This is a genomic window from Microbacterium sp. K2 (genome assembly GCF_051365005.1).
GTDB classification, from domain to species: Bacteria; Actinomycetota; Actinomycetes; order Actinomycetales; family Microbacteriaceae; genus Microbacterium; species Microbacterium foliorum_B.
This window is the reverse complement of the sequence record NZ_JBLWII010000001.1, coordinates 334878-389833: the sequence shown is the minus strand read 5'-3', so window position 1 is coordinate 389833 and position 54956 is coordinate 334878. Positions and strand designations below refer to the sequence as shown.

At 67.9% G+C, this 54956-nt stretch carries 62 protein-coding genes, 1 tRNA gene and 1 other RNA gene (2 of these 64 cut by a window edge); 16 read left to right on the top strand and 48 right to left on the bottom strand.

Translation table 11 applies throughout. The features are described from left to right. The 4 genes from rnpB to ACLKOY_RS02040 all read right to left on the bottom strand — a co-directional run. Positions 1–99, bottom strand: an RNA gene (gene rnpB / locus ACLKOY_RS02055) — RNase P RNA component class A; it reaches 258 nt to the left of the window's first position. A gap of 30 nt (positions 100–129) precedes the next feature. Further along, a complete protein-coding gene (locus tag ACLKOY_RS02050; protein ID WP_436452220.1) occupies positions 130–1827 on the bottom strand; it encodes a bifunctional 3'-5' exonuclease/DNA polymerase in 1698 nt (565 codons plus the stop codon). Between the two features lie 25 nt (positions 1828–1852). Beyond that, a complete protein-coding gene (locus ACLKOY_RS02045; RefSeq protein WP_436452218.1) occupies positions 1853–2584 on the bottom strand; it encodes a zinc ribbon domain-containing protein in 732 nt (243 codons plus the stop codon). A 34-nt stretch (positions 2585–2618) separates the two neighbouring features. Next, positions 2619–3023, bottom strand: a complete 405-nt coding sequence (locus ACLKOY_RS02040) for a YchJ family protein (RefSeq protein ID WP_436452217.1) — start codon at positions 3021–3023, stop codon at positions 2619–2621. A gap of 40 nt (positions 3024–3063) precedes the next feature. On the opposite strand from ACLKOY_RS02040, the gene ACLKOY_RS02035 reads away from it, so the two are divergent. Continuing rightward, the gene (locus tag ACLKOY_RS02035; protein WP_436452216.1) at positions 3064–3903 is read left to right on the top strand and encodes an aldo/keto reductase; all 840 of its coding nucleotides are present in this window, start codon (positions 3064–3066) and stop codon (positions 3901–3903) included. A gap of 49 nt (positions 3904–3952) precedes the next feature. Next, positions 3953–4888 carry a methyltransferase family protein gene (locus ACLKOY_RS02030; RefSeq protein WP_436452215.1) on the top strand — a complete coding sequence of 312 codons (936 nt, stop codon included), beginning with the start codon at positions 3953–3955 and terminating at the stop codon, positions 4886–4888. On the opposite strand, the gene ACLKOY_RS02025 is transcribed toward ACLKOY_RS02030, so the two are convergent. Next, on the bottom strand, positions 4860–5696 hold the full coding sequence (locus ACLKOY_RS02025; protein WP_436452214.1) for a helix-turn-helix transcriptional regulator: 837 nt from the start codon (positions 5694–5696) through the stop codon (positions 4860–4862). The two genes, ACLKOY_RS02030 and ACLKOY_RS02025, sit on opposite strands and share 29 nt — an antisense overlap. Before the next feature lie 100 nt (positions 5697–5796). On the opposite strand from ACLKOY_RS02025, the gene ACLKOY_RS02020 reads away from it, so the two are divergent. Next, positions 5797–6561 carry an SDR family oxidoreductase gene (locus tag ACLKOY_RS02020; RefSeq protein ID WP_436452213.1) on the top strand — a complete coding sequence of 255 codons (765 nt, stop codon included), beginning with the start codon at positions 5797–5799 and terminating at the stop codon, positions 6559–6561. A 27-nt stretch (positions 6562–6588) separates the two neighbouring features. Here ACLKOY_RS02020 and ACLKOY_RS02015 read toward each other — a convergent pair whose 3' ends face one another. Then, a complete protein-coding gene (locus ACLKOY_RS02015) occupies positions 6589–7479 on the bottom strand; it encodes a TIGR01777 family oxidoreductase (RefSeq protein ID WP_436452212.1) in 891 nt (296 codons plus the stop codon). A gap of 101 nt (positions 7480–7580) precedes the next feature. On the opposite strand from ACLKOY_RS02015, the gene ACLKOY_RS02010 reads away from it, so the two are divergent. Continuing rightward, positions 7581–8414: a zinc-ribbon domain-containing protein gene (locus ACLKOY_RS02010; protein ID WP_436452211.1), complete on the top strand. Its 834-nt coding sequence runs from the start codon at positions 7581–7583 to the stop codon at positions 8412–8414. Positions 8415–8450: 36 nt separating this feature from the next. On the opposite strand, the gene ACLKOY_RS02005 is transcribed toward ACLKOY_RS02010, so the two are convergent. Continuing rightward, complete coding sequence (locus ACLKOY_RS02005) at positions 8451–8828, bottom strand: hypothetical protein (RefSeq protein ID WP_436452210.1); 378 nt, start codon at positions 8826–8828, stop codon at positions 8451–8453. 132 nt (positions 8829–8960) lie between these two features. On the opposite strand from ACLKOY_RS02005, the gene ACLKOY_RS02000 reads away from it, so the two are divergent. Next, positions 8961–10049 (top strand): AAA family ATPase, encoded by a 1089-nt coding sequence (locus ACLKOY_RS02000; RefSeq protein WP_436452209.1) that lies wholly within the window; start codon positions 8961–8963, stop codon positions 10047–10049. 34 nt (positions 10050–10083) lie between these two features. Here ACLKOY_RS02000 and ACLKOY_RS01995 read toward each other — a convergent pair whose 3' ends face one another. The 37 genes from ACLKOY_RS01995 to ACLKOY_RS01815 form a co-directional block, all read right to left on the bottom strand. Beyond that, complete coding sequence (locus tag ACLKOY_RS01995) at positions 10084–10887, bottom strand: sigma-70 family RNA polymerase sigma factor (RefSeq protein WP_436452208.1); 804 nt, start codon at positions 10885–10887, stop codon at positions 10084–10086. 170 nt (positions 10888–11057) lie between these two features. Further along, a complete protein-coding gene (locus ACLKOY_RS01990) occupies positions 11058–11372 on the bottom strand; it encodes an HU family DNA-binding protein (protein WP_140037226.1) in 315 nt (104 codons plus the stop codon). Positions 11373–11612: 240 nt separating this feature from the next. After that, positions 11613–12011 (bottom strand): flagellar assembly protein FliW, encoded by a 399-nt coding sequence (locus tag ACLKOY_RS01985; protein WP_363570220.1) that lies wholly within the window; start codon positions 12009–12011, stop codon positions 11613–11615. Continuing rightward, on the bottom strand, positions 12008–12895 hold the full coding sequence (flgL, locus tag ACLKOY_RS01980; protein WP_436452207.1) for a flagellar hook-associated protein FlgL: 888 nt from the start codon (positions 12893–12895) through the stop codon (positions 12008–12010). Before flgL ends, ACLKOY_RS01985 begins: the two co-directional genes overlap by 4 nt. 17 nt (positions 12896–12912) lie before the next feature. Further along, on the bottom strand, positions 12913–14319 hold the full coding sequence (gene flgK / locus ACLKOY_RS01975) for a flagellar hook-associated protein FlgK (RefSeq protein ID WP_436452206.1): 1407 nt from the start codon (positions 14317–14319) through the stop codon (positions 12913–12915). A gap of 7 nt (positions 14320–14326) precedes the next feature. Continuing rightward, on the bottom strand, positions 14327–14809 hold the full coding sequence (flgN, locus tag ACLKOY_RS01970; protein WP_140037230.1) for a flagellar export chaperone FlgN: 483 nt from the start codon (positions 14807–14809) through the stop codon (positions 14327–14329). Positions 14810–14930: 121 nt separating this feature from the next. Beyond that, entirely contained in the window at positions 14931–15179 is a 249-nt protein-coding gene (csrA, locus tag ACLKOY_RS01965) for a carbon storage regulator CsrA (RefSeq protein WP_140037231.1), read from the bottom strand. A gap of 89 nt (positions 15180–15268) precedes the next feature. Further along, positions 15269–17335: a flagellar biosynthesis protein FlhA gene (locus ACLKOY_RS01960; protein ID WP_436452205.1), complete on the bottom strand. Its 2067-nt coding sequence runs from the start codon at positions 17333–17335 to the stop codon at positions 15269–15271. Positions 17336–17383: 48 nt separating this feature from the next. Next, entirely contained in the window at positions 17384–18487 is a 1104-nt protein-coding gene (locus ACLKOY_RS01955) for an EscU/YscU/HrcU family type III secretion system export apparatus switch protein (RefSeq protein ID WP_436452204.1), read from the bottom strand. Then, positions 18484–19245, bottom strand: coding sequence for a flagellar biosynthetic protein FliR (locus tag ACLKOY_RS01950; protein WP_140037234.1), 762 nt, complete (start codon positions 19243–19245; stop codon positions 18484–18486). Before ACLKOY_RS01950 ends, ACLKOY_RS01955 begins: the two co-directional genes overlap by 4 nt. Continuing rightward, on the bottom strand, positions 19245–19520 hold the full coding sequence (gene fliQ / locus ACLKOY_RS01945; RefSeq protein WP_042541106.1) for a flagellar biosynthesis protein FliQ: 276 nt from the start codon (positions 19518–19520) through the stop codon (positions 19245–19247). Before fliQ ends, ACLKOY_RS01950 begins: the two co-directional genes overlap by 1 nt. After that, positions 19520–20362: a flagellar type III secretion system pore protein FliP gene (gene fliP, locus ACLKOY_RS01940; protein WP_436452203.1), complete on the bottom strand. Its 843-nt coding sequence runs from the start codon at positions 20360–20362 to the stop codon at positions 19520–19522. Before fliP ends, fliQ begins: the two co-directional genes overlap by 1 nt. A 127-nt stretch (positions 20363–20489) precedes the next feature. Then, entirely contained in the window at positions 20490–20918 is a 429-nt protein-coding gene (locus tag ACLKOY_RS01935; protein ID WP_363570208.1) for a flagellar biosynthetic protein FliO, read from the bottom strand. Between the two features lie 2 nt (positions 20919–20920). Then, positions 20921–21577, bottom strand: coding sequence for a FliM/FliN family flagellar motor switch protein (locus ACLKOY_RS01930; protein WP_436452202.1), 657 nt, complete (start codon positions 21575–21577; stop codon positions 20921–20923). Next, the gene (locus ACLKOY_RS01925) at positions 21577–22470 is read right to left on the bottom strand and encodes a flagellar motor switch protein FliM (RefSeq protein WP_436452201.1); all 894 of its coding nucleotides are present in this window, start codon (positions 22468–22470) and stop codon (positions 21577–21579) included. The genes ACLKOY_RS01930 and ACLKOY_RS01925 overlap by 1 nt, the downstream gene beginning before the upstream one ends. Before the next feature lie 35 nt (positions 22471–22505). Further along, positions 22506–23315, bottom strand: a complete 810-nt coding sequence (locus ACLKOY_RS01920; RefSeq protein ID WP_436452200.1) for an OmpA/MotB family protein — start codon at positions 23313–23315, stop codon at positions 22506–22508. Beyond that, positions 23312–24115 carry a motility protein A gene (locus ACLKOY_RS01915; RefSeq protein WP_436452199.1) on the bottom strand — a complete coding sequence of 268 codons (804 nt, stop codon included), beginning with the start codon at positions 24113–24115 and terminating at the stop codon, positions 23312–23314. Before ACLKOY_RS01915 ends, ACLKOY_RS01920 begins: the two co-directional genes overlap by 4 nt. Continuing rightward, positions 24112–24327, bottom strand: a complete 216-nt coding sequence (locus ACLKOY_RS01910; RefSeq protein ID WP_436452198.1) for a flagellar FlbD family protein — start codon at positions 24325–24327, stop codon at positions 24112–24114. Before ACLKOY_RS01910 ends, ACLKOY_RS01915 begins: the two co-directional genes overlap by 4 nt. Before the next feature lie 109 nt (positions 24328–24436). Next, complete coding sequence (locus ACLKOY_RS01905) at positions 24437–25078, bottom strand: pyridoxamine 5'-phosphate oxidase family protein (RefSeq protein WP_436452197.1); 642 nt, start codon at positions 25076–25078, stop codon at positions 24437–24439. Beyond that, complete coding sequence (locus ACLKOY_RS01900) at positions 25075–27042, bottom strand: heavy metal translocating P-type ATPase (RefSeq protein ID WP_436452196.1); 1968 nt, start codon at positions 27040–27042, stop codon at positions 25075–25077. The genes ACLKOY_RS01905 and ACLKOY_RS01900 overlap by 4 nt, the downstream gene beginning before the upstream one ends. A gap of 139 nt (positions 27043–27181) precedes the next feature. Then, complete coding sequence (locus ACLKOY_RS01895) at positions 27182–28348, bottom strand: flagellar hook protein FlgE (protein WP_436452195.1); 1167 nt, start codon at positions 28346–28348, stop codon at positions 27182–27184. A 31-nt stretch (positions 28349–28379) separates the two neighbouring features. Continuing rightward, complete coding sequence (locus ACLKOY_RS01890) at positions 28380–28862, bottom strand: flagellar hook capping FlgD N-terminal domain-containing protein (RefSeq protein WP_436452194.1); 483 nt, start codon at positions 28860–28862, stop codon at positions 28380–28382. 12 nt (positions 28863–28874) lie between these two features. Continuing rightward, a complete protein-coding gene (locus tag ACLKOY_RS01885) occupies positions 28875–30311 on the bottom strand; it encodes a hypothetical protein (RefSeq protein WP_436452193.1) in 1437 nt (478 codons plus the stop codon). Continuing rightward, the gene (locus ACLKOY_RS01880; protein ID WP_436452192.1) at positions 30308–30658 is read right to left on the bottom strand and encodes a hypothetical protein; all 351 of its coding nucleotides are present in this window, start codon (positions 30656–30658) and stop codon (positions 30308–30310) included. The genes ACLKOY_RS01885 and ACLKOY_RS01880 overlap by 4 nt, the downstream gene beginning before the upstream one ends. Continuing rightward, on the bottom strand, positions 30655–31080 hold the full coding sequence (locus ACLKOY_RS01875; RefSeq protein WP_363570178.1) for a hypothetical protein: 426 nt from the start codon (positions 31078–31080) through the stop codon (positions 30655–30657). The genes ACLKOY_RS01880 and ACLKOY_RS01875 overlap by 4 nt, the downstream gene beginning before the upstream one ends. Next, positions 31077–32405: a FliI/YscN family ATPase gene (locus tag ACLKOY_RS01870; protein WP_436452191.1), complete on the bottom strand. Its 1329-nt coding sequence runs from the start codon at positions 32403–32405 to the stop codon at positions 31077–31079. The genes ACLKOY_RS01875 and ACLKOY_RS01870 overlap by 4 nt, the downstream gene beginning before the upstream one ends. Then, a complete protein-coding gene (locus tag ACLKOY_RS01865) occupies positions 32402–33040 on the bottom strand; it encodes a FliH/SctL family protein (RefSeq protein ID WP_436452190.1) in 639 nt (212 codons plus the stop codon). The genes ACLKOY_RS01870 and ACLKOY_RS01865 overlap by 4 nt, the downstream gene beginning before the upstream one ends. Positions 33041–33174: 134 nt before the next feature. Next, positions 33175–34257 carry a flagellar motor switch protein FliG gene (fliG, locus tag ACLKOY_RS01860; protein WP_436452189.1) on the bottom strand — a complete coding sequence of 361 codons (1083 nt, stop codon included), beginning with the start codon at positions 34255–34257 and terminating at the stop codon, positions 33175–33177. After that, positions 34254–35894, bottom strand: a complete 1641-nt coding sequence (gene fliF / locus ACLKOY_RS01855) for a flagellar basal-body MS-ring/collar protein FliF (RefSeq protein ID WP_436452188.1) — start codon at positions 35892–35894, stop codon at positions 34254–34256. The genes fliG and fliF overlap by 4 nt, the downstream gene beginning before the upstream one ends. A gap of 2 nt (positions 35895–35896) precedes the next feature. Then, on the bottom strand, positions 35897–36214 hold the full coding sequence (fliE, locus tag ACLKOY_RS01850; protein WP_363570169.1) for a flagellar hook-basal body complex protein FliE: 318 nt from the start codon (positions 36212–36214) through the stop codon (positions 35897–35899). After that, complete coding sequence (flgC, locus tag ACLKOY_RS01845) at positions 36214–36606, bottom strand: flagellar basal body rod protein FlgC (protein WP_042537476.1); 393 nt, start codon at positions 36604–36606, stop codon at positions 36214–36216. The genes fliE and flgC overlap by 1 nt, the downstream gene beginning before the upstream one ends. Next, positions 36603–36950 carry a flagellar basal body rod protein FlgB gene (gene flgB / locus ACLKOY_RS01840; protein WP_436452187.1) on the bottom strand — a complete coding sequence of 116 codons (348 nt, stop codon included), beginning with the start codon at positions 36948–36950 and terminating at the stop codon, positions 36603–36605. The genes flgC and flgB overlap by 4 nt, the downstream gene beginning before the upstream one ends. Positions 36951–37058: 108 nt before the next feature. Continuing rightward, the gene (locus tag ACLKOY_RS01835; protein WP_140037251.1) at positions 37059–37337 is read right to left on the bottom strand and encodes a hypothetical protein; all 279 of its coding nucleotides are present in this window, start codon (positions 37335–37337) and stop codon (positions 37059–37061) included. Between the two features lie 6 nt (positions 37338–37343). Then, a complete protein-coding gene (gene fliS, locus ACLKOY_RS01830) occupies positions 37344–37757 on the bottom strand; it encodes a flagellar export chaperone FliS (RefSeq protein WP_436452186.1) in 414 nt (137 codons plus the stop codon). A gap of 40 nt (positions 37758–37797) precedes the next feature. Further along, entirely contained in the window at positions 37798–39162 is a 1365-nt protein-coding gene (fliD, locus tag ACLKOY_RS01825; protein WP_436452185.1) for a flagellar filament capping protein FliD, read from the bottom strand. A gap of 102 nt (positions 39163–39264) precedes the next feature. Beyond that, the gene (locus ACLKOY_RS01820; RefSeq protein ID WP_363570160.1) at positions 39265–40089 is read right to left on the bottom strand and encodes a flagellin; all 825 of its coding nucleotides are present in this window, start codon (positions 40087–40089) and stop codon (positions 39265–39267) included. A 117-nt stretch (positions 40090–40206) separates the two neighbouring features. Further along, positions 40207–41064, bottom strand: coding sequence for a sigma-70 family RNA polymerase sigma factor (locus ACLKOY_RS01815; RefSeq protein WP_436452184.1), 858 nt, complete (start codon positions 41062–41064; stop codon positions 40207–40209). A 179-nt stretch (positions 41065–41243) separates the two neighbouring features. Between ACLKOY_RS01815 and ACLKOY_RS01810 the strand changes: the two genes are divergently transcribed. From ACLKOY_RS01810 to ACLKOY_RS01800, 3 genes are read left to right on the top strand one after another with little or no spacing between them, the layout of a single operon-like run. Next, complete coding sequence (locus ACLKOY_RS01810; RefSeq protein WP_436452183.1) at positions 41244–41834, top strand: sulfite oxidase-like oxidoreductase; 591 nt, start codon at positions 41244–41246, stop codon at positions 41832–41834. After that, positions 41831–42556 (top strand): ferredoxin reductase, encoded by a 726-nt coding sequence (locus ACLKOY_RS01805; RefSeq protein ID WP_436452182.1) that lies wholly within the window; start codon positions 41831–41833, stop codon positions 42554–42556. The genes ACLKOY_RS01810 and ACLKOY_RS01805 overlap by 4 nt, the downstream gene beginning before the upstream one ends. Continuing rightward, a complete protein-coding gene (locus ACLKOY_RS01800; RefSeq protein WP_436452181.1) occupies positions 42556–42843 on the top strand; it encodes a DUF6510 family protein in 288 nt (95 codons plus the stop codon). Before ACLKOY_RS01805 ends, ACLKOY_RS01800 begins: the two co-directional genes overlap by 1 nt. Before the next feature lie 31 nt (positions 42844–42874). Here ACLKOY_RS01800 and ACLKOY_RS01795 read toward each other — a convergent pair whose 3' ends face one another. Beyond that, positions 42875–43009, bottom strand: coding sequence for a methionine/alanine import family NSS transporter small subunit (locus tag ACLKOY_RS01795; protein WP_082297825.1), 135 nt, complete (start codon positions 43007–43009; stop codon positions 42875–42877). Beyond that, complete coding sequence (locus ACLKOY_RS01790) at positions 43006–44643, bottom strand: sodium-dependent transporter (protein ID WP_436452180.1); 1638 nt, start codon at positions 44641–44643, stop codon at positions 43006–43008. The genes ACLKOY_RS01795 and ACLKOY_RS01790 overlap by 4 nt, the downstream gene beginning before the upstream one ends. A gap of 125 nt (positions 44644–44768) precedes the next feature. Here ACLKOY_RS01790 and ACLKOY_RS01785 point away from each other — a divergent pair, with 125 nt between their 5' ends. Continuing rightward, positions 44769–45107 carry a DUF7882 family protein gene (locus ACLKOY_RS01785; protein WP_436452179.1) on the top strand — a complete coding sequence of 113 codons (339 nt, stop codon included), beginning with the start codon at positions 44769–44771 and terminating at the stop codon, positions 45105–45107. Positions 45108–45189: 82 nt separating this feature from the next. Here the strand turns inward: ACLKOY_RS01785 and ACLKOY_RS01780 are convergent. Continuing rightward, positions 45190–45265: transfer RNA gene (locus ACLKOY_RS01780), tRNA-Val, on the bottom strand. A 153-nt stretch (positions 45266–45418) separates the two neighbouring features. Between ACLKOY_RS01780 and aceE the strand changes: the two genes are divergently transcribed. The 6 genes from aceE to ACLKOY_RS01750 all read left to right on the top strand — a co-directional run bounded on the left by aceE (position 45419) and on the right by ACLKOY_RS01750 (position 53052). Next, entirely contained in the window at positions 45419–48145 is a 2727-nt protein-coding gene (gene aceE / locus ACLKOY_RS01775; RefSeq protein WP_436452178.1) for a pyruvate dehydrogenase (acetyl-transferring), homodimeric type, read from the top strand. Between the two features lie 31 nt (positions 48146–48176). Continuing rightward, positions 48177–49382 carry a PucR family transcriptional regulator gene (locus ACLKOY_RS01770; protein WP_140037263.1) on the top strand — a complete coding sequence of 402 codons (1206 nt, stop codon included), beginning with the start codon at positions 48177–48179 and terminating at the stop codon, positions 49380–49382. 105 nt (positions 49383–49487) lie between these two features. Continuing rightward, positions 49488–50408, top strand: coding sequence for an ACP S-malonyltransferase (locus tag ACLKOY_RS01765; protein WP_436452177.1), 921 nt, complete (start codon positions 49488–49490; stop codon positions 50406–50408). After that, positions 50405–51406, top strand: a complete 1002-nt coding sequence (locus ACLKOY_RS01760) for a beta-ketoacyl-ACP synthase III (protein WP_436452176.1) — start codon at positions 50405–50407, stop codon at positions 51404–51406. Before ACLKOY_RS01765 ends, ACLKOY_RS01760 begins: the two co-directional genes overlap by 4 nt. Before the next feature lie 68 nt (positions 51407–51474). Beyond that, on the top strand, positions 51475–51723 hold the full coding sequence (locus tag ACLKOY_RS01755; protein ID WP_017202249.1) for an acyl carrier protein: 249 nt from the start codon (positions 51475–51477) through the stop codon (positions 51721–51723). A gap of 90 nt (positions 51724–51813) precedes the next feature. Then, positions 51814–53052, top strand: a complete 1239-nt coding sequence (locus ACLKOY_RS01750; protein WP_436452175.1) for a beta-ketoacyl-[acyl-carrier-protein] synthase family protein — start codon at positions 51814–51816, stop codon at positions 53050–53052. Positions 53053–53114: 62 nt separating this feature from the next. On the opposite strand, the gene ACLKOY_RS01745 is transcribed toward ACLKOY_RS01750, so the two are convergent. Continuing rightward, positions 53115–53780: a YczE/YyaS/YitT family protein gene (locus tag ACLKOY_RS01745; RefSeq protein ID WP_436452174.1), complete on the bottom strand. Its 666-nt coding sequence runs from the start codon at positions 53778–53780 to the stop codon at positions 53115–53117. 95 nt (positions 53781–53875) lie between these two features. Between ACLKOY_RS01745 and ACLKOY_RS01740 the strand changes: the two genes are divergently transcribed. After that, positions 53876–54956: the 5' portion of a PLP-dependent aminotransferase family protein gene (locus ACLKOY_RS01740; RefSeq protein WP_436452173.1), read on the top strand. 323 nt of this gene lie beyond the right edge of the window; 1081 of the gene's 1404 nt are visible here — the first part of the coding sequence; the start codon lies at positions 53876–53878; its stop codon lies off the right edge, out of view.

The window sequence follows — 54956 nt, the reverse complement described above, 5'->3', positions numbered from 1 at the left end:
CGCGGATTGCTCCGGGTGGGCGTTACCCACCGTCCTGCCCTGAGGAGCCCGGACGTTCCTCGGTGCGGTTGCCCGCCACGCGACCGTCCAGTCGACCCATTCGCACGTCCAGTCTACGACCAGAGCGCCCTACTTCTCAGCCGACTCCGCGATCCGCAGATCGAGAGGAACCTCGATCGGGAAGCTCCCGAAGAGCCGGCGTGTGGCCACCGCTGCGGCTTCGCGCACGGCATCCGCGGCGGCATCCGCCTGCTCCTGGGGAACATGCAGGATCACCTCATCGTGCAGGAAGAAGGCCAGGTGCGCGCGCGAGCCGAAGATCCCGGATGCCGGGGCCACCCGCTCCGCCCCGGGAAGCCTCTGCAGACGGTGTCTGATCTCAGCGAGCCAGATCAACGACCACTCGGCGGCGGTGCCCTGCACCACGAAGTTGCGGGTGAAACGCCCCCAGTCCCGAGCGCGACGCCGCGCAAGGGCGACCTCGGCGGGATCGGCGTCGGCATCGGTGGCGGCGGCCTGCATGGCCTCCCACTCCATCGACGGACGAGGCGACGATCGTCCCAGCCAGGTCGAGACCACTCCCCCGTCCTCGCCGAACCGCGCCGCCTTGTCGACGAGCGCCATCGCCCTCGGGTACACCTTGCGCAGTCGGGGAACCAGTCGCCCACTGTCCCCGGTCGTCGCTCCGTACATCGCCCCGAGAACGGCGTACTTCGCCTCTTCACGCGTCGTCACAGCGCCCGATTCCACGACTCCCGCATACAGGTCTTTGCCCTGCGCCGCTCGCGCCATCGCACGGTCTCCCGCCATGCCCGCGAGCATGCGCGGCTCCAGCTGAGCGACGTCGGCGACGACCAGCGTCCATCCTTCGTCGGCGCGCACCGCGGCGCGCAGGTTGCGCGGCAGCTGCAGAGCGCCACCTCCAGCCGATGCCCACCGCCCCGTCACGACACCACCCGTGATGTAGATCGGTCGGAAACGTCCGTCATGCACCCACTCGGCGAGCCACGCCCATCCGTTGGCACTCAGCAGCCGCGACAGTTTCTTGTAGGCCAGCAGCGGCTCGACCACGGCGTGGCTGTGCTGGGCAAGCTCCCACCGACTGGTCGACTCGACCTGCACGCCGACGCGGTGCAGAGCGCGGAGCAGCTTCGGCTGGCTCTCGAGGTTGAGGTTGGGGTCGCCGAGAATCGAACGCACCCGCTCGCCCTGAGCCACCATGCGACTGGGAAGGCCTCCCGCGATCGGGCGGGTGCCGAGTATCTCGGTGAGGATGCCGTCGTGCACCGACTCGTTCCACGGCAGGCCCGCGGCTCTCATCTCCTCGGCGATGAGGCCACCGGCGGATTCGGCCGACGTGAGCAGGGTGAGCCGCCCGTCCTTGCTGTCGCGAAGCACGCGACGCTGCTCGCGGTACTGGTCGAGGGCGTCGCCGACAGGGTCGTCCGGTGCATCGTGCGCGATGACGTCGAACAGCGCCGGCGCTTCATCGACGGGTTCGCGTCGCACCCAGGCCGCCGACGGTGCGAGCGGGCGCGGAACCTTGTCGGTGTCGCGAAGAATCGCATGGCACAGCAGCAGGTCGTGCGAACGGCTCAGAAGCACGCCCGCGGCGAGCAGCACGGGGTAGATCTCCCTGGCACTGCGGATCACCCAGCGCGGCGGGTTCTCGCGCTCCTGGGTCGCGACCCATGAGGCCAGCTCAGACGCGGAGAGTTCGATACGACCGACCTCGGCATCCTCGGCGTCGAGTTCCACCGCGGCGTATCCGCCCGAGCCGGCCGCCACGAGGACGACGCGACGCTCGGTCTGCTGCCGCGAGTTCACCGCCGTCGCGCTCGCGGCGCAGAGATCACAGCCCGGATTCCTCGGTGCGCACCAGGATGCAACCGCACTCGGGGCAGAAGACGACGAGGTCGTCGGGCGCGTTGCGGATGTCGTTGAGGTCGGTGCCCGGAAGCAGCATCCGGCAGCCTTCGCAAGTGCCACGGGTCAGCACAGCCGCGCCCGCGCTGTTCGCCGCGCGACGCGTGTAATCGGCCAGGAGCGGCGCAGGAACGGAGGCGGTCACGGCCTCGCGATCGCGCGTCAACTGGGCGAGGAGGTCGGTCGCCGCAGCGACGTCGGCCTTGGCCTGAGCGGTGAGCGCAGTGCCCTCGGAGGTCGTCGTCGCGAGCAGTGCCTGCTGTGCGGCGACCGCCGCTTCCGCGTCTTCGACACGGCCCATGAGATCGAGCTCGATGTCCTCGAGGTCGCTCTGACGCTTGGCGAGGCTCGCGATCTCGTGCTCGAGTGCCTGCGCCTCCTTCGAGTTCGTCGCGGTGGCGAGGCGGTCGGCGTCGCGGACCCGGCGCTGCTCGACGAGCTTGACGTCGGACTCGAGCCGCGTGAGCTCGGTGCGCACGTCGTCGCGCGTGCCGGTCAACGCAGTCAGCTCGCGGAGCTGATCCTGACGGATCGCGACGAGCTCGGTGATCCGGGCGGCCTGAGGCGGCTTGGTGCGTGCGCGCTCCGCCTGCGCGATGCGCCGGTCCAGGTCGGCGACGTCGAGCAGGATGCGCTGGTGTTCTGGGCTGGCGTTCACGCTCTCAAATCTAGTCGCTGCGCGGTCACGTCCATCACCCGACCTGTCCGTCGAGGTACAGCCACCTGCGGTCCTCGCGCACGAAGCGGCTCCGCTCGCGGAGCGAACCCCGCTCGGCGTCCTGCTGCCAGAAGGCCTCGAACTCGACCTCGCCGTCGCGATCGAAGGGGCCGCCGCCGGTGCGATCGAGGACCACGAGCCGTCGCCAGAGCACGTCGTCGTCGAGGTCGATCTCGGCGGGGCGGGTCGACGGATGCCAGGTCGCCAGGAGATACGCGGCGTCCTTGACCGAGAACGCCGTGAAGCGCGAGCGCATCAGCCGCTCGGCCGTGGGTGCGGGGGCCCCACCGAGCAGCGGGCCGCAGCATCCGACGAAGAGGTCTCCTGAGCCGCAGGGACACCGATCGGCATTATCGGGGACGCCGTCATCTGACGCCATCCTCTGCACCTCATTCATGGCTCCAGCGTACGCTGGCGCCATGACGGCTCTCCCCTTCTTCACGGCTCACAACGGCTTCACCCTTCCGGCTCTCGGACTCGGCACATACGCGCTGAACGGGGATGCGGGCGCTGACTCCGTCGCCTCCGCGATCGGCGCCGGCTACCGCCTGATCGATTCGGCATTCAACTACGAGAACGAGGGATCCGTGGGTCGCGGGGTGCGCGCATCCGACGTGGACACCTCGGAACTGATCGTCACGACCAAGCTGCCCGGCCGCCATCACCCACGCGCGAAGGCGCGGACGAGCATCGAAGAGAGCCGGTCGCGGCTCGGCGTCGAAGCGATCGACCTGCACCTCATCCACTGGCCCAACCCGCATCAGGACGAATACGTGCAGGCATGGGAGGCGCTGGTCGAGGCTCAGCAACGGGGGGTCGTGAGACAGATCGGCGTCTCGAACTTCCTCCCCGATCACCTCGAGCGCATCGAGCGCGAGACCGGTGTCCGCCCGGTCGTCAACCAGATCGAGGTGCACCCGTACTTCCCGCAGGACGAGCAGCTCGCCTATCACCGAGAGCACGGCATCCTCACCGAGGCGTGGAGTCCGCTCGGTCGCGCGAAGGAGCTGATAGAAGAGCGCGTGATCGGCGAGGTGGCGGCTGCGCACGACATCTCCCCCGCGCAGACCGTGCTCGCCTGGCACATCGCGCGGGAGACGGTCGCGATTCCGAAGGCCTCCTCGCTCGAGCACCAGGTATCGAATCTCGCCGCAGGAGGAGTCGTGCTGACCGCGGCCGAGGTCGAGGCGATCACGGCACTCGGACGCGCAGACGGGCGGCTCTTCGACGCGGATCCCGCATCGCACGAGGAGTCCTGAGGCGGCTCGCTGCGCGGGCGACCGCGGACGGCGCTCGTAGACTGAATGCATGCCGGTCATCGCAGGGATCCCGATCACACCGGTGACGGCTCGGCTGTATTTCGCTGTGCAGGCTCTGTCCGGAGCAGCCTGGTGGATCGCGGTGGCGCTGTCGGACGACGTGCGTCACCTCACTCTCGGAGACCTGCCCGCCGGACTCGTGGCAGCGTTCGACATCCCGCTCTTCGTGATCGGTTCGGCGATCATCGCAGCCGGTTCCCGATGGGCTCTGTGGGTCGCTGTTCCCTGGACGGCGATCGTGGCCGCCGGCATGGCCGTCTACGCCACGGCGACAGGTCTCGCCGGGTGGGGCGCCCTGGTCATGCTGATCGCTGCCGGAGCGAGCGTCGCGGCGGGAATCGTCCTGCTCTGCGGAAGGGCTCCGGTGGAATGGCTGATCACCGGCCCGCTCGCGTTCCGGCCTGCTGCGAAGCTCGGCACACGAGCGCTGCTCGCGCGCACCGGACTGCAGACCCTGTTCTTCTGGGGCACCTTCCTACTCGTCATCCCCATCGTGGTGTCGCTCGTCGAGGCCCGATGGTCGCTGCGCATCGAGGTTCCGCTCGTCGTCCATCTGGCGGGCGGGGTGCTGCTCGTCGTCGCGACCGCCCTCGGTATCTGGTCGGCCGTGTCGATGTCCGTCGAGGGTGAGGGCACCCCGCTCCCGTCGCAGATGGCGCGACGACTCGTGATCAGCGGCCCGTACCGGTATGTGCGCAACCCGATGGCTGTCGCGGGCATCGCACAGGGCATCAGCGTCGGCCTGATCCTGGGTTCCTGGCTCGTCGTCGCGTATTCGCTGTTCGGATCTCTGCTCTGGAACTCGGTCGTGCGGCCGCTCGAGGAGGCGGATCTGGAGTCGAGGTTCGGGTCCGAGTTCGTGGAGTACAGCAGCAGGGTGTCGTGCTGGGTGCCGGTCAGACCCGCTGTGTCCCGAGCACTCTGAGCAGTTCGAGCTTGCTCGCGGCGTCGCTGCCCGGCGCCGCTGTCAGCACGATGAGCGCCTGGGATTCGTCCTCGGTGAACAGCGCCTGGCAGTCGACCTCGATCGGGCCGACCTCCGGATGGATGAGGACCTTGTGGTCTTCGAAGCGCCGCCGCACCTCGTGCACGGCCCACAGCTCGGCGAACTCCGGGCTGCGGACGGTGAGCTCCCGCACGATCTCGCCGGCGCGTGAGCGCTCGCCGAGCGCGCCGTAGGCGGATCGGAGCGAAGCCACGAGCACGCTGCTGTGGCGAGGGTGATCCTGCTCCGGGTAGCGCCCGCGCTCGTCATGCGGGTGCGCGAACCAGCGGTAGATCCCGCTGCGCTCGATCCCCTCCAGGCCGCTCACGTCACCGAGCAGAGCCCGTGCGGCGTCGTTCTGGATCAGGACCTCGTCAAGCACCGAGACGACGAAGGCGGGTGTGTCATCGAGGCGGTCGAGAACACGGAGCATGCCCGGGTGCACGTAGTCGGTGAACACCGTGCGATCCGGGGCGCTGTGACCGCAGATGCGGTGCAGGTAGTCGCGTTCGTCGGGAGTCAATCGCAGCGCCCGCGCGAGCGAAGCGAGGATCTGCACGCTGGGCTGCGGACCCCGCTGCTGTTCGAGACGCGTGTAGTAGTCAGTCGACATGGCGGCGAGCTGTGCGACCTCCTCGCGGCGAAGACCAGGAGTGCGGCGGCGCGCTCCCGCACCGAGGCCGACGTCCGACGGCTGCAGCTGCTCCCTGCGTCGCACGAGGAACTCGGCCAGTGCTTCTCTATCCACCACTGCAGTATCTCGTGCTCGCCCTCACTCATCCAGGGACCGCGGATCCCTGGATGGACCATCTCTGGAGAGGGACTGCCGGAGGCCGAAGAGTGGACGCATGAACATCAGCGGAAACACCATCTTCATCCCCGGCTCCACGAGCGGCATCGGGCTCGCGCTCGCTCGGCGACTCAGCGAACGAGGCAACACCGTGATCGTCGGCGGGCGTCGTGTCGAACAGCTCGACGAGATCGCGGCGGCGAACCCGGGCATCGACACCGTCCAGATCGACACGACGGATGCCGACAGCATCCGCGAAGCAGCACAGAGCGTCCTGTCCGCGCATCCTTCGCTCAACGTCGTCATCGCGATGGCCGGCATCATGCGCCCCGAGGACTGGACGTCGCCCGAAGGGTTCCTCGAGACGGCCGAGGCGACGGTCACCACCAACCTGCTCGGCCCGATCCGGCTGATCGCGGCGTTCATCGAGCACTTACGCACCATGCCGGATGCCACGATCATGACCGTGTCGTCCGGTCTGGCCTTCGCCCCGCTGCGCGTCACCCCGTCGTACAACGCCACGAAGGCGGCCATCCACATGCTCAGCGAATCGCTGCGCCTGCAGCTCGCAGACACGAGCGTGAGCGTGCTCGAGCTCGAACCGCCCGCTGTGCGCACCTCCCTCATGCCGGGACAGGAGACCAGCGACTTCGCGATGCCCCTCGACGAGTTCGTCACCGAGGTCGTCGAACTGATCGAAGCTCAGCCGGATGCGACCGAGATCCAGGTCGAGAACGTGAAGTTCCTGCGCTACGGCGAGGCGCGGGGCGACTATGCGCAGGTGGTCGAGACGCTCAACCGCCGCGACCCGCACGCCCGCTGAGCAGTCGCGGTCGTCGACGCAGCGCGATCAGATCGCTGCGTCGACCGCTTGCTTTGCGGTCTTGTGGCTGAACTCGAAGCCGGATTCCTCGAGGGCCGTGGGTCGCACATCGGCGTCCGAGACGAGCAGCGAGTCGGCGGCCGCACGGCTCAGCGCGAGTCTCAGCGCCCAGGTCGGTGCGGGAATCCAGAACGGACGCCGCATCCTCTGGGCGAGTGCGCGACCGATGTCGTTCGCCGAGGCGCGAGTCGGGCCGGTGAAGTTCACGGGGCCCTCAAGGCGCTGGTCGATCACGTGTCGGATGCCGCGGACCTCGTCTTCCAGAGAGATCCACGGCCAGATCTGGGTGCCGGGCCCGATCGGACCGGCTACTCCGAATCGGGTGAGCTGGATCAGCGGTTTGAGCACACCCTGGCGGTGGATGATCGGGGCTGTGCGCAGCAGCGCCACTCTCGTCTGCTCCCCTGCCCGCAGTGCCTCCTGCTCCCAGCGCACGCAGAGCTGCGCGAGGAACGTGTCGCCGGCGAGCGACGCCTCGGTGAGGATCTCGCCGGGTGCCGAGCCGTAGTAGCCGACGGCGGACGCCGAGATCAGCGACGGAGCGTCGTCGCGCAGCGTGCGCACCGCTGTCGCGAGGGTGCGAGTGGTCGTCAGCCGGGACTCGACGAGTTCACGGCGGTAGCGCGGGGTCCAAGGCAGGCGGCCCACGCTCGCCCCGCCCAGAGCGACCACGGCGTCAGCCCCCGCCAGCACGTCGGGGTCGAGTTCGCGTTCACCCGGAGACCACTGCACCTCGGAGGCATCGCGGGGGGCGCGACGCACGAGGGTCGTCACCTCCACGCCGTCTGAGCGCAGGGACGACGCGAGGGCCGTGCCGATCAGACCCGATGCGCCACTGATCACGATCCGCTGCGGCATGATGACTCCCTCTGTCCGTCCACCGGACTCGTTCTTCTCCGCGAGTCTGTCACGTCCGACGCCCTCTGGCGATGTCCGCGGCGGCGTGTAGGTTGCCCGACGTGACCGAACCAGTGCAGTCGTGGTGGGCGAGACGCCAGTTCTCGCGAGGGCGAGATGTGCCCTACGAGGTCGGCACCTATCGTTCGCAATGGGCCGCCTACCCCGAGTTGATCCGTCAGTACCACCCGGAGCTCAACCACGGCATCGCACTCTCGCAGGTCCCGCTGGCGGCCGACGTGCTGCTGTGCTGGGAATGCCGGGTCGGTCACCGTTTCGCCGCCACTCCTTCGGAACAGCGGGAGCGACCGGGGCGGGTGCGTCGCCAGTCGGCATGGTGCCCCGAATGCTCGATGCTCGCCCGCCCTCAGCCCGTGCTGCTGGGAGAGGCCCGCGCGCTCCCGCGGCGCCCGAAACCGCAGCTCGCACTGTGCACCAAGACTCCCGATCTGCCGACCGGCGATGCCTTCTCGAGCGTGTGCGCTCCTGCGCCGGCATCCGCCGCCGAAGCCCGGCTCCGCGCCGCGCTCGCCTCTCGCATCGCCTTCACGCCGGGCGTCAACGCGGTCAAGGTCTCGCGACCGTTCTTCCGTCACACCGAGGTCTGGCCCGACATCCTGATTCCGGAGCTTCGTGTCGCGATCGAGTACGACACCGTCGGGCGTCACGGACTCGAGCACGTCGGCAAGAGACAGGAGACGGATCTGCGCAAGGATCGCGCCCTGCGCGCCGCCGGTTGGGAGGTGATCCGCATCCGCACAGGGCGGCTCGAATTGCTGGGCCCCCACGACCTGCAGATGCCATCGATCTCTGCCCGCGGTGTCGATCGCATCGTCGACGAGCTCCGTCAGATCCGCGGACCGATGATCGTCGACGCCTACCTGACGCCGGGCTGACGGCGCTGCAGCGTTCGTCGGCGACCGCGCTCGGCGTCAGCGCTCGGGGAGACCGTCGGCCCGCCTCACGACAGCATCCCACTCCGACTTCAGGAAGCTGGCGTCTCCGGCAGCGACGATCTGCGCGTTGTCATTGGGGCCGAGCTCGGGTCGCATGGTCAGTCCGCCGACCTCGAGGCTCGGGATGCTCTGCCTGATGCACTCGACGCTTCCGCGCACCAGCAGCTCAGCCGTCTGTTCCGGCGTCATCGCGGCCCCCATCACGGCGTCATCGTGAGCGACGAGCACCACCTGCCATGAGGGCTGTCGGTCGTCGGGATCCAGTGTGTACTGCACCAGCCCCTGCGGCGCGGCCTCGACCACGATGACGATCGAACCTGCGACCGGCTGTTCGTCTCCTGCGTACTCGCCCATGATGGATCCCCTGATCCGGGCGTCCCCACGCCCATTGTCCGCTCAGGGTACTGCGAAAAGTTTCTTCCTGAACGCCTTACGGCGATCGAATCCCAACCGATATATGAGTACGGGGAGCAAAGGAGAAGGATCTTGACCAGCACCTACATCGAGACGGGCGGACACGTCCGCGTGTACGACGCGGCCGTCCGCACGCATCACGAGTTCCCTCTCGGCACCTATCGGGTGCATTTCACCTCGAAAGAGGGATTCAGCCTGATCAAGATCGACGACCTCACCGTGGGCACCGAACGCGTCTACGGTGGCCGCGACAGGAAGGTCGACAAGATCTTCCGCTCCTATGCCCTCACCGATCGCAGCCTCGGTGTGATGCTCTCTGGCGACAAGGGAATCGGCAAGACGCTGTTCCTTCGCATGGTCGCCGAGGAAGCCCGCGAGCAGTGCCTGCCCGTGGTGATCGTCTCAGAGGACAACGACGGCATCGTCGAGTTCCTCGACACCCTCGACGAGTGCCTGATCATCTTCGACGAGTTCGAGAAGGTCTTCCCTGCGGGGCGCCGCGGCAGTGCGGAGGGAGGCAATCGGCAGAACCAGTTCCTGTCGCTGTTCGACGGCCTCTCGTCGGTGAAGCGCATCTACTGCCTGACCGTGAACGACATCAGCGATGTCAGCACCTACATCGTCAATCGCCCGGGGCGCTTCCACTACCACATGCGATTCGAGTACCCCGGTCCCGACGAGGTGCGGCAGTACCTGATCGACCAGGCCCCGCATGCCGACCCCGATGAGATCGAGAACGTCGCGCTGTTCTCCCGCCGGGCTCGTCTCAACTACGACCATCTCCGTGCCATCGCATTCGAGCTCGAGCAGCCGGACGCGCAGTTCGCAGATGTCGTGGAGGACCTCAACATCAAGGCGATCGAACCCAGCACCTATCGAATCGAGGCACGCTTCCCCGACGGCAAGGTCTGGTCCGACGAGGTCGAGATGAACCTCTTCGAGCGCGGCGACGTCGGTCGCACCTTCGAGCTGCGGCACGCGACGCGGTCGATCTTCGCGTCCTTCGTGCCCAAAGACCTGATCTTCGAACCGGACGGCAGCATCTTCGTGCCGATCCACAAGCTCGAGCTGCTCGACGACGAAGACGAGGAGCCCGAGGTCTACCCGACGACGGTCAACCTCATCCTGGTGGGTCAGGCGAACTACGGATTCACTCTCTGATCGAACCGGTCGGGACGTCTGGCAGCGGCGTTGATCAGACGCCGACGGCGTGCGACAGGATCGCGCGTGTGAACCGTTGGCCGCTGGCGGCGAGGCGCTCGAAATAGGCGTCCAGCGCAGACGCCGATGAGCGCGCGGCCGGCGCGGACTCGGTCGGCGGAGTGTCGGCGTAGTGTCGGTCGAGCGCATCGCGGAGCATGCGCACCGCTGCGGCTCGCTGCTGCGAGACGGCGGCGTGCGATACGCCCAGCTCGTCCGCGAGCTCCGTCACCGTGCGGTCGTCGAAGTAGATGGCTGTGATGATCGATCGCTTGCGCTCCGGAAGAGCAGCGACGGCCCGTCGCAGGAACTCATCGCGCTCCGATGCGATCGCGAGTTCTTCCGGCAGGTATCCGGTCCACACGATCTCCGGCGCGTCCGGCGCATCGAGACTGGTGAGCATACGCTCGGCGTCGGCCAGGCCCTCTCGTGCGACAGCGGTGTCGACGCCCATGGCCGCCGCGATCTCCCCCACGGTGGGCGTGCGTCCGAGCGCCGCCGACAGGGTCTGCCTGACCTTGACCGTCTGCTTGGCCCGCACACGAACATCTCGCGGTGCCCAGTCCATCGACCGCAGCTCGTCTTTCAGCGCCCAATTCACGCGCGCACGCGCGAACGCTCCGAAGGGCACTCCCAGGCTCGCATCGAACTTCTCAGCCGCACGGACCAGCGCCAACGCGCCGGCGGAGGCGAGGTCATCGCGGGAGACATGAGAGATGCGTGAAGACACGTACGCCGTCGCTGCGCCGACGATGTGCAGGTGATCGACCACGAGTTGGTCGCGCGCGTGCTCAGGCACCGGATTCGCCTCTTTCACTGTAAGTGCAAGCCCTCCCCAGCGACTCACAGCGTGGCCTCTCCCCAGCGACCGGAACTGCTTTCAACTACATGCTAGGGGCGAGATGGGCATGAAAGATCCCCGGAGGCCAAAACCCCCGGGGATTCTCGTTTACGTTCAGATAACGATGACTAGTCGTTCACCTTGACGCGACGGTTCACCTCTCGAGTCGCAGAGAACTTCAGCACCGTGTAGTCGTTGACCTCGGCGTCTCCGTCGTCCTTCGCGAACTGCACACGATGCCCCTTGTGCGTCTGCGGATAGAACTTGCCGAAATTGGTGAGCGTGACCGTGTTGCCCTTGCCGACGAGGTCGAGGAGCTCGTCGATCATCGCCGTATACGCGGTCTGTGCCGCCTGAACCGAGATGCCGCCGCGTCGTGCGAACCTCTGCACGAACTCCCGCTTGCTGACCCGATTCGTCTCGAGCGTCCTTGATGTGCTCATGTTGTCTTCCGTCCCATGGAATGTCGCTCGTCACCGAGCGCCGTGCGCTGTACCCCTACCAACCGCATCCGTGACGTGCCCCAGGCCCCGATCTCCTGCGACGACGCCGGGATCCCGCCAGTACCCCAGCCTGTGCCTTCAGAGGATAGCCGCTCTTCCTTGGTATATGCGGTGAATTCCAGAATCCTCTGCTTGTCGAGAATTCACCCCGTCGGAAGAGCCGTCGAACGCGACGCCCGCTCAGCCGCCCAGGAGAGCGCGAATCGGGTATCGCTGGTCCTCGAGGATCGCCTGCACCGCACGGCCGGACTCGGCGTGGATGAGGATCGGAGCGCGCAGGTTGATGTAGACGCCGTCTGCCGAAGGGTTCGCCACGACGAACACGCGGATGTCGGAATCGTCCGCGGCATCGATCTGCCCTCGCACTTCGGCCGGGATCGTCGGCTCGTAGCCGTAGTCGCCGGAGGCCGGATCGAGGAGGAACAGCCGCACATCCGCATCCGTCGCGCGCAGTGCGTGCAGCCCTTCCGCTCCGTCGATCTGCTCGAGAGTGAACGCGGTGTGCGGGCTGAGCCCTGGCATCGGCGAAGCGAACTCGACGTCCAGCGCCGCAGTCCTCTGGTCGGTGGACGCACTCATCGCAGGAACTCCATCAGATTGGTCTGCAGCGATCGAGCGGTCACCTGCAGGGCGGACTGGAACACGAGCTCGGCCGACTGCAGCCGCACGAGCACCTCGAGGCTGTCGACGTTCTCGACCTCGGTGCGGCGGGCTTCGAGGTCGATCGACGCCGAGAGGTTCTGCGCCGAGGCCCGCTCGATCTGCACCTGACGCGCTCCTGTCGAGCCTCGAGCCGCGTTGACATCCTTCAGGCGCGCATCGATGTCGCCGAGCCGCGAGCCGACCTCGACACCGTTGCGCAGATCTGCCGCGATGTCGTTCAGCAGGGCGAACGCGCTGCCTGCGCCCTCGCCGAACGCCTGCGAGCCGTCGAAATCGACGCGCACAGTCTCGTTGTCGCTGATGCGGCGGTGCACTCCGGCCCCCGCCCCGCCGTTGAAGGTGAACGTGGCGGGATCGAACGCGGATCCCGCGTCGCTCGTGCCTGCGAAGACGCTGCGGCCGAGCACCCTCGTGTTGGCCTTGGCGAGCAGCTCCGCGCTGATCGACTCGAGCTCCTGCGCGATCGATTCGCGCGCCGTCGGGCTGAGCGCCCCGGAGTTGGCGCCCTGAGCCGTGAGATCCCGTGCGCGATTGAGCAGGTCGGCACTGGCCCCGAGAGCGGTGTCGACGGTTGTCACCCACGCCATGCCGTCGCTAAGGTTGCGTGCGAACTGGGCGACGCGCGCCTGGTCGCCGTGCACGCCGAGCGCAGTGGCCGCGGCAGCAGGGTCTTCGCTCGGCGAGCGGAAGGCGCGCTGCGAAGCCGCCTGATTCTGCAGGCGTTCGCGGTCTGCGAGGTTGCTCTGCAGCGTCCGCAGCGACTGCTGCGTCATGGTGCTGCTGGTGATACGACCGATCATGTTCACTCTCCCCAGAGTCAGCGGCCGACGAGGCCGGTGCGGTTGATCAACAGGTCCAGGGCCTCATCGACAGCGGTCAGCACACGAGCCGCTGCCTGATATGCGGTCTGGTAGGTCAGGAGGTTGATCGTCTCCTCATCGCCGTCGACCGACGAGTTCGACTGCTGGGCGGTGACCGCCGCGACAGCTCCCATGTCGGCGATGTCGGCGCGCTGCAGGTCGCCTGCGACGGATACCGCGAACCCCGTGACGAAGGTCGACCAGGTCTTGGTGGGCCCCGTCGCCGATGAGCTGAGCGCGCTGATGCGGTCGGCGATCGTGGTGTCCTTGGCGCCGGCTCCCGGCGCAGCCAGGGCCAGCTGGTCGAGACCGGTCGGAACCACGCTGAGGCCGAGAGCGGCCGGACCGGCACCGTTGAGCGCGAAGAAGTCTCCCCCGGCAGCCCCAGAAGGGGTGACACCGGTGCGGTGCACGTCGTTCACGGCGGTCGCGAGTGCGGTCGCCGTCTCGTTGTAGGCCGCCGCGACGCCCGCGAGCGTGCCACCGTCGGATGCGGGGGCCAGCGCGCTGATCGTGCCGCCGACGATGCCGCCCGTGATCGGCACCGCCAGCTCCGGTCGATCGGCCCACGCGACGGTGATCCGACCGGCGTCGGCGATGTCACGCGGCCCGCTCGCGACGAGCGCTCGGCTGCTGTCGCCCGAGACGAGCGCGTTGCCGTCGATGCGAAGAGTGAGCGTTCCGTCCGCCTCGACGTTGCCCTTGGCACCGACCGCGGTCGAGAGCTGCTGGGCGAGGACGTTGCGCTGGTCGATCAGCTCGTTGGCGTTGCGGCCGGACTGCAGCGCGTCCCTGATCTGACCGTTGAGTGAGGCCACCTGACCTGCGACGGCATTGACGTCGGCGAGCTGACTGTCGACCTGTCCACGCATGTCGCTCCACTGCCCGGCGATCGTCTGATAGCCCGCGGCGATCTGACCGATGAGCACGTTCGCGTTCGTGAGCACGACCTGCGCCGCCGCCGGGTCCGGCGTGTTGGCGAGGTCGGACCAGCCGGCCCAGAAGCGATCGAGGTTCGCCGCGAGCCCGTCCTTGGTCGGTTCGGCCATCACGCCTTCGGCGCTGCTCGCGGCCGTCGCGCGGGCGCTCCAGAAGCCCGACGTCGACAGCGCATCTCGCACGCGAGCGTCGAGGATGTCGTCGCCCAGCCGCGCGATGCCGGTCACGCCGACGCCGCCGCCGATGCCGAGTCCCGACGGCCAGAGTCCCGTCTGCCCCGGCGCCGAGAACGAGGTCTGCTCCACACGCTGGCGTGTGTAGCCGGGGGTGGCCTGATTGGCGATGTTCTGACCGGTCACGGTCATCCCCGCGCGTGCCGCGGAGAGCGCGGATTCGGCGAGGCGGAGTCCTGCGAATGAAGACATGTCTACTTCACACCCTTGTGTCGAGGAGTCGGGCATCGCCGCCGCGGACGACATCGCCATGCGTGTCGTACTCGCCGGTCGGAACGCCGAGACCTGCGATCGTCTCCTGAGTCACACGGATCGCCGTGCGCAGACGCTGCTCGTTGACCTTCTTCATATCGCCGATCTCGTCGGCGAGAGTCGTCATGGCGTCCAGGTGGCCCGAGAGGATCTCGCGCCAGGCATCGGTCGGCGCGGCCTCGATCAGATCACGCAGCGTCGTCGCCTCCGGCACGCCCCATTCGTCGGCCACCGCGATGACCAGCGTGTCACGCGAGAGGGCGACGGTCGGCATGGCCGCGAGAACCCGCTCGATCTCGTTCGCCGCATGGTGGATCCAACGGTTGCGTCCGGTCGCGAGCAGCATCTGCTGCTCGTCGAGCTTGAAGAGCAGCACCTCGAGAAGGTCGCGCTCTCGCATCAGTTGCATGCTCAGGTCGTGAGCGGCCACGATTGGTCACCTCGTCATGTCGCGGTTTCCGTGACGGGATCGCCCGTCACATCCACGACTATCGCGACAAGGAGCGGGCCAGTAACTCGGAGTGCGGAGAGATGACGCTCCGGGCGCCGGTTCAGGGGGCGGGGGTCGTTCGCCCCAAGGCGCTGAGGAGAGCCGATTCCGCGGACTCGTCGGAAGACGTCTGGACGGCTTCCTGGTTCGCATCGCTGACCGCGAGGACGATCTCGGCGCGATTGATGCGCTTGTCCCGAGGAGCATCGATGCCGACGCGGACGCCGCTGGGCGTCACCGCGAGAATGGTGACGGTGATGTCGTCACCTATCACGATGCTCTCGTTGGCGCGTCTCGTGAGTACCAGCATGCGTCGTCTGCCTTCCATGGCGTGAGCGCCGTTGCGCCCTCTGCTCACAAACGTATCGCACTCAGCTCATAAATGAGCAGATTCCGGCGCTAGACCGCCGCGCTCGGCAGAGCCGACTGCGTCATGCGCACCACCCCCACCACATCGGTCGCGAGTCCGCCTGCCGCCGCCTCGTCGTACGACAGCACGGGGAGGCCGCTGACCTGCGACGACACCATCCGACGCACAGCCTGACGCAGAGACGGAGCGCACACGAGCACCGGTTCCGGACCCACCTGGTCGAGCTCGGCGACGGTGCGCCGCACGTTCTCGAGCACCTGCATGGTCGACTCCGGCGTCAGCACGATCTGCGGATGACCGTCGACGACGCGCATCCCCTCGAGCATCTGCTGTTCGAGCATCGGCTCGAACATGACGACCCGGATCCGCCCGTTCTCGGCGAAGCGCGCGGCGATCGCCGGTCCGAGTGCCGCCCTCGCCGCGTCGATCAGCCCCGCGGTCTCGGTGGAGGCCTTGCCTCGAAGGGCGAGCGCCTCGTAGATGCGGGCGAGATCGTTGATCGGCACCCGCTCGGCGAGAAGCCCCGCCAGGACGCGCTGGATCGCAGCGAGCGACAGCACGGCCGGGGTGAGCTCCTCGACCGTCGCCGGGCTGGACTGCTTCAGGTGCTCGGTCAGTTGGCGCACATCCTCGAGAGAGAGCAGCCGATCGGCCTGACTCTGCACGATGTCCGAGAGGTGGGTGATGATCACGCTGGCCCGATCGATCACCGTCGCACCCGCCATGTCGGCAGCGTGCGACATCTCGGAGGGAACCCACTTGCCCTCGAGGCCGAACACGGGGTCGACCACGGCCGTGCCGGGAAGCTGCTCGAGGCCCGTGCCGATCGCGAGCACGTGTCCGCGCGGCACCGAGCCGCGGCCGGCCTCGACCCCGGCGATCAGGATCGAGTAGGTCTGTGCCGGCAGATCGATGTTGTCACGCGTGCGCACGGGCGGCATCAGGATGCCGATGTCGAGAGCGAGTTTGCGACGAAGGGACTTCACCCGGGTGAGCAGATCCCCTGCTCCGCCCGACGCCAGGTCGACGATGTCCGGAGACAGCGAGATCTCCAGGGCATGCACGCGCATCCTGTCCATGAGCTCTTCCGGCCCCTCGACCCCGGCCTCGTCGGCCTCCTGCTGCAGCGCATCGGCCTCGAGTGCGGCATCGCGGTCCTCGTTCGCCTTGACGCGAGACGCTGCGAACATCAGCACAGCCCCGATCGCCAGGAAGATCACCAGAGGCATCCCGGGGATGAACCCCATGGCGATGGCCGCGAGGCCGGTGATCACGAGGGCGTTGCGCGACTGCATGAGCTGGCGACCGGCAGCCTGACCCATCTCGGACTCGGCGTTCTCGCGAGTCACGATCATGCCGGTCGACACGGCCATCAGCAGCGCGGGGATCTGGGTGACCAGACCGTCGCCGATCGTCAGGATGCTGTAGGTCTCGAGCGCGTCGCCGACCTCCATGCCGTGCTGCACCATGCCGATGATGATGCCGCCGACGAAGTTGATGACGACGATCACGATTCCCGCGATCGCGTCACCCTTGACGAACTTCGACGCACCGTCCATCGCGCCGTAGAAGTCGGCCTCCGCAGCCACCTCGGCGCGTCGCTTGCGCGCCTCGGCGTCGGTGATCAGCCCGGCGTTCAGATCGGCGTCGATCGCCATCTGCTTGCCAGGCATGGCATCGAGGGTGAATCGGGCTCCGACCTCAGCGACACGCTCTGCACCCTTGGTGACGACGACGAACTGGATGACGGTGAGGATGAGGAAGATCACCGCGCCGATCACGAGAGACCCGCTGATCGTGATCTGCCCGAACGCCTGGATCACCTGGCCCGCATGCGCCTCACTGAGCACGAGCCGCGTGGACGCGACGTTCAGACCGAGCCGGAAGAGCGTCGCGACGAGCAGCAGGCTGGGGAAGACCGAGAAGTCGAGCGGCTTCTTGATGAACATCGCGGTGAGAAGGATCAGCAGCGCGAACGAGATGTTCAGCACGATGAGGACGTCGAGGAGTCCGGTCGGGATGGGCACGATGAGCAGGAGGATGATGCCCACCACCCCGACGGGCACCGTCGCCTTGGACAGCAGCTGACCGATCATGCGTCTCGCCTTCTCATGCTCTCTACTCGTTCTGATCGCGACCCCGGCTCAGAGGCCGCGGCCCCTGGTGCTCGCGAAGGGCATCGTGTGCGTCCCCCTGGCCGACCCTCGGCGCTTGAGATGCTCGATGAAGGCGAGCACCTGGGCGACGGCGGTGTAGAGCTCTTCGGGGATCTCCCGCCCGATCTCGCAGGCGGAATGCAGTGCACGCGCGAGCGGGATGTCCTTGATCATCGGCACGCCGGCCTCCTCCGCCCTCTCGCGGATCTTCTGCGCGACGATCCCCGCCCCCTTCGCCACGACCCGAGGGGCCGATTTGCCCGGCTCGTACCGCAGCGCGACCGCGACGTGCGTGGGGTTCACGAGAACGACATCGCTCTCGCCGACCGCGGCGATCATGCGATTGCGGCTCATGGCGAGCTGGCGCGAACGGCGCTGGGACCGCACGAGCGGGTCGCCCTCACTCTTCTTGTGCTCGTCCTTGGCTTCGTTCTTCGTCATGTGGGTGTGCTTGCGATTGCGTCGAATCACCACGGCCACGTCGATCGCGGCCAGCAGGATGCCGACGGCGACGGCGACCTGCAGCAGCGCCACCGCTCCCCCGGCCGCCTGCTCGAGCAGCCAGGTGATGTTGTGACTGCCGCTGGCCATGAGCACAGGCACGAGCCCTGAGACGACGATCCACAGCGCGAGCCCGATCGCGACCGTCTTCAGCAGCGCCTTGGCGCCCTCCCAGAGCGCCTGCTGCCCGAACACCCGCTTCATGCCAGACACGATGTTGAACTGCTCGGTGCGCATCGTCACGCCCCGCAGATGGATGCCGCCCTGAGCGACAGCGGTGGCCGTCGTCGCGAGCAGCACGACCACCAGCATCGGGAGCAGGATGCCGCCGAGCGAAGCGATCGCCGAGCCGAGCACGTCCAGAGCCGCCTCGTCGGTGGGGTTCATCGCGACGGGTGTCACGGCGAGGAAGAGCTCGGTGACCACCTGCGTGCCCGAGGCGATCGTCGGCACCATCATCACGGCGGCGGCCGCGATGCAGACCCAGGCTGTGAAGTCCTGGCTGCGTCCGATCTGACCCTTCTTCCGCGCCTCCTTCAGACGACGCTCGGTCGCCTTCTCGGAGCGTTCGCCGCTGTCGGACTCGCTCATCGCGTCACCCCCAACAGCAGCCTCGCGGCCTCCTCCGCGATGGCCGCGACCACGCTGGGCAGCGCCGCGTAGACGAACCCGACGAGCAGCAGGGTGAGGCCGATCTTGATCGGGAAGCCCATCGCGAACGCGTTCAGGGCCGGCGCGACGCGGCTGACCAGTCCGAGCCCGACGTCTGCGAGGAAGAGCACGATGAGCAGCGGGCCGGCGATCTGCACGGCGCTGAGCATCATCTGCCCCGCAGCTCCCACGAGCGCCTCCGCCGGTTTGGCGAGATCGATCATGCCGGTGACCGGCACCGCGTCGAACGATCGGAACAGGCCGCCGAGCACGAGCTGGTATCCGTCCGAGGCGAACAGCAGCATGATCGCGGTCATCTGGAACAGCCGGGTGAACTGCGCGCCGTTGATCGCCATGCCGGGGTCGAACGCCTGCGCCAGCTGGAACCCGCCGAAGGTGTCGACGAGATGACCGGCGCCCTGGATCGCGCTGAAGAGCACCATCACGAGAAAACCGAGGAGTGCGCCTGTCAGGGCCTGCCCCGCCAGGGCGAGCATGAAGGCTCCGGTGTCGAGGCGCTCATACCCCGCTGTCACCACCGGCGAGACGGCGAGAGCGAGACCCACGCCGAGCATCGCGCGGACCCTCATCGGGATCGTGCCGTGGCTGAAGGGCGGAGCCAGCACCAGGAAGGCCGTGATCCGCACGCAGGCGAGCGAGGTCGCCTCCAGCCACGTGAAGTCGATGGGGATGTTCATCAGCCGCCGTTCAGCAGCGACGGGATCCGCGCGAACATCTCGTTCGTGAAGGCGATCATCTCGGCGATCATCCAGTGCCCGGTCACGAGCAGGGCGATGCCGACCGCGACGAGCTTCGGCACGAACGAGATCGTCATCTCCTGCACCTGGGTGATGGACTGCAGCAGAGAGATCGCGAATCCCACCACGAGGGCGGTGATGAGCAGGGGCGCGCAGAGCTTGGCCCCCACGATCAGCGCCGCCTGCCCGATGTCGATGACAGCCTCGGGGTTCATCAGCCACCCCCGTTGTACGACTGGACGAGCGCGGTGATGACCATGCCCCAGCCGTCGATGAGCAGGAACAGGAGGATCTTGAACGGCAGCGAGATCATGACCGGCGGCAGCATCATCATGCCCATCGACATCAGTGCGCTGGCGACGACGAGGTCGATCACGAGGAAGGGGACGAAGATGATGAACCCGATCAGGAAGGCGGCGCGCAGCTCGCTGATCATGAACGCCGGCACGAGGGTCTGCAGCGGGATGCTGGCGGCGTCCGCGGGGTTCTCCATCTGCGCCGCCCGGTGCATGAGCGCGATGTCCTCTTCGCGGGTGTAGGTGAGCATCCACTGCCGCAGCGGCTCCTGCGCGAGTTCGAAGGCCCTGCCGAAGTCGATCTGACCGTCGGTGAACGGCGCGACCGCGACGGCATTGATGTCGGTGAGCACCGGCCACATGATGAACAGCGTCAGGAACAGGCTGAGCCCGGCGAGCACCTGGTTCGGCGGGATCGAGGGCAGCGAGAGCGCGTTGCGGGTGAGGGCGAGCACGACGAAGATCTTGGTGAAGCTCGACATCATCAGCAGCAGTGCGGGGGCGACGCTGAGAACGGTGATGCCCAGCAGCGTCATGATGCTGTCGGATGGCGCTCCGTTGATGCCGTTGATCGTCACGCCGTCGCCGTCACCGTCACCGATCTGCGCCGGAAGAAGTGCGGCCGCATGTGCGCCGGCAGCCTGCAGCAGCACCAGCGCCGTGGCGACGACCACTGCGGCACCGAGGATCACCCAGGCGCGACGCGGCAGTCGCGGTGCGCGCGCAGACGGCGACGCGACGACTGCGGCGGGTACGGGCACGGCGGCACTCCGAAGATGGGTGACGTGGCCGATCCGTAGCCAGGGGGTCGAGCGATCCGTGCTCGCAGTCGACTATCGCGACACGACGAGGTGCTCGTAACCGCGACGGACGACGGGCTGAATGCCGTCAGGCGACGGAGCGCAGCGCGCGGTCGACGATGTCGTCAGGCATCTCGGAGACAGCGGGGCGCTTCTCCTCTGCGACGATCTCCTCCACCAGCGGAGGAGCCTCCTGCGTGTCGACGACGTTGATCCCGTGCTCGGTCACGCCGAGCACGTAGCGGATGCCGCCGAACTCGGCCACCACGAGCTGCGCCTTGCCTCCGATGCCCGACCGGGCCACCACGGTGATCTTCTCGGGCCGCGCGCGCGGGGCCGCCGCCGGACGCGAGGGCACGAGCTCCGACAGCTTGGCGAGCTTCTTCGGCATCAGTCCGGCGAGCGGGCTCACCCCCTTGGCCTGCGACTTCTGCAGGCGACGGCTCAGGAAGAGCAGCAGGCCGAGCACCGCTCCGAGCGCCACGATCGCACGGAGTGCGACGAGGATGTCGTCCATGGTCAGACCGTCTCGGCGCCGTCGAGGATGCGCTCGACCCGGATCGCGAAGTCGCCCTCCGCGACCACGACGGTGCCGTGCCCGATCAGGCGGCCGTTCAGCTTGATGTCTGCGGGAGACCCCGCGGCGCGGTCGAGCTCCACCACACGCCCCGGCTCGAGTGAGAGCACGTCGCGCACCGGCATCCGCGTGCGTCCGATCTCGACCACGAGCTCCATCTCGACGCCCGCGATGCGGTTCAACCGCTGGGGTCCCGCTGCTGCGGCAGACCTGGCGCCGTCGATGCGCACTGCTGCGCGCGCGACGACGCTGCCGTCGGAGTCGACCATGTCGAACACCTGCGTACCCGCATCGGTGAAGACCTCGGCGGCGGCGACCACCGCTCCGTCGCCGAGCGAGCCGCTGCCGAGCACGGCGGTGGCCGCCTCGAAGATCGGATGCAGTCGATCGGCCAGCGGTGCGTTCTTCGAGCCGTCCTCGAGCTGCGACGGATCGACGACCTGGATCGCGATGCGCGCGCCGGGGCTTCCGGTGAAGGTGACGACGACCGCTTCACCCGACGCACCGGGGTCGGTCGAGGGCGCCGGGATCACGGGGTAGCCGAACGGCAGCTTGCCGGCGATCGCCGCGGCGATGGCGGTCTCGTGAAAGGTGCTCATCAGTGGGTCTCCTCATGGGTGGTCGTGATCTTGCAGGTGAGGCGCGAGCCCCTGCTGCCGGGTGTGGCGAGGGCGATCCGGGTCTGTCCCGCCATGAGCTCGTACGGCCGGGTCTCGGGGTGCGGCAGGCGCAGCAGATCGCCCGGTGCGAGGTCGAGGATCTCGCCGGTGCCGATCGTGATGGGGGCGAGACGCAGCGTCAGCTCCAGCGGGGTGCTGCGCACCTGCTCGAGGGTGTGATCCGGCGCATGAGCGGTGGCGGCATCCGATTCCGTCGCTGCGAGGCGGTCCACCACTGCGGACGCGGGCAGCATGACGGTCGCCGTCGACTCCGAGTCCCCCAGCCGCATGATGTAGCGGGCGACGATCACCGCGGCCGTGGCGGAGATGACCTGCATGTACTGGGGGTTGTAGTGCACCGCACTGAATCTCGGAGCCCCGGGAAGCAGGGTGCCGAGGCTGGCGTGAAGGTGCTCGAACGTGCCCTCCATCAGGTTGCGGACGAGAGCGAGCTCGATCGGCGTGAAGGTGCGGGCTGCGGGAAGCGACGTGCTCCTGCCACCCATCATCTGCACGACCCACAGCAGGGCGCTGTCGAGGCCGAACTGCACGACGCACGGCTCATCACGATCGGCGAACGACCCCGCGACCATGGCCGTCGTGCCGGGGAGCGTATCGGAGTACTCCTCGTACGACACCAGGTCGACGCTCTCGAGCGCCAGGTGCGCCCGCACCCGGATCTTGTCCGTCAGCTGCGACGACCACAGCCGGGCGAACGACTCGAACGAAGCCTCGAGGTGCCGGGTGCTCTCGCGGCCGAGTTGGGCCGGCCGTCCGAAATCGTATGCCGGGTAGCGCACGGCGGGGTCATCGAGCACAGCGGTTGCGGTCATGACGGTCTCCTCGACGGTGGTGTTCACGTGAGCACTCATTCGTTCGCGGCAGCCGCGAGCGCGGGGATCAGCGCTCTCACCTGCTCTTCCTCGTTCGACTCGACGACGATGTCGACTCTGCGGTTGCTCGCGAGTGCCTGGGGGCTGTCGCCGGGCACGATGGGTCGAGTGTCGGAGAACGCGGTCGCCTTCACGCGTGGCCCTCCCAGGCCCTCGTGCTCGACCAGGAATCGAGCCACCTGGGTCGCGCGCCCTCCCGAGAGCTCCCAGTTGGTCGGAAAGGGAGCGGCCGACACTCTGTGGTCGGCGTGCCCCTCGACGCTGACCTGGTTGTCGACCGTGGCCAGCACGTCGCCGATGTTGTCGAGCACGGCATCCGCCTTGGCCGAGAGATCGGTGCTGTTGTCGGCGAAGAATGTCTCGGCGCCGACGAGCCCGACCTGGAGTCCCCGATCGTCGATCACGAACTGCACGGTGTCCTGCAATCCCTGGGCCGCCAGCGATGTGCTCATGCGATCACGCAGGCCCACGAGCGTCTCGAACTCGGTTTCCGCACGGGCGGCGAGGTCGACCACGCCGTCGTCGTCCTGCAGCTCCGGCGGCACGATCATTCCCTCTGCCGTGTCGGCGCCGCCCTCGGTGCTCTCCTGCCCGAAACCCGTCGCCAGGCTGTTCGCGAGCATCTCGAACTTCGTCTTGTCGACGTTCGACACCGCGAACAGCACGATGAACAGGCACATCAGCACGGTGACCATATCGGCGTACGAGACGGCCCAGCGCTCGTCCGGCTCGTCGTGCGAGTCATCCTCATGCCCGCGACCGCGAGCCCGACGGGCTGTGCTCACCGGACGCCCTCTGCCGGCTCCGGCTCACGCTTCTGCTTGCCGGCCTTCGGCTTGACGGTCGACAGCGCCTCGAGTCGCTCCTGCAGGAGGTGGGGCGCACTGCCGGCCTGGATCGCGAGCATCGCCTCCGAGACGAGGGTCATCCTCTCGAGCTCGACGGCCCCGATCCTGCCCAGTCGGCCGGCGATGGGGTTCCAGATGAAGTTCGCCGAGAGCAGGCCCCAGAGCGTCGCGACGAAGGCCGCGGCGATCATCGGACCGAGGTGGTCGGGTTCGTCGAGCTTCTCGAGCACGTGTGTCAGCGAGACCACCGTGCCGACGATGCCGATGGTCGGCGCATATCCGCCCAAGGAACCGAAGAACTTCGAGGCGATTCGGCTTCGCGACGATGCTGCGGCGATCTCGTCGTCCATCACCATGCGCAGATCCTCCGCATCGGTTCCGTCCGCGAGAGCCTGCAGCGCCTGCCTCGTGAAGTCGTCCGGTGCACTGTCGAGCTCCTGCTCGAGCGCGAGCAGCCCCTCACCGCGCGCCTTCTCGGCGTAGCCCACGAGGAACGGGATGACCGCCTCCGGCGTCGACTTCGGTCCGCGGACCATGCGGCCCAGGCTCTTCACCGCGAGGATCGTGTCACGCAGAGTGTGACTGGCGATGCCCACCCCGATCGTCGACCCGAGCACGAGGATCATCGGCGCGGGGATGAGCAGAGCCTCGAAGCTCGCCCCCTCCATCGTGATCATGGCGACCAGCGCGCCGAACGCGAGGATGACGCCGATGATGAACGCGGGATCCACGGTCACGCCCCCGTCTGCGAGGTCAGAACGTGGGCCGCGCCGAGGACGCGCGCACGGTAGGCGACGATCAGGTCGATCACGACGTCCAGGTCCTCCACGACCACGTACACGCGATCGTCGACCATGTGCAGCGTCGTGTCCGGTGACGCCTGGATGCGCTCGATCAGGTCGGGGTTCACCGCGAACCGGGTGCGGTCGAGGCGGGTGACGATGATCATCGGGTGGGGTCTCCGGGCTTCGGACGAGAGGGGGAAGTCTGCGCCGACTATCGCGACGCGGCCATCCCCCGGTAACCGGGCGGCCGGTCCACTCATGACGGTCTCCGCGTCAGCGGAACGGAGGGAAGTGCGTGATCGGCAGACGGCGCACGGCGTCGCGAGACTCACGGTGGTTTCGAGGCGCCGTGTCATCCATGGGTCGCGTCGGCTCCTGGGCGCCGATCGGCTGCTTCGCGATCGCACCCGCACGCGTTCCGGTACTGCCGCCGGACCTGTCGATGAACCGGCGCCCCGAAACTGAGGTGGGCTCGATGCAGACGTAGTTGTACTTCGCCGTCGGGCTCTGGGACGCCAAGAACTTCACACCCGAATCGTGGATCTCCTGGTCGCTGTCGAGGCGCCGCAGCCCACCATGCACGACCACACTCCACTGGAACCCCGACTCCTCTCCGTCGATCTCCAACGCGACGACCGGATGAAGGATGATCGCGGCAAGCTTCGAACCCGGCGCAGATCGAAAGTAGATCGATCCGTCATAGACGGTGTAATTCAGGGGGAAGATGTCAGGGGCGCCGTCTCGTCCGGTGATCGCGAGGCGGCCGAAGGACTCGGCCCCGAGGTGGCGCCAGCACTCCTCCGTCAGCAGATTCTCGACGCCGACGGATGCCTCGACATCAGTCGTGCCCGGGTGTGATTCGGATCCAGCCGTCATACTCACGTCCGGCCGGCCCTCGTCGCTCGGTGAAATCATGGTTCGTCCTTTCGTTGCTTCCATTCGATACCGACTGCTGACGCACCGGCAGGGCCGAAGGCCCCGCCGAAGCCATCCGTGACGGTGGCGACGGCGGAACGAGTCCTCTCGCGCTCGAGGGCGACGAGTCCGGTGGATGGACCTCCGAGTGCGCGGAGGGCATAGAGGATCGTCGCGAGGTCGACCGCCTCCTGGACGAGAGCGCCCGCGACCGCCGGGATGATCCCCGTCATCGCGATGAGCATGAGCCCCACGCTCAGCCCGATACCGATCCAGATCGCGGTGAGCGCCACACGCAGTGTGTGTCGTCCGATGGCGACCGCATCGACGACCTTCGTCAACGAGTCGACGAGGATGACGACGTCAGCGGCGTCGCCCGCGGCCGTCGCCCCTCGCGCGCCCATCGCTACCCCGATGTCGGCGGCCGCAAGCACTGGCGCGTCATTGACTCCGTCGCCGACCATCATCATCGGTCGCGGACGGAGGTCGGCGGCGAGCCTGACTTTCTCCGGTGGGAGGACCTCCGCGTGGACATCGTCGATCCCCACCTCGCCCGCGACGGATTCCGCGGTCGATCGGGCGTCTCCGGTCAGCATCATGATGCGCTCGATGCCGTGAGCGCGGAGCCAGGACACGACCGCGGGCGCCTCCGGTCGCGGCGCATCCGCGAGGATGAGGACGCCTCCGAACCGACCGTCGATCGCCACGTAGGCCGCGGCTTCACCCGTCCCGAGAGTCGCCCGCACGGTGTCGGGGGCGAGCGAGGTGACGAAGGCGGGCTTGCCGACGACGATGGTGCGACCGTCGATGACGGCCACCACCCCATTGGTCGCGACCTCGCTCGCGTCGTCGGAGCGATGCAGAGCGAGGCCACGTTCGGCAGCGGCGCGGCGGATTCCTTCGGCGAGCACATGGGACGAATACTGCTCGGCGGATGCCGCGAGCATCAGCAGCTCGTCTGCATCGATCCCGGTGGCTGGGCGCACATCGACGAGGTCGGGTCGCCCCTGCGTGAGAGTGCCCGTCTTGTCGAAGGCCGCGGACCGCACGCGAGCCAGCTGCTCGATCACTGCACCGCCCTTCATGATCACTCCGGTCTTGGCCGCCCGGGAGAGCCCGCCGAGGAATGCGACGGGAGCCGCGATGAGGAGAGGACACGGGGTTGCGAGCACGAGCACCTCGGCGAACCGCGTCGAGTCGCCGGAGATCGCCCATGCGGTGCCGGCCAGCACGAGTGCGACTGCGGTGAACGGAATCGCGAAACGATCCGCGAGACGCACGACCGGGGCGTGCGATTCTTCGGCTGCATGCACGAGCGCCACGATCTGCTGGTACTGACTGTCGGCGCTCGATCGCAGTGCGCGGATTCGCACGGCCCGTGCTCCGTTGATCGCTCCGGACAGCACCTCTCCCCCGGCATCGCGAGCCACCGGCATGCTCTCGCCGGTGAGCGACGATTCGTCGAACTCCCCCGACTCCGAAAGCAGCACGCCGTCGATCGGCACGATCTCGGCCGGGCGCACCAGCAGCGTGTCGCCGACCGACACGCTGTCGACCGCGACATCCCGAACCTCCTCCGAGTCCGGTGCCAGCGGATGCATGAGGACATGGGCGATGCGCGGAGACCGATCCAGCAGCGCCGAGAGATCTCGTTTCGCGCGGCGTCCCGCGAAGTGCTCCAGCGCTTCGCCACCCGCGAGCATCAGGACGATGATGAGCGACGCGATGTACTCACCGACCGCAAGCGTGGCGACCATCGCCACGACCGCGAGGATGTCGAGCCCGACGTGCCCGCGAAGCACGTCCCGCACCATCCCGACGATCGTCCAGACGACGAACGCTCCGACGTAGGCAGTGGCGATCCATAGTCCGACGGCGTCCATGCCGACGATGTGCAGAGTGAGCACACCAGCGAGAACCACGGCGGTGATGATGATCACGGGGTACCGCCGGACGAAGCGCATGGTCCCAGCTTCTCGCCCACCCGACCCCGGCGCCAGGGGTTGCGCTTCGCCCTTCGCCTCGCGACAGCGCGCACCCAGAGTCGCCGGGTCGTTCCGCACGGAACCCCGGCGCCGCGAGCCGGCGCCGGGTCCGTCAGTGTCAGCGCTTCAGCTGGGTGAGCTCCTGAAGTACCTCGTCGCTGGTCGTGATGATGCGCGCGTTGGCCTGGAAGCCGCGCTGCGCGACGATCAGGTTGGTGAACTCCTGCGAGAGGTCGACGTTGCTCATCTCCAGCGCACCCGAGACGAGGTTGCCGAACCCGGCCTGCCCCGGCTCGCCCATGCGCACGGCCCCGGAGTTGACGGATGCCCGGTATGCCGTTCCGCCGGCCTTCTCGAGACCCTCGGGGTTGGCGAACGTCGCCATGGCGATCTTGCCGAGCGTCTGGGTCGCACCGTTGCTGAACGTGCCGACGATGGATCCGTCACCGGTGATGCTGTACGACTTCAAGGTGCCGGCGGCCGATCCGTCCTGGTCGGACACGGCGACCGTCGACAGTTCCGCGTAGCCCGTGACCGAACCGAGGTCGACGCTCACAGCGCCGGCGGTGAGCGTGAGGCCCGCTCCGGTCTGCTTGCCGTCGGTGAAGGCCAGCGACCCGGTCGCACCGCTCGCAGGTTCGGTGACGTCCCATCCGGTCGCCGTCTTCGTGAAGGTCAGGCTGAGAGTCGACGGCGTGCCCTGCGCGTCGTAGACGGTGACGTCGCGCACCAGCTCATCGCCGGTCGCCGCCGTAGACGGAAGGTTGCCGGTGACGGTCGCAGCGGTCGTCGCCTTCGCGGGCGACACCGCATCGAGCGGGAGCACGATGTTGCCCGTCGCCTGGCCGGTGTTGACCACGCCGTCCTGGGCGGACCAGCCCTGCACCACCGAGCCGTCTGCGGTGACCATCTTGCCCGTGGGGTCGAACGAGAATCCGCCCGCGCGGGTGTACAGGGTCTCGCCACCCGACCGGACGGCGAAGAATCCATCGCCCGAGATCATGAGGTCGCCTCCTCGGCCGGTCGCCTGCGCCGAGCCCTGCGCGAAGTTGGTGCGCACGCCGGCGACCTGCACGCCAAGACCGACCTGGGCGGGGTTGCGACCGCCGACCTCGTCGTCGGGGATGCCGGGGTTGCCGATGAGCTGCGACAGCGAATCCTGGAACAGCACGGACGAGCCCTTGAACCCGGCCGTGTTGACGTTCGCGATGTTGTTGCCGGTGACGTCGAGCATGGTCTGGTGCGAGCGGAGGCCGGAGATTCCGGAGTAGAGCGAGCGGAGCATGGGGTTCTCTCTTCCTGGGGTGAGACGGAGATCAGACTGCGGCGGGGGTGGGCGCAGCGGGGGTGGTCGGTGCCGGGGTGGTCGGCGCGGGGGTGCTTGGTGCGGTGGTGACGCCGGTGATGACGTCGAGCGCGACGGTCTTGTCGCCGATGGTCACTTGCGGGACGGGGCCGTCGAACGAGACCTTGGTCACGACGCCCGAGACGGTCTTGCCGTCGGCATCCTTGTAGCTCGCCTCCTGGCCGATGAGGGCGCTCGCCGCTTGACGCATGTTCAGGGCGAACGCCTCGGCACCGCTGTCGGCGAGTGCCGTCAGCTGCTCCATCATGGCCAGTTGGGTGGTCTGCGAGATCATCTCGTTGGTGTCCATCGGGCTCGACGGATCCTGGTGCGTCAGCTGGGTGACCAGGAGTTTGAGGAACACCTCTCCGTCGAGCACCTGTTTGCGGGCTGCGGGGTCGGTGGTGCCTCCCGTGTGGATCGAGCTCGGGGCGCTCACGGCGTCGACAGTCATTCGGTCGTCCTCTCAGGCGAAGATGTCGAGCCCCGCGCCGGAGGCGGCAGAGGGCGTGGTCTGGATGGTGTGGGGAAGATCGGGGGCCTGCTCGACTCCGCGGCGGTGGTCGGGTCGGCCGCGGTTCGCATCGCGATCGCCTGCACCCTGTCCTGTCTGCGCATCGCCCGCAGCCTGGTGACCTCGGTCGCCGGAGGCTGAGGCATCAGCGGACGTGCCGTGGTTGACGCTCAGAGTGGCATGCGGCATCACTGCGGCGAGGTCACGGCGCAGCTCGACGAGCATGGTGCGCAGCGCGTCGCGCCCGGCGTCGGTCGCACCGCTGAGCTCGACCTGCACGTCGCCGGATGCAGTGATGTGCGCGCGCACGGTGACGGGGCCGAGAGTGTCGGGGTTCACCGTCATCGTGAGCTGGTGAGTGCCCATCGGACGCTGTGCGATGCTCACGACCACCGGTGCGACCTGGGCGACCACCGCACGATTCGCGGTGGTGGTGGCATCGAGCGACGGGGCGGGGGTGACCGTCGCGACGGAGGGAGCGACCGGCGCGAGCGAGGCCGTCGCGGACACCGGCTGTGCCCCCTGCGGCGGGTCTCCCGCGTCGCTCGCCATCTGCTGCTCCGCAGAGCCGCCGACCCCGGGTGCGGGGGCGCCGACCACGGACGGCAGCACGTTCAGGGGCTGCCGAGAAAGCGGCTCGGGCCGAAGCGCGGCCGCGCTCGGACCGGACGACGGCAAGGGATCGGTACCGCCGTGGGCTGGCTCCTGAGAAGTCGCCGCTGTCTGAGAACCGACCTCTCGAACCGCGCCCTCGGGTCTGCCCTGCTGGGTCCGGACTTCACCACGCTCGCCGACGTCGACCGTCGCGCTCGCCGAAGCCGCCGCCGAAGCGGGCGCTGGCGCGGGAGTCGAAGTCGGAGCCGGCACAGGCGCCGTCTCGGAAGATCGACTCGTCGGCGCCGCCGATTCGACATCAGCCGGAGCTGCATCCGTCGCGACGGCTGCGCTCGCCGGTTCTCCAGGAGTCACCTGGGCCGCGCCAGGCATCGTCTCGGCCATCGCGTCCGGAGCCGTCGCTGCCGGAACCGTGATCTCGGACGTCGTGGCAAGCGGGGTCGTCGCCTGCGGGGTCGTCGCAGAGGAGTCCGGGGTCACCGGAGCCGACCATGCGACCAGGTGAGTCATGGCCGCGATCGCCGCCCGTGGATCGATCGTGCGGTCTGGTGCCGCTGACACCTCCGTCGTCGGCCTGCGCGGCCCGCCCGTGTCGGGCATCGCCGTGCCCGAGTCAGACGTTCCGTCGAGTGCCCGACCTGCTGCGGTGAGGGCATCTCCGAACAGCGAAACCGAGTCTGCTGACGCTCGACCCCCGGTGTCCGCCTCGCCGGAATCGGCACCCGCACCGGCACCGGCACCGGGGATGGTCGCGAGCAGGCCCACCGCGGTCATCCGAGCATCTCCATGATCTTCTGCATCGACGGAGTCGATCCGCCGGCACCCGAGGCGTTCGCCGAGAACAGGGTCTGGAGCGCCGCGATGACGTCGGCGCTCTCTCCGCCGGACGCACCGGTGGCAGCCGACGCCGCAGCGGACTCGGTGGTCGGCGTGGTCGCGGTGGTCGAGGCTGCCTTGGCCGCTTCCAGCACTCCGGCAAACGTCGTCGAGCTGGCCGCCGACGTCTCTGCGGTCGCCTCGGCCTTCGCCGCCGCTGCAGCCGCACGCCCCACCGGATCCAACGACACGATCTGGGTCTCGATCGCGTCGACGCGGGCGATCACCGCTGCGAGCCCGGTCACGCCGCGCTCCCCTCACGTCGTGAGGTGCGCACGACGGCGATCTCATCGAGCGCGGTCTGCTCGGCCGCGAGCTCGGCTTTGGCGGTCTCGACGCGGTGGGTGGTCTCGAGGCGCTCGAGCCCTTTCAGATCGCGTCGCGCTTCGACGTGCGCAGATCTCGCCTCGGACTCGGCGCTGCGCCTCATCTCGACCAGCGCCTGCAGATCGCTGAGCGTGCTGCGCCCCGCGGCGCGGGCCGCAGCCATGGCCATCAGCGCCCGAGGATCATCGATCTGCGCGCTGATGTCGGAGAGGCTCGTGATCGCGGTCTGCTCAGCGGTCTCGGCCTGCGCCCGTTCTGCGCTCGCCCGCGAGAGGTGCTCGGCGGCGACACGCTCCTGGGCGCCGCGCACACGCAGCAGACCAGCCAGTGGGAAGGTCATGGGGTGAGTCCTCCGAAGTCGGTGGTGAGGGCGGCGAGCTGCTGCCAGGAGTCGTCGGATGAGGCGAAGTCGTCCATGCTCTGGGTGAGGAAACGGGAGATCGCACCCTCATGAGCGAGCGCGGCATCGACCATCGGATTTGCTCCCTGTCGATAGGCGCCGATCTCGATCAGGTCGTTCGCGCTGCGCCGGGCCGCCAGCACGCTGCGCAGCGTCACTGCGTGCCGACGCTGCTCCGGCGTGGTGATCTTCGACACGACGCGAGACACCGACCCGAGCACGTCGACGGCCGGAAAGTGCCCGCGGATCGCGAGCGCCCTGTCGAGCACCACGTGCCCGTCGAGGATTCCTCTGGCGGCATCTGCGATCGGCTCGTTGTGGTCGTCGCCGTCGACGAGCACCGTGTAGAGACCGGTGATCGACCCGACAGGGTCCGTTCCGGCACGCTCGAGCAGCCGGGCCAGCACCGAGAACGTCGATGGCGGATATCCCCGAGTGGCGGGCGGTTCGCCGGCGCTCAACCCGATCTCGCGCTGCGCCATGGCGACGCGTGTCAACGAGTCCATCATCAGCACGACGTCGAGCCCGTCGTCACGGAAGCCCTCGGCGATCCGCGTGGCGACGAACGCCGAGCGCAGCCGTGCCATCGCCGGCTGGTCCGAGGTCGCGACGATCACCACCGAGCGCGCCAGACCCTCGGGCCCGAGGTCGTCTTCGAGGAACTCCCGCACCTCGCGACCACGCTCACCGACGAGGGCGATGACGTTCACATCTGCGGTGGACCCGCGGGCGATCATCGACATCAGCGACGACTTGCCCACACCCGACCCCGCGAAGAGGCCGAGGCGCTGCCCCGACCCCACCGGTGTCATCGTGTCGAGCACGCGCACGCCGAGTCCGAGCTGTCTGTCGATGCGCTGGCGGTCCATAACGCTCGGCGCATCGTGATCGAGTGAGACGAGAGCGGCGCTCCTGTCGAGCGGCCCCTTGCCGTCGATCGGTCGACCGAGTCCGTCGAGCACGCGTCCGAGCAGCGCTCGTCCCGTCGGCACCTGCAGCGGAGCTCCCCCGTGTCGCACCCGGGCACGAGCGGTGATCCCGTCGAGTCTGCCGAGGGGCATGCAGCGGGCGGAAGCTCCGTCGACGGCGACGATCTCTGCGTCGACCGGGCGGCCATCCACCGCGTCGATGCGGATGCGGTCGCCCACCGCGCCGTCGATGCCGAGCACCTCCACGCCGAGTCCTCGCACCGCCTTCACCGTGCCGGAGCGCTCGGGGCGCGCGGCCGAGAGGGCGCGCTGCCACGACCGCGTCTCGGTGATCACAGGAGCACCTCGGCATCCTGGTCGTCGCCCTCGAGTGCTGCAGCCGCGCGGGCGAGCGCCGCGGAGATGCGCGTGTCGACCGCCCCGTTCTCGATCTCCACGATCGCGCCGCCGTTGTCCACGGCGTGGGAGGCCGAGATCCGGATGCCGCGGAGTGCGTCGATCGTCGACGCCTCCTCCTGCAGGACACCGGCATCCTGCACGCTGAAGGCGACATGAGTCCACCGGTCCGCCGGCATCTCGGCCAGGGCCCGCCGAAGCGCGTGAGCGGCGGACCGCGCAGGATCCGACAGCTCCGCTCCGAGAATCGTCGTGGCCAGCACCACCGCGAGCTCCTCGATGCGGTCGGCAGCGAGTGTGCTCAGCTCGTCGATGCGCTGATCGAGCGCCGCCTGCGCGGCCTCCAACGCGCGCAGACCCGAGCCTCGCTCGTGCAGGTACAGCTCCTGAAGTTCCTGCATCCGCTGCTGCTGCTCTGCGCGCTGCGCCTCTCCCTCGTCGAGTGCGAGCCTGCGCCCCTCGGCGAAGCCGTCGGCGTAGCCCCGGGTGCGAGCGCGGTCGACCTCGCCTCGGAGGTCGATGGGAGTCTCGCCGACGCGCGGCACGACCAGCGGCGTGAAGGCGGAATCGAGCACGGCGGACACCTCGGAATCGAAGGGCGAGGCCTGTCCGTGGCCCGTAGGTCGAGCGATCCGTGCTCCCCGCCCACTATCGCGACGCCCGTCTGCAGCCGTAACCGCCGCGGCCGAATCTCCTGCCGTCAGAGGGATCACTCGATGAGCTCATCCTCGTCTTCACGCGAGATCGTGATCTCCTCCGCGGCCTCCAGGTCGCGGATGATGCGCACGATCTCGGCGCGGGCCTCGTCGACCTGACGCATGCGCACGGGCCCCAGCACCCGGGTCTCCTCGGCGAGGTTCTCCTGGTTGCGCTCGGTCATGTTGCCCTTGACCTTGTCGGTGATCTGCTCGTCGGCGCCCTTCAGCGCGAGCGCGAGCATGCGAAGGTCGATCCCGCGCAGCACCCGCTGGGCGTCGCGGTCTTCGAGACGAGCGATGTCGGCGAACGTGACCATGCGGCTGCGGATGTCCTCGGCCAGCGCCAGATCGCGCCCTTCGAGACTCGCGAGCAGCGACTTCTCGAGGGCTGTGTCCGACCTGTTGATGATCTCGACGAGAGGCTGCACGCCGCCGATCGACTCGTGGTTGTCACGCATCGCGAAGACGCCGGTGCGAGAGCGCAGCGAGTCGGCGACGATCGAGATCGCCTCCTGGGTCGCAGTGCCCATCGTCGCGATCGCCTGCGCGACATCGGTGCGCAGCGGGTCCTGCAGAGCGGCCAGCACGGCCGCCGCGCGATCGGCTCGCAGATTCGCCAGCACCACCGCGACCGTCGTCGGCAGCTCGCCCTCGATGATCGTGGCGAGCTGGGCCGGGTCGGCTGCGTTGAGGAAGTCGAACGACACCGAGCCCTGCGACATCACCCGGCCGACCATCCCGACCGCCTTCTCGCGGCCGAACGCCGTCTCGAGCAGTCCGGTGGCGAGTTCCTGGCCGCCGCGCGACGGCACCGAGCCGCCGGTGGCGATGCGTCGGAACTCCGCGAGGGCGCGAGCCGTCGAGGCGACGTCCACTCCCCCGAGCTGCGTCAGCTCGGCCGCGAGCATCTCGGAGCGCTCCTCGCCGAGGTGACGCAGCACCTCGGCGCTGGCAGCGCGGTCCATGTTCATCAGCACGATCGCGGCCTTGCGCAGGCCGCTCATCTCCGGCGCGGGAACAGCGGCGGGCGCGACTGCCGTGGATACCTCGACGGTGTCCGCCTGCGCATCCAGCAACTCGGTCAGCGCGCTCATACCGTCGCCTCGTCCATCAGGTCGGCCAGTGCGCTGGCGATGGTGTCGGGTTCGCGCTTCGCCAGATCATCGATCTCGCGCCGTCTGCGCTCGACCAGCACCTTGTCCGGTTCCGGCTCGTCATCGAGGTCTACCGATGCCGACGGCAGCAGCGTGGTGGGTGCCGGCGCGACGATCGCCTCCGATTCCTTCAGCCCTCTGAGCGAGCGGAGCTTCTGCTCCTCACTCTCGGTGACGGTGGCGAAGTACTCGATCGGCCCGTCGTCGGTGTACAGCACCCGCCGCTTCATCTTGCGGCGCACGACGAGGAAGACGATCAGGATGATCACGGCCAGCAGGATCGATCCGCCGATGATCGCCGACCGCAGCAGCTCCTGCTGCAACTGCGCCTCACGTTCGGCCTCTGCCGCCGCGAGTGCGGTCGCCGCCGCGGTCGCTCCCGCCTCGTTGAACTCGACGAATTCGACGGCGATCTCGTCGCCGCGCTCGACATCGATGCCGGCGGCCGATGCCACGAGTGATTCGATCTGGTTCGCCGTCACCCCGGTGACGGTTCCCCGGTTCAGCGCGATGCTGACCGTCTGCCTCGTCACCTCTCCTGCCGGGGTGATGGTCTTCTCCGTCGACTTGTTCACGGCGTTGTTGCGCGACGTCTCCTCGAACTCGTAGGCGCCGGTGCCGTCTGCGTTGTTCGGGACCGCGATGTTGTCGGGGCCGAGCACGCCGGTGCCGCCGGCCTGACCGCCGTTGTACGTCTCCGTCTTGGTCTCCTCCGAGGCGCTCAGCTCGCCCTCGGGGGCCGAGTACGTCTCGTCCATGCGCTCCGACGTGGAGTTCGCGACATCGGCCGACACCGTCACGGTGGCGTTTCCGGGCCCGACGATCGTCTCGAGCATCTTGCTGACCGATGCGGCGACCTTCGCCTCGTGCTCCGTCGCCTGCTTCGACGAGTTGCCGGTGAGTCCGGCGCCGACAGCCGAGAGCACTCGTCCGTCCTGATCGGTCACAGCGACGCTCTCCGGGGTCATTCCCGGCACGGCGGCGCTCGTGAGGTGCACGATGGCCTCGATCTTCTCGTCGCTGAGGGACGATCCGTTGCGGGTCTTCACGAACACGGATGCCGTCGGGCTCTGCCGCTCCGACACGAAGACGCTCTCCTCGGGGATCGCGAGCTGCACCGATGCGGTGGAGATGCCCTCCATCGCGCCGATCGTGCCCGCCAGTTCGCCCTCGATGGCGCGCTTGTAGGTGACCGACTGCTGGAACTCGCTCGCCGTCACCCCCATGTCGTCGAGCAGCGTGTAGCCCTCGCTCGTATCGCCGGGAAGACCTGCGGATGCCGCTGCGAGACGCTGCGGGTACACCTGGTCGTCGGGCACGAGGATGGTCGCGCCCCCCTCGGTGAGCTCGTAGCCCACGCCCGCCGACTTCAACTGCTCGACGACGGCCGAGGCGTCGCCCGCGCTCAGTCCGGTGAACAGCGGACTCATCTGCGGCTTGGTGAGCCACGCGCCGAGCGCAATAGCACCCATCACGAGCAGCGCGACGCCGATGATGGCGATCGTGCGCTGTGCGAGCGTGAATCCTGAGACGACCAGCTTGGCGCGGTCGTAGTAGCTCGTGAGCATCTTGGGCATCGTCAGGCCTGCATCCTCATGATCTCGTTGAACGCCGAGACGCTGCGATCACGAACGGCGACCACCAGATCGAGCGTCACGGAGGCGCGCGTCGAGGCGATCATGGCCTGATGGATGTCCTGCAGGTCGCCGGTCACCGCCTGCACTGCCAGTTCGTTCGATGACGACTGCAGCTGCTGGAGGTTCTCCACGGCACCCGAGAGCGATGTCGCGAAGGTGTTCCCCGACGCCGTCGCACCGGCTGCCTCCGGACCCGTCTCGAAGCTGAGCGGCGCGAGCGGCGTGACGCCCGCTGCGGTGACGGCCTCGACGCCCGACATCAGTTGCGGCCGATCTGCAGTGCGGCCTCATAGGTCGTCTTCGCCCGATCGACGACAGCCGCGTTCGCCTCGTATCCGCGCTGCGCGAGGATCAGCATGCTCATCTGGTCGCCGAGCTCGACGTTCGGGTACTGCACGTAGCCGTCCTCGTTCGCGTAGGGGTGCTCGGGGTCGTACACGAGCTTGGCCTCGGCATCGGATTCGACGACGCCTGCGACGTACACGCCAGGGCTCTCCGTGCCGGCCTGCACGGTGACGAACTTCTCTCGAAAGGCCTCCTGGCCCGCAGGGGTGGCCGTGTTCACGTTCGCGATGTTGTCGCTGAGCGCGTCGAGCCACTTGCGGTGCGCGGTCAGGCCGGTGCCGGCGATGCCGATCGCGTCGAAGGTCATGCGGAGGCCTGCCCGATCGCCTTGGTGATCGACGACGCCTGGCCGCCGATCGCCTGACTCGCGAACTGGAACCGCAGCACGGTGTCGATGTTCGACAGGGTCTCGGTGTCGAGATTGACGTTGTTGCCGTTCAACCTGGTCGGCTCGAGCGATCGCTCGACCGTCGCCCCGACAGTGCCGGAACCGCTGTCGACGGCGGAGCGCAGCTCGTCCTCGAACCGGACGCGCTGGGCCTGGTAGCCGGGCGTGTTGACGTTGGCGATGTTCTCGGCGATCGAGCGTTGGCGCAGGGCCAGCCCGTCGAGGGCGCTGATCAGCGCAGAGGAGGTGACGGATTCGAGCACGGGGGCACTCCGGACGTTGGTGGAGAGGCCGATCCCTGGCCAATCGTCGAGCGATCCGTGCTCTGTGTGGACTATCGCGACAGTTGAGCGGTCACGTAACCGCGAGGCTCAACCCTCGACGTCGAGATACGCGGGTGCGTCGGTTCTGGAGGTCGGCACCCGCCGCAGTGCGGCGATCTCGCGCGCGACGTGAGCGCGCGAGGTGACGAGTCCGCCGATCATGAGCTGCTGGCGCGCGAGCACAGCTTCGGCGCGCTCGCGCAGTTCCTCGGGCACGGGACCGGGAGGCGCGTCGAAGGACTGCTCATCGAGCTGCTCGTCGGCAGCGTCGAGAGCCCGCTCGAACTGATCGAGCACCGTCAGCCAGGCCGAGAGGTTGTCGGACACGGGCGTTCAGGCCAGTGCCGTGATGGGCGTCTGCGTGCCCGAGGTGATCGCCGCGGCCGCCGCATGCCAGGCCTCGCGCAGCGGAACGACGAGATCGCGGCATTCTGCGGTGGCGACCCGATCGCGAGCGATGTTCGCGGTGATCAGGCGGCCCGTGAGGTAGGTGTACACGCCACGCAGCTCTGCGGATCCGTCCCACTCATCGGTGAGGGAGCTGTTCAGCTCGGCGACGATCTGCTGGGCGTGCACGAGGTGATTCCCCGCGGCCGCCCAGTCTCCGGAATCCTGCGAGGCGTCTGCGCGCTCGATGTCGACCAGCAGGCGGTCGTAGAGCAGCACGAGAAGGCGTTCGGGCGTGGCCGAGGCGACCTGCTGTTCGAGGTACTGCTGCTTTGCGCGGTCGAGAGAGGTGATGGGCATGGTTCTGATCTCCGATGCGATGGTGGTGGCGGTGCTCAGGTCACGACGTCGTCGTGTTGTTGAGGCCTGCGAGCTGCGAAGTGAGCCACGACGACTGCGACTGCAGCTTCGACAGCTGGACCTCGAGCTGCGCATAGGTGCGCTCGAGCGTCGCCTGCCTCTGCTCCAGCCGGACGTCCCATCGCTCGACCTGAGTCTTGAGAGTCTTGACCTCGGTCTCCTGACCCGTGATGCGCTGAGTGAGCAGCCCGTCGTACTTGTCGGAGTACTGATCTGTGACCCCTTCGACGCGACCGGCGATAGCCGAGAAGAGCTCCTGAGTCTTCTCGGGATCCTCGGCGAGGGCCTTGCCGAACTTCTCGGCATCGAACGAGAGCACGCCCTTGTCGCTGATCGAGATTCCGATCGTCGACGGCGAGACTCCGTCGACCGGATGCTGCATCGCGTTCGCGAGAGCGCCGCGGAGGTTGCGAACGGTGCTGTCTCCGGTGAACACGCCGAGCGTGGTGGATTCGCCCACTCCTCCGACCGTCGCCTTCGATCCGTTGTCGATGCGGGTCAGCAGTGCGGCGATCTCCTTGACGTACGTCTCGGCGGTCGTGGTCTGCTTCTTCGCATCCCGAGCCACGGTCACGGTCACAGGATCAGCACTGGGCTTCGTGACCGTGACCTCGATGCCCTCCCCCACGCTGATCGTGTTGCTGGCGCTGTTCAGCGTCTGCTCGGCGCTGGTCCCGGCGAACAGACGGATGCGGGCATCCGCCCCCTGGGTGATGACAGCGGCACCGGGCTCGGCGCCGAGATCCGTCGAGGTGCCTGCGGCGACGTCGGCCGCCGTGCCCCTGTGCACGGTGAACTCACCGGCGGCACCGGTCTCGATGGAGGTGAGCTGGATGCGCGACAGCGGCTTGCCGTCGGCATCCGTTCCTGCCGGGACGACGGTGGCGCTGACTCCGGCCTTCGAGGCGTTGATCGCCTTCGCGAGATCCTGCGGCCCGGTGCCGAGCGGGGTGACCTCGATCGCCTCCCCGTCTGAGCCGACGAGGGTGAAGGCACCGCCCCATGCCGTGGATCCTCCGGAAGCCGTGACGATGGAGTGCGAGGTGGCGACGGCATCGACCACGATGTCCGTCGAGAACGCGGTGGCTTTCGCGCCGGCCGTCACCGTGACGGTCTCAGACGACGAGGAGGCCGTGAACGAGGCCAGCGAGGAGGGCGCCGCGGCGGTCTTGGCCTTGGCGACGAGCTCCTGCAGCGTCGTGTTGAGCGACTGCAGGTTCGTGATGATCGAGTTGCGGTCCGCGATCTTGTTCGTGATGAGCGTCTTCGGGATCGCCGAGACGTCCATGAGCGCTTTGATGAGCTCTTCGGTCTTGAGCCCTGATACGAGTCCGTCGAGTTTCATCCCGGTCGTCTTCCGTGCGGTGTGGTCGGGGGTGTCCTACAGGAAGGCGCCCGAACGGAGGTGACTCCGCCCGGGCGCCTGATGCGCCTCAGGCGCAGCGACTCAACGGAGAAGCTGCAGGACGCCCTGGCCCGACTGGTTCGCCTGCGCGAGCATGGCGGTGCCGGCCTGCTGCAGGATGTTCGAGGCGGTGTACTTGACCATCTCGGCCGCCATGTCGGTGTCCGCGATGCGGCTCTTCGCTGCGGCCAGGTTCTCGGCCGAGACCTGCAGCGAGTTGATCGTCGACTCGAAGCGGTTCTGCACGGCACCGAGGCCGGCACGAGCCGTCGAGACGTTCGTGATCTCGGTGTCGAGCGCCGCGATCGTGGTGAGCGCGTTGGCCGCGGTGTCGACCGTCAGCGCCTTGATGTCGGCACCCAGATCGGTGAAGTCGGTCAGGGTGACCGCGATCTGGTCCTCGGCGGCCTCCGAGCCTGCGCCGACCTGGAACGTCAGGGTGTCGCCGCCGCTGAGCAGCTTGATCCCGTTGAAGTTCGTGCTGGCGGCCACGCGGGTGAGCTCGTCTCCGAGGGAGTCGATCTCGGTCTTGATGGCGGTGCGCGAGTCGGCGTTGTTCGAGTCAGAACCCGCCTGGACGGCGAGGTCACGGACGCGCTGCAGGATCGAGTGGACCTCGGTGAGCGCGCCTTCTGCGGTCTGGATGACCGAGATGCCGTCCTGAGCGTTGCGGGCTGCGACGTTCAGGCCGTTGACCTGCGAACGCAGGCCCTCGGAGATGGCGAGGCCGGCGGCGTCATCGGCAGCGCGGTTGATGCGCAGACCGCTCGAGAGCTTCTCGAGCGACTTCGAGACGTCGTTCTGGTTGACAGAGAGGTTGCGGTACGCGTTGAGTGCACCGACGTTGGTTGCGATCTGAAGACCCATGAGAATTCCTCCGTGGTTATGGGGCTGGACGCGGGCCCATCCGTGGGCCTGCACAACCGACATTCGCGACATGCGCCGCCGACGTAACCACCGGTGGAGAAGATTCGGGCGGTCGTGTCACACGGCGGCGAGGAGCTCGCTCGACCGGTCGCGGGTCTCTGCGCGGACCGGGCCGAACAGAGCCTCGAAGAACTCTGCGCGCGCCTTGGTCGATCGGTCGCCCGTCGTGCCGTTCTCCCAGGCCTCCATGGCCTCGCGCATCAGGGCGAGACCTCGCGAGCGGACCTTCGACACGTACGCGTGGCTGACCTCGAGCTCTTCGGCGATGTCCTTGACCATCCGGTCTTCGAGGTAGATCCCGCGGACGACCTGCCGCATCGCCGCCGGCAGTGCGTCGATGACGCGATTCACCATGGCCCGCATCTCCGACTGCTCGACCGCGTGCTCGGGCAGGATGACACTGTCGGTGAGGTCGGCTGCCTGACGCCCGGTCTCGACGTCGAAGTGCTCCTCGAAGCTGGTCGCGGTACGCACCATCTCGTCGAGCTTCATCATCTCGGCCACGACCTCGACCGTGAATCCCGACTCTCGTGCGAGTTCCGCGGTGGTCGCGACGCGGCCGGTGCGCGCGAGCACGGTCTCGGCGGCGACCCGCACGCGTTCGATCTTGTCGCGACTGCGTTCGCCGGCCGGGTCTGCTCGACGCATCTCCGACAGCATCGCCCAGTTGATCTGACTGCTCGCGAATGCACCGAACGGAATGCCACGTGCCGGGTCATACGACATCGCAGCGCGGGCGAGGCCCAGGCGTGCGGCGGAGAGCAGATCGTCGAGGTCGACGTGCGTCGCCGATCTTGCCTTCTCCACAGCCAGGAAGGTCGCGAGCGGCATGTTGTCGCGCGCCAGCTTCTCGGGCGAGGCGGGGATGTCGTCAGGCTGAGTGGAATCAGCAGAAACAGCGAAACTACTCAGCAATGTGACTCCGTGGCTTGATCAACTGTTTTACGAGTGAAGCTAGCATGAAGCACACGTTTATGAGTAAAAAATGATTAAGGCGCGCCGATCCGCAGTCGCCCTAGAATCGGTCCCACACGGCAGGTGCCTCCCGCGAGCGGAGTCGGGAGCCCGCTCCGACCGAACGAAAGAAGAAGATCATGGGTGTGATCTCCCGCGGTTTCGGAGCACGGCGACGCGAGTCGGACGATCGCCTCCCCCCGGGCCAGTACCTCACCGAGGACTTCCCTGTGCTCTCGGCCGGGCCGACGCCGCGCGTCTCCACCGACACGTGGGAGTTCGCCGTGGTCGGTCTCGACGGCATCCGTCGCACCTGGTCGTGGGACGAACTGCAGGCGCTCCCTGTCGACACCATCACCACAGACATCCACTGCGTGACCCGTTGGTCGAAGCTCGGGACCCAGTGGCGGGGAGTCTCGCTCGATCACCTGCTGCAGGATGCGGGAGACGGCGATTTCACGCGGGTGTTCTCGTACGGCGGATACACGACGAACGTTCCTCGTGCCGACCTCACCGGCGGCAAAGCGTGGATCGCGTTCGAGTTCGAGGGCCAGCCGCTCGAGGCAGAGCACGGCGGACCCGCGCGGTTGCTCGTCCCCCACCTCTACTTCTGGAAGTCCGCCAAGTGGGTGCACGGTCTGGACCTGCTCGACAACGACGAACCCGGATTCTGGGAGCAGAACGGCTACAACATGTACGGAGATCCCTGGAAAGAGGAGCGCTACTGGTGACTTCCGCACCGCTGTGGCTGGTCGCCAGAGTCGTCGAGACGCGAAACCCCACGCCCCACGGTCGCGTGCTTCAGCTGCGGGTCGACGGGTGGCCGGGGAATCTGGCGGGTCAGCACGTCGATGTGCGCCTGACCGCAGAAGACGGGTATCAGGCGGTCAGGTCGTACTCCCTCGCATCGTCCGGTGACGGCGACCTGCTCGAGCTCGCCGTCGATGAAGTGCCCGAGGGAGAGGTCTCTCCGTATCTCGTCGAGGATGTGCGCGCGGGAGACGAGCTGGAGGTCCGTGGTCCGATCGGCGCCTACTTCGTGTGGACCTCCGCTCAGACGGAGCCGGTGCAGCTGATCGCCGGCGGGTCGGGAGTCGTTCCGCTCATCGCGATGGCGAGGCAGCATGCGCGCACGGGCAGCCCCGCACCGATGCGATTGCTGTACGCGGTGCGTTCGGCCGGCGACGCGTTCTACGCAGACGAACTCGACGACCTCGCCGACGACGCCTTCTTCGTCGACTGGGCGTACAGCCGATCGGCTCCGACAGACTCCGCCCGACCAGCCGGCAGGGTGGATGCCGCGACGATCGCGACCTCGACCATCCCCGCCACAGAGCACCCTTCGGTCTACGTCTGCGGGCCGACGGGCTTCGTCGAGGCGGTCGCAGACCTGCTCGTCGCGGCGGGGCATCCGCCCGAACGGATCCGCACAGAGCGCTTCGGAGGTGCCTGATGGACGCTGCCCACCCCGGCCATCGCACAAGAGTCGACGGCAACGCCGCAGGCGGGATGCTGCTCGAGCTCTTCGGCAGGGACATGACCACCGCGCGAGCGGCATGCGCGCACTGCGACCGGGAAGCCGAACTCGCCGATGCGATCGCCGAGCTCGATCCGGCGGGAGTCATCCTCCTCTGCCGTGGATGCGGCCACACGCTGCTGACCTGTCTGCGCGACGACGGGAAGGTCACCCTCGTGATCGGCGCCCTGGGCCGCCTGCGGTGGCCGGCCGGCGACGGATAGACGCGATGCGAGGGTGTGTCCCCCGCGTCGGTCAGAGCTCTACGGGCGGAGCGGGCTCCGAGTCGGCGGCCTCGGGGTGACGCGCGAGGTTCACGACTGCGGCGATGAGCCCGCCCCAGATCGTGACCATCGCGATGATCATCATGACGATCGCTGTCGTGGTCATGCGTCCGCTCCCTTCTCTGTGATGCGGGGTTCCGAGGTCGGCACCGTCGCGATCGACGCGGTCTCGGCATCCGGCTCGTAGTCCTCCTTGGCGAGGAACTCGTCGTATTCGGGGTCGTCCTTGGCATGCGAGCGACCGCTCCAGGGCAGGGCCGACAGCAGCAGTGCGAGCGCGACGAGTGCGATGACCATGCCCCATCCGAAGACGGCGAGGAACCATCCGGGGTAGCCGCCGTACGGCTCGGAGATCTTCGAGATCAGTTCGGTGACGAGCAGGTACCCGAGCACCAGCGGCGCGAGCGCGCCGACGAGCAGCATCCAGACCCGACCCACCCGGAAACTCGAACGACGATCGAGGTGATCGACGAGCGTCGGCAGCTTGTGAAGCAGCCAGGCCACGACGATCACGGCCACGAGCGCGACCGCCATGATGCCGAAGGCGTTGACGAACGCATCCGCCGTATCGAGGACCGACAGGGCGGTGGTCGTCGAGAAGAGGGCCAATGAGACGATCGCGAGCGGAATCGACACCGTGAGGGTCGTGCGGACGCGCGCCCAGCCGAGCTTGTCCTGGAGGGCTGCGACGATGACCTCGAGGATCGAGATGAGCGAGGTGATGCCCGCGAACACCAGCGCTCCGAAGAACAGGACGCCGATGATCGAGCCACCGGTCGCCTGCGAGACGATCGTCGGGAACGCGATGAACGCCAGGCCGATGCCCGACGACGCGACTCCCGCGACCTCGGTGCCCTGCGCCTGCGCCATGAAGCCGAGTGCGGCGAACACGCCGATGCCCGCGAGGATCTCGAAGCCGGAGTTCGCGAAGGCGACCACCAGGCCGGAGCCGGTGAGGTCGGTCTTGCGCTTGAGGTACGACGAGTACGTGACCATGATGCCGAAGGCGACCGACAGTGAGAAGAAGATGTGGCCGTAGGCCGATGCCCACACCGCAGGGTCACCGAGCGCCTCCCAGTTGGGGGTGAAGAAGGCGTTCAGACCGTCCATGGCGCCCGGCAGGAACAGCGACTGCACCACGAGGATCGCGAACATCACCGTCAGCAACGGCATCAGGATCATGTTGGCCCGACCGATGCCCCGCTTGACGCCCAGAGCCATGATCACGATGACGATCAGCCAGACCGCGACGAGGGGCAGTCCGACCTGGGGTACGAACTCGGTCGAGACGCCGACCTCGGCGACGTCGGCCGACCGCAGGAAGTCGATGAAGAAGAAGTCGTTCTCGTTGCCCGGCCCCCACGTCAGCTGAGCGGAGAACCAGGTGTACATCGCGGCCCACGCGATGATGACCGCGTAGTAGACGGCGATGATCACGCAGATGAGCACCTGCCACCAGCCGAGCGGCTCTGCCCTGTGGTGCATCCGGCGGAAGGCCAGCGGCGCGGAACCACGGAACCGGTGACCGATCGCGTAGTCGAAGAACAGCAGCGGGATGCCGGCGGTCAGCAGCGCGCAGAGATACGGGATGAGGAAGGCTCCGCCACCACCCTCGTACGCCACGTAGGGGAACCTCCAGATGTTCCCCAATCCGACTGCGGAGCCGATCGCGGAGAGGATGAAGACGTTCCGTGATCCGAACGCCTCGCGCTTGGGAGACTGCGTCGTTGCCGTGGCCATGCGCCGAGAGTACCCGAGTCGCGATCAGTTGACATCACGACTCTCGGGGAGCGGCAGGGCGAGCTTCGCGCCGCCCGTCCGCAAGGGCCTTGCGACATGCCGCACGCCGCTGTAGGTCTGGGCGTATGGGCAGGTTCGTGTACGAGGGAAGCCAGAAGGCCGAGATCGACGATCGCACGCTTCACCATCTGCAGGTGGTCATCACGACGAAACTGCGACGAGGTGAACCCTTCCTCTTCACCTGGAGGGATGACACCAGCCTCGGGGGCGGTCGCAGCACGGTGTGGTTGCACCCGGGTTGCAACCTCGTCTTCAGCTACTCCGCCGGCCGGGCGCCCGACCTCAACCGACACTGGATCGAGACGCTCGCGTTCACCGCGAACGCACCATCGGGGTTGTACGTCGTCCACGAGCCCGACGGCGAGCCGAGCAGGGAGCCCGGTCGCCCCGCTCGATCCCAGTGACGAGAGCGGCGCGGCCGCGGTGTCCATGAGTCGTCATCCGGCGGACGTGAGCGCTCGCGCCTCTATAACCGCGCGATTCTTGTGGTGGGCCCTGCCGGGATCGAACCGACGACATCCACGGTGTAAACGTGGCGCTCTACCAGCTGAGCTAAAGGCCCTGGTGCGTCCAGTCTACAGATGACCCGGTGCGCACCGATGTCATGGAAGGGGGATAGGCTGAGGGCGGCACGCGTTGTGTACAACCGACAAGGTTGCCCGCGTCGCTTCCCGTTTCAATGGCATGACCTGCCAGCTTGACGAAAGGCTCCCCCGTGACTGTGCACGACCAGGATCCGTACTCCCAGGGCCCCCTCGACAGCGATCCGGAGGAGACGGGCGAATGGCAGCAGTCGCTCGACGAACTCGTCGACGCGAAGGGCCACGGCCGTGGCCGCGAGATCATGCTCAGCCTGCTCAAGCGCTCGAAGGAGCTGCACCTGGGCGTGCCGATGGTCCCGACCACGGACTACATCAACACGATCGCTCCCGAGAACGAGCCCGAGTTCCCGGGTGACGAAGAGGTCGAGCGTCGCTACCGCGCGTGGATCCGCTGGAACGCGGCCATCACGGTGCACCGCGCACAGCGCCCCGGCATCGGTGTCGGCGGTCACATCTCGACCTACGCGTCGTCGGCCGCCCTCTACGAAGTGGGCTTCAACCACTTCTTCAAGGGCCTCGACAACCCGGGCGGCGGAGACCAGATCTTCGTCCAGGGCCACGCCTCCCCCGGCACGTACGCCCGCTCCTTCCTCGAAGGCCGCCTGAGCGAAGACCAGCTCGACGGGTTCCGCCAGGAGAAGTCGCACGCGCCTTACGGCATCCCCTCCTACCCGCATCCGCGTCTGATGCCGGAGTACTGGCAGTTCCCGACCGTGTCCATGGGTCTCGGTCCGATCAACGCCATCTACCAGGCGATGTCGAACAAGTACCTCGAGAACCGCGGCATCAAGGACACCTCCGAATCTCGCGTCTGGGCCTTCCTCGGCGACGGCGAGATGGACGAGGTCGAGAGCCGCGGTCAGCTGCAGGTCGCCGCCAACGAAGGCCTCGACAACCTCACGTTCATCGTCAACTGCAACCTGCAGCGCCTCGACGGCCCTGTGCGCGGCAACGGCAAGATCGTCCAGGAGCTCGAGTCGTTCTTCCGCGGCGCCGGCTGGAACGTCATCAAGGTCGTCTGGGGCCGCGAGTGGGACGACCTGCTCGCCCGCGACACCGAGGGCGCGCTGCTCAACCTGATGAACGTGACCCCCGACGGTGACTACCAGACGTACAAGGCCGAGTCCGGCGCGTATGTCCGCGAGCACTTCTTCGGTCGCGACGAGCGCGCGGCTGCCCTCGTCAAGGACTACTCCGACGACGACATCTGGAACCTCAAGCGCGGTGGACACGACTACCGCAAGGTCTACGCCGCGTTCAAGGCCGCGACCGAGCACAAGGGCAAGCCCACCGTCATCCTCGCGAAGACCGTCAAGGGCTACGGCCTGGGTCCGCACTTCGAGGGCCGCAACGCGACCCACCAGATGAAGAAGATGACGCTGGACAACCTCAAGACGTTCCGCGACGCGATGCACATCCCGATCACGGATGCGCAGCTCGAGGAGAACCCGTACCTGCCCCCGTACTACAACCCGGGCCCCCAGGACGAGACGATCCAGTACATGCTCGAGCGTCGCAACGCCCTCGGCGGCTTCCTGCCCGAGCGCCGTTCGACGCACGTCGGCCTGGCGCTCCCGGACGACACCGCGTACGCCCTGCCCAAGAAGGGCTCCGGCACGCAGGAGATCGCCACGACCATGGCGTTCGTCCGTCTATTGAAAGACCTGCTGCGCTCGAAGGACTTCGGCCACCGCATCGTGCCGATCATCCCCGACGAGGCTCGCACCTTCGGAATGGACGCGTACTTCCCGTCGGCGAAGATCTACAACCCGAACGGTCAGCACTACACCTCGGTCGACCGTGAGCTCCTCCTCGCCTACAAGGAGAGCCCGCAGGGCCAGATCGTGCACGTCGGCATCAACGAGGCGGGCGCCCTCGCGGCGTTCACCGCGGCGGGCACTTCGTATGCCACGCACGGCGAACCGCTGATCCCGGTCTACCTCTTCTACTCGATGTTCGGCTTCCAGCGCACGGGTGACGCTCAGTGGGCCGCCGGCGACCAGATGGCCCGCGGGTTCATCATGGGCGCCACGGCCGGCCGCACCACCCTCACGGGTGAAGGCCTGCAGCACGCCGACGGCCACTCGCACCTGCTCGCCGCCACCAACCCGGCGACGGTCTCGTACGACCCGGCCTACGGCTACGAGATCGCGCACATCATGCGCTCCGGTCTCGAGCGCATGTACGGCGGCAACCACGAAGACCCGAACGTCATGTACTACATCACGCTCTACAACGAGCCCATGGTGATGCCCGCAGAGCCCGAGAACGTGGACGTCGACGGCATCGTGCGCGGCATCCACCGCGTGTCGGTCGGAGAGGGAGAAGGCCCCCGCGCCCAGCTCTTCGCATCGGGCGTCGGACTCGCCTGGGCTCTCGAGGCGCAGGAGCTTCTGAAGAACGACTGGGGCGTGATCGCCGATGTCTGGTCGGTCACCTCGTGGACCGAGCTGCGCCGCGACGGCCTCGCCGCCGACGAGCACAACTTCCTGCACCCCGAAGAAGAGCCCCGCACCGCGTACCTCACGCAGAAGCTGCAGGGTGCTGAGGGCCCGGTCGTCGCGGTCAGCGACTTCATGCACGCCGTGCAGGACCAGATCCGTCCGTGGGTCCCGCAGCGTTTCGCGACGCTGGGTGCCGACGGCTTCGGCTTCTCCGACACACGTGCCGCCGCTCGCCGCTTCTTCAAGATCGACGGTCCGTCGATCGTCGTCCGCACGCTGCAGTCGCTCGCCGAAGACGGGGTCGTCGACCGTTCTCTCGCCGCGCAGGCCATCCAGAAGTACAGCCTGCACGACGTGAACGCCGGCACCAGCGGCAACGCGGGCGGCGAAAGCTGAGCCATCGGTGACGGGTTCCTCTTCGCGCGGCATGGACAAGTCCGCCACGCTCACCTGGCTGCGCCGGATCTCGGGCGACATCGCCTCGGTGACCATCAAGCGCCTCGAGGACACCCTCCCGTGGTACGCCGACATGCCACCAGCCCGCCGCTCTGCGGTCGGGCTGGTGGCTCAGGCGGGCATCACGTCGTTCATCCAGTGGTACGAGGATCCGACGTCGACGCCATGGATCGCCGCTGACATCTTCGCGGCGGCACCCCGAGAGCTGCTGCGCAGCGTCAGCCTGCAGCAGACTCTGCAGCTCATCCGGGTCACCGTCGAAGTGACCGAAGAGCGGGTCGCCGGAAGAGGCGCAGATCTCCGAGAGGCGATCCTGCTCTACTCACGCGATGTGGCCTTCGCCGCGGCCGACGTCTACGCCAGAGCCGCTGAGGCTCGCGGTCTGTGGGACGCCAGGCTCGAGGCGCTCGTCGTCGACTCCATCCTCACCGGCGAAGCAGACGAAGAGCTGCCGAGTCGCATCGCCGCGCTGGGCTGGCACGGTCATGGAGAGGTCGCTGTGCTGGTCGGCACGACGCCCCCGCAGTTCGACGTCGACCTCGTGCGTCGCACAGCGCGCAAGCTCGCGGTCGACGTGCTCATCGGCGTACAGGGATCCCGACTCGTGCTCGTGATCGGCCGCGCACGTGTCGCAGGCCAGGAGCCTGCCGAGGGCGAAGAGGAAGAACTCGGATTCGAAGAGATCGCCTCTCGTCTCGAGCCCTCGTTCGGCCCCGGCTATGTCGTGCTCGGCCCGGCAGTCGCCGCACTCGTCGACGCGAGTCAGAGTGCCCGGGCGGCCCTCGCAGGGTTCGCCGTCGCCCGCGCCTGGCGCAGCGCGCCGAGGCCCGTCGACGCCGACGACCTGCTCCCCGAGCGCGCTCTCGCCGGCGATCCGCTCGCCAAGCAGACGCTGATCGAGCGCATCTACCGACCGCTGCAGGCGCACTCCACCGATCTCGTGACAACCCTCTGGAGCTACCTCGACAACGGTCGTTCGCTCGAGGCGACCGCCCGAGAGCTGTTCGTGCACCCGAACACCGTGCGCTATCGCCTGAAGCGCGTCAGCGAGGTCATCGGCTGGGATGCCACGGGGCCTCGCGAGGCTCTGATCCTGCAGACCGCGCTGATCCTCGGCTCGATCGGCGCCGCAGAGCAGGTCCGTCGTCGGGCTCCCCTGCGTCGCCCCTCGCGCTGATCGGCACTCTGAGCACCGATCAGCTGTACGCCACACACAAGGGTTTTCTCGAATCTTGTGATGGATCATCCACCACTCAGGGCAGATCGTTGGCAGACTGGGGTTGTGATTGTCGTCGTATGCCCTGGACAGGGCTCGCAGACCCCCGGTTTCCTCTCCCCCTGGCTCGAGCTCGACGGTGTGGCAGACAGCCTCGCAGCGTTCTCCGAGGCGGCAGAGGTCGACCTCCAGCAGCACGGCACGGTGTCGGATGCCGACACGATCCGCGACACGCGCATCGCTCAGCCTCTGATCGTCGCCGCATCCCTGATCGCGGCGAACGCCCTCACCGGGCGTGCCGGTCGCCGAGCCGACGGTGTCGCCGGACACTCGGTCGGCGAGATCGCGGCACTCGTGAGCAGCGGCGTGATCGACGCCGAGACCGGCATGCGATTGGTGGGCATCCGAGGTCGCGCCATGGCTGATGCTGCGGCACAGACCCCCACGGGCATGAGCGCCGTGCTGGGAGGCGACGAACAGGCCGTCCTCACGCGTCTCACCGAACTCGGGCTCTCCCCCGCCAACTACAACGGCGGCGGCCAGATCGTGGTCGCGGGTGAGCTCGCAGGGCTCGACGCTCTCGCCTCCGAGCCGGTCAAGGGCACGCGCGTGATTCCCCTGCAGGTGGCCGGCGCGTTCCACACGTCGTACATGGCTTCAGCCGTCGCAGTCCTGCGTGAGGCGGTCGCGACGGTGGCCCCGGCCGACCCCGAGATCACGCTGTGGTCCAACCGTGACGGATCCGTCGTCACCGATGGAGCGCAGGCACTGAGCTACCTCGTCGACCAGGTGTCGTCTCCCGTGCGCTGGGACCTCTGCATGGCCTCGTTCGCCGATCACGGCATCACCGGTCTGATCGAGCTCGCGCCCGCCGGCGCACTCACGGGTCTCGCCAAGCGCGGCCTGCGCGGAATCCCGTCCGTGGCCGTGAAGACCCCCGAAGATCTCGATGCGGCCGTCGCGCTGCTGAACGGAGAAGCCGCATGAGCCCCACCCTGAACCAGATCACCGGGCCCGCCTACACGCGGATCTACTCGTTCGGTGCTGCCCGCGGCGAGAACGCCGTGCCGAACGACGACCTGATCGGACCGATCGACTCGAGTGACGAGTGGATCCGTCAGCGCACCGGCATCGTCACCCGCGTCCGGGCAGACAAGGGCACGGATGCGATCGACCTCGCCGCGATCGCCGGCGCAGAGGCCATCGAGAAGTCCGGCATCCCCGCCGACCAGGTCGACCTCGTGATCGTCGCCACCATCAGCAACCCGAAGCAGTCGCCGTCGGTCTCGGCCATCGTGGCCGACCGCGTGGGTGCGAATCCTGCTGCCGCCTACGACGTCAACGCGGCCTGCGCCGGCTACACCTACGCGATCACCCAGGCAGACGCGCTGATCCGTTCGGGAGCAGCCCGCTACGCCCTCGTGATCGGCACCGAGAAGCTGTCGGATGTCGTCGACCCCGCTGACCGCAGCATCTCGTTCCTGCTCGGTGACGGCGCGGGAGCAGCCCTCATCGGACCGAGCGACACGCCGGGCATCGCCCCTGCCGTGTGGGGATCCGACGGCTCGAAGGCCGATGCGGTCGGCATGAACGCGACGCTCACCGAGTTCCGCGACGGCGAGGTGCCGTGGCCGACCCTGCGCCAGGAGGGTCAGACGGTCTTCCGCTGGGCTGTCTGGGAGATGGCGAAGGTCGCCCGCGAGGCACTCGACAAGGCGGGCGTCGAGCCCACCGACATCGCCGCGTTCATCCCCCACCAGGCGAACATGCGCATCATCGACGAGTTCGCCAAGCAGCTGAAGCTGCCGGAGTCCACGGTGATCGCGCGCGACATCGAGACCACCGGCAACACCTCGGCGGCATCCATCCCGCTCGCGAGCCACCGTCTGATGTCCGAGCACCCCGAGCTCTCGGGCGGCCTCGCACTGCAGATCGGCTTCGGAGCCGGACTCGTGTTCGCCGCTCAGGTCGTCGTCCTTCCCTGAGAACGCGCTGACTTTCCCTAGACTGTTCCACGGTTCCGAATACAACCCGTAAGAAAGAGGAAGACCACATGGCTTTCACCAACGATGAGGTCCTCGCAGGCCTCGCAGAGCTCATCACCGACGAGACCGGCATCAACGCATCCGAGGTCGCCCTCGAGAAGTCGTTCACCGACGACCTCGACATCGACTCGATCTCGATGATGACGATCGTCGTCAACGCAGAAGAGAAGTTCGGCGTCACCATTCCCGACGACGAGGTCAAGAACCTCAAGACCGTCGGCGACGCTGTCAACTTCATCGTCGCAGGCCAGGAGTAATCCTCGAAGGATGCCACCCCCGCGCCGTCGGGGCGTGGCATCCTCCGCCTTGCCCGCTCTCTGCTCGACCCGCCTGACAAGGAACCACACATGACCAAGCGCATCGTCGTCACCGGCATCGGCGCCACGTCCGCCATCGGCGGGACAGCTCCCGAGAACTGGACGAACCTGCTCGCAGGCAAGTCCGGCACCCGCACCCTCGAGCACGACTGGGTGCAGCAGTACGAACTGCCCGTCACCTTCGCGGCCGAGGCGATCGTCCGTCCCGAAGAGGTCCTGCCCCGCCACGAGGCGAAGCGGCTCGACCCCTCCTCGCAGTTCGCGCTCATCGCGGCGCGTGAGGCCTGGGCGGATGCCGGTTCTCCCGAAGTCGCTCCCGAGCGTCTCGGAGTCGACTTCGCCACCGGCATCGGCGGCCTCTGGACCCTCCTCGACGCGTGGGACACCCTGCGTGAGAAGGGCCCACGCCGCGTGATGCCGCTCACCGTGCCGATGCTGATGCCGAACGCCGCAGCCGGCAACCTGTCGCTGCAGTTCCAGGCTCGCGCCTACGCGCAGACCGTCGTCAGCGCCTGCGCCTCCAGCACCGAGTCGATCATCCACGCCTTCCACCACCTGCAGGACGGTCTTGCCGACGTCGTGATCGCCGGTGGCACCGAATCCGCCATCCACGCGATCACGATGGCATCGTTCGCCTCGGCCCAGGCTCTGTCGCGCCGCAACGATGACCCGGCCACGGCGTCGCGCCCCGGCGCCATCGACCGCGACGGCTTCGTCATGGGCGAGGGGGCAGCCGCTCTCATCCTCGAGACCGAGGAGCACGCCGAAGCACGCGGCGCCAAGATCTACGGCTACGTGCTCGGCGGTGGCGTCACCGCTGACGCGTACCACATCACGGGCAACGACCCCGAGGGCACCGGCGCCGCACGCGCAGTCACGCAGGCGCTCGACGAGGCCGGTATCACCGCCGACCAGATCGCACACATCAACGCGCACGCGACGTCGACCCCCGTGGGCGACCCCAACGAATACGTCGCCCTCAAGAAGGTCTTCGGCGAGCGGATCGATGAGATCCCCGTCTCGGCCACCAAGGCGTCGACCGGCCACCTGCTCGGCGGTACGGGAGCCCTCGAGGCGATCTTCGCGCTGCTCGCGCTGCGCGACCGCGTCGCCCCGCCGACCATCAACATGACCGAGCCAGACCCGGCGGTTCCGTTCAAGCTCTCGGGCGAGGCACAGCCCCTGGGCGACGGCCAGCTGTACGCGATCAGCAACTCGTTCGGCTTCGGCGGCCACAACGCCGTCGCCGTTTTCGCGAGCGCCGACTGACGCACAGCCATGACGAAGAGCGGCCCCCGGGTATCCCGGGGGCCGCTCTTGTCTACGCAGGTCTAGCGTGCGGTCGCCCGCGCGAGCTGATGCGATCTCGCAGCGCGGATACGAGTGGTCCATGGCAGGAACCAGCCGATCAGGGGTCCCACGCCGAAGGCGAAGAGCACGGTTCCCACGCCCACCGGTCCGCCGAGCAGGGAGCCGACCAGCAGGACACTCCCCTCGATGAGTGTGCGAACGAGCCATACGGGCCAGCCGGTGCGACCCACGAGCCCTGTCATCAGGCCGTCCCGCGGGCCGGGGCCGAAGTCCGCGGCGATGTAGAGCCCGGTGGCGAACGCGAGCAGCAGCAGCCCCGCCACGAACATCGGAGCACCGACCCAGATCGACGCTGGCACGGGAATCACCACGAGGGCCAAGTCGGCGCTGGGTCCGACGAGCAGTGCGTTGAGCAGGGTGCCGAGCCCGACGCGCTGCCGCAACGGGATCCACAGCAGCAGCACGAGCACCGAGACCAGCACGGTGACGACGCCGTATCCGATCCCCGTCTGGCCCGAGACGCCGAGAGCGAGCACGTCCCACGGTGCGACGCCGATGCCGGCGCGCACCATCAGACCGAGAGCGACGCCGTAGAGGAACAACCCGACCAGCAGCTGCGCGACGCGCTCGACGACATCGCGTCGACTGGTGGCGCTGATCGGGAGGAAGACGGAACGAAGCTGCATCTCTCCATGCTGGCCCAGTCATCCATCGAGTCCACGAGACCACTCAGCGAGAAGTGGCCTGTATTCTTCATGCCACTTTGCGGCATGCTGGAATCATGACCTCACGGCTCGTCCAGCAGCTCGGCGCCCACAACGTCGCCGGCGCGACAGCCAAAGCCCTCGCAGAGCAGGTGCGTGCGTTGATCCTCGACGGCCGACTCACCGTCGGTGAGCGGCTGCCGAGCGAGCGAGCGCTCGCGCTCGAGCTGCGACGCTCACGCTCCACGACGACTCGCGTCTACGACCTCCTCGAGGGCGACGGCTACGTCTCGCGCCTGCACGGGGGCGGCACCCGCGTCACCCTGCCGCACACCGCCACCTCCGCAGACGGCGACCCAGACGAGTCGGCGATCGACCTGTCGATCGCGTCCATGGATTCGACTCCGGGGCTGTATGACGCCACGGTGCGGTCGCTCCCCCGGCTCGCGGCCATGCGCGGCACCAGCGGTTACTCGCTGCGGGGCCTCCCCGAGCTCCGCGAGGCTGTCGCACACCGCTTCACCGAGCGCGGAGTGCCGACGGATGCCGACGAGATCATGATCACGTCGGGCGCTCTCAATGCGTTCAACCTGGTGCTCGCCACCATCGGCCGTCGAGGAGAGCGCGCACTCGTCGAGCAGCCGACCTTCCCCCATGCGCTCGAGGCGCTCCACCGCCATGGCTATCGGCTGTTGCCGACTCCGGTCGACGTCTCCGGGTGGGATGAGCGCCACCTCACCGACACGCTGCTGCACGAACGCCCGCACCTGGCGTACCTCATCCCCGACTTCCACAACCCCACGGGAGCCACGCTCTCGGATGTCGAGCGTTCACGCATCGCCGCGACGGCCCGCAGCGTCAGCACGCACCTGATCATCGATGAGACGACCGCGGAGCTCGACATCGACCGCGGCTGGACCCCGCTCCCGTTCTCGGCGTTCAGCCCGCAGATCATCACCGTGGGCTCCATGTCGAAGATCGCGTGGGGCGGCATGCGCATCGGCTGGATCCGCGCCGACCGCTCGGTGATGGCCCGCCTGCTCGCCACCCGTCCCTCGTTCGAGCTCGGCACGGCGCTGCTCGAGCAGTGCATCGCTGTCGAGCTCTTGCAGGAGATGCCGGCGCTCACCGCGCATGTCGCGACACGCCTGCATGCCG

What these genes read in the sequence shown, in the direction of transcription:
- fliE (WP_363570169.1), bottom strand. Translation starts at nt 36,214, where the DNA reads ATGTCGGGCGTCGAGGCCGTCACCGCAGCGGGCGTCACGCCGCTCGCG.
- ACLKOY_RS01755 (WP_017202249.1), top strand. Translation starts at nt 51,475, where the DNA reads ATGGCTTTCACCAACGATGAGGTCCTCGCAGGCCTCGCAGAGCTCATC.
- ACLKOY_RS01925 (WP_436452201.1), bottom strand. Translation starts at nt 22,470, where the DNA reads ATGACCGCAACCGCTGTGCTCGATGACCCCGCCGTGCGCTACCCGGCA.
- ACLKOY_RS02005 (WP_436452210.1), bottom strand. Translation starts at nt 8,828, where the DNA reads ATGGGCGAGTACGCAGGAGACGAACAGCCGGTCGCAGGTTCGATCGTC.
- ACLKOY_RS02040 (WP_436452217.1), bottom strand. Translation starts at nt 3,023, where the DNA reads ATGGCGTCAGATGACGGCGTCCCCGATAATGCCGATCGGTGTCCCTGC.
- ACLKOY_RS02020 (WP_436452213.1), top strand. Translation starts at nt 5,797, where the DNA reads ATGAACATCAGCGGAAACACCATCTTCATCCCCGGCTCCACGAGCGGC.
- ACLKOY_RS01875 (WP_363570178.1), bottom strand. Translation starts at nt 31,080, where the DNA reads ATGACCTTCCCACTGGCTGGTCTGCTGCGTGTGCGCGGCGCCCAGGAG.
- fliS (WP_436452186.1), bottom strand. Translation starts at nt 37,757, where the DNA reads ATGCCCATCACCTCTCTCGACCGCGCAAAGCAGCAGTACCTCGAACAG.
- ACLKOY_RS01785 (WP_436452179.1), top strand. Translation starts at nt 44,769, where the DNA reads ATGGGCAGGTTCGTGTACGAGGGAAGCCAGAAGGCCGAGATCGACGAT.
- ACLKOY_RS01935 (WP_363570208.1), bottom strand. Translation starts at nt 20,918, where the DNA reads ATGGACGACATCCTCGTCGCACTCCGTGCGATCGTGGCGCTCGGAGCG.
- ACLKOY_RS02015 (WP_436452212.1), bottom strand. Translation starts at nt 7,479, where the DNA reads ATGCCGCAGCGGATCGTGATCAGTGGCGCATCGGGTCTGATCGGCACG.
- ACLKOY_RS01810 (WP_436452183.1), top strand. Translation starts at nt 41,244, where the DNA reads ATGGGTGTGATCTCCCGCGGTTTCGGAGCACGGCGACGCGAGTCGGAC.
- fliG (WP_436452189.1), bottom strand. Translation starts at nt 34,257, where the DNA reads ATGAGCGCGCTGACCGAGTTGCTGGATGCGCAGGCGGACACCGTCGAG.
- ACLKOY_RS01900 (WP_436452196.1), bottom strand. Translation starts at nt 27,042, where the DNA reads ATGCGCTTCGTCCGGCGGTACCCCGTGATCATCATCACCGCCGTGGTT.
- ACLKOY_RS01950 (WP_140037234.1), bottom strand. Translation starts at nt 19,245, where the DNA reads ATGAACATCCCCATCGACTTCACGTGGCTGGAGGCGACCTCGCTCGCC.
- ACLKOY_RS01795 (WP_082297825.1), bottom strand. Translation starts at nt 43,009, where the DNA reads ATGACCACGACAGCGATCGTCATGATGATCATCGCGATGGTCACGATC.
- ACLKOY_RS01745 (WP_436452174.1), bottom strand. Translation starts at nt 53,780, where the DNA reads ATGCAGCTTCGTTCCGTCTTCCTCCCGATCAGCGCCACCAGTCGACGC.
- fliF (WP_436452188.1), bottom strand. Translation starts at nt 35,894, where the DNA reads ATGCCCAAGATGCTCACGAGCTACTACGACCGCGCCAAGCTGGTCGTC.
- fliQ (WP_042541106.1), bottom strand. Translation starts at nt 19,520, where the DNA reads ATGAACCCCGAGGCTGTCATCGACATCGGGCAGGCGGCGCTGATCGTG.
- flgK (WP_436452206.1), bottom strand. Translation starts at nt 14,319, where the DNA reads ATGTCTTCATTCGCAGGACTCCGCCTCGCCGAATCCGCGCTCTCCGCG.
- ACLKOY_RS01910 (WP_436452198.1), bottom strand. Translation starts at nt 24,327, where the DNA reads ATGATCATCGTCACCCGCCTCGACCGCACCCGGTTCGCGGTGAACCCC.
- ACLKOY_RS01885 (WP_436452193.1), bottom strand. Translation starts at nt 30,311, where the DNA reads ATGACCGCGGTGGGCCTGCTCGCGACCATCCCCGGTGCCGGTGCCGGT.
- flgL (WP_436452207.1), bottom strand. Translation starts at nt 12,895, where the DNA reads ATGATCGGTCGTATCACCAGCAGCACCATGACGCAGCAGTCGCTGCGG.
- ACLKOY_RS01770 (WP_140037263.1), top strand. Translation starts at nt 48,177, where the DNA reads ATGGACAAGTCCGCCACGCTCACCTGGCTGCGCCGGATCTCGGGCGAC.
- ACLKOY_RS01985 (WP_363570220.1), bottom strand. Translation starts at nt 12,011, where the DNA reads ATGAGTGCGTCCACCGACCAGAGGACTGCGGCGCTGGACGTCGAGTTC.
- ACLKOY_RS01800 (WP_436452181.1), top strand. Translation starts at nt 42,556, where the DNA reads ATGGACGCTGCCCACCCCGGCCATCGCACAAGAGTCGACGGCAACGCC.
- ACLKOY_RS02030 (WP_436452215.1), top strand. Translation starts at nt 3,953, where the DNA reads ATGCCGGTCATCGCAGGGATCCCGATCACACCGGTGACGGCTCGGCTG.
- flgC (WP_042537476.1), bottom strand. Translation starts at nt 36,606, where the DNA reads ATGACCTTCGACGCGATCGGCATCGCCGGCACCGGCCTGACCGCGCAC.
- ACLKOY_RS01790 (WP_436452180.1), bottom strand. Translation starts at nt 44,643, where the DNA reads ATGGCCACGGCAACGACGCAGTCTCCCAAGCGCGAGGCGTTCGGATCA.
- ACLKOY_RS02035 (WP_436452216.1), top strand. Translation starts at nt 3,064, where the DNA reads ATGACGGCTCTCCCCTTCTTCACGGCTCACAACGGCTTCACCCTTCCG.
- ACLKOY_RS01760 (WP_436452176.1), top strand. Translation starts at nt 50,405, where the DNA reads ATGAGCCCCACCCTGAACCAGATCACCGGGCCCGCCTACACGCGGATC.
- ACLKOY_RS01750 (WP_436452175.1), top strand. Translation starts at nt 51,814, where the DNA reads ATGACCAAGCGCATCGTCGTCACCGGCATCGGCGCCACGTCCGCCATC.
- ACLKOY_RS01960 (WP_436452205.1), bottom strand. Translation starts at nt 17,335, where the DNA reads ATGATCGGTCAGCTGCTGTCCAAGGCGACGGTGCCCGTCGGGGTGGTG.
- ACLKOY_RS01955 (WP_436452204.1), bottom strand. Translation starts at nt 18,487, where the DNA reads ATGAGCGAGTCCGACAGCGGCGAACGCTCCGAGAAGGCGACCGAGCGT.
- csrA (WP_140037231.1), bottom strand. Translation starts at nt 15,179, where the DNA reads ATGCTGGTACTCACGAGACGCGCCAACGAGAGCATCGTGATAGGTGAC.
- ACLKOY_RS01890 (WP_436452194.1), bottom strand. Translation starts at nt 28,862, where the DNA reads ATGACTGTCGACGCCGTGAGCGCCCCGAGCTCGATCCACACGGGAGGC.
- ACLKOY_RS01820 (WP_363570160.1), bottom strand. Translation starts at nt 40,089, where the DNA reads ATGGGTCTTCAGATCGCAACCAACGTCGGTGCACTCAACGCGTACCGC.
- ACLKOY_RS01930 (WP_436452202.1), bottom strand. Translation starts at nt 21,577, where the DNA reads ATGAGCACCTTTCACGAGACCGCCATCGCCGCGGCGATCGCCGGCAAG.
- ACLKOY_RS01990 (WP_140037226.1), bottom strand. Translation starts at nt 11,372, where the DNA reads ATGAGCACATCAAGGACGCTCGAGACGAATCGGGTCAGCAAGCGGGAG.
- ACLKOY_RS01895 (WP_436452195.1), bottom strand. Translation starts at nt 28,348, where the DNA reads ATGCTCCGCTCGCTCTACTCCGGAATCTCCGGCCTCCGCTCGCACCAG.
- fliD (WP_436452185.1), bottom strand. Translation starts at nt 39,162, where the DNA reads ATGAAACTCGACGGACTCGTATCAGGGCTCAAGACCGAAGAGCTCATC.
- ACLKOY_RS01905 (WP_436452197.1), bottom strand. Translation starts at nt 25,078, where the DNA reads ATGATTTCACCGAGCGACGAGGGCCGGCCGGACGTGAGTATGACGGCT.